We start from the raw sequence: 57,153 nt of genomic DNA on the forward strand, positions 1-57,153 counted from the left end.
CCAGCTCAAGCGGATACACCACTTTTTCCAGGTAGGATTTCAGTTGGGTTTTGAGGGTTGCGTCTAACATGATTTTTTCTTCCTTTACAAATATTTAGGCGAATGCCGGGCCGGACGCCCGGTCCGGCATCGCGGTAACTACTTGTTTGCTACGTGTTGCATCGAGACTTAGATCTTGCCAACCAGGTCCAGCGATGGGGTCAGGGTTGCTGCGCCTTCCGTCCATTTGGCTGGGCAAACTTCGCCTGGGTGAGCGGCAACGTATTGAGCTGCCTTAACTTTGCGCAACAGTTCCGATGCGTCACGGCCGATGCCGTTGTCATGCACTTCCAGCACTTTGATGAAACCGTCTGGATTGATGACGAAGGTACCGCGCAGCGCCATGCCTTCTTCTTCGATCATGACTTCGAAATTGCGCGACAGGGTACCGGTTGGGTCGCCGATCAGTGCGTATTGCACTTTCTTGATCGCGTCCGAGGTGTCGTGCCATGCTTTGTGCGCGAAGTGCGAATCGGTCGAGATGCCGTAGACATCGACGCCCAGCTTCTGGAATTCAGCGTGGTGATCGGCCAGATCTTCCAGTTCGGTTGGGCAAACGAAGGTGAAGTCGGCTGGGTAGAAGACGAATACCGACCACTTGCCTTTCAGCGACGCTTCCGTCAGGTCGACGAATTTGCCATTGTGGTATGCGGTTGCCTTGAATGGTTTAACTTGGGTATTGATCAGCGACATTTCATTTCCTCTCGTGTGGTGAATCAGTAAGACTCTAGTGTAAGGGGTTTTAACCCATATGCAAAATTGATTGTCACAATAGTTTCAATTGGTTTTAGCTATCATGACACTATGGGAACTCCATGATAGGCAGTTCCCACGCGATTGGATAGCGGTGACAGTGGATACCCCTGCCGCCGCCAAGTGTTTAATTCTTGAGTTCTTCCGGTACCTTGCCACCGTTTTCGGCCAGCTTGATCATTACCTGGCGGTGCAGCCAGATATTCATGCTGGCCGAATCGTTGGTGTCGCCCGTGAAGTGCAGCTCTTGCGCCAGTTCCTTGCGCGCGGCCAGGCTGCTGTCGAGTTGAAGCAGTTTCATCAGGTCGACGATGGACGTGCGCCAATTGAGTTTTTCCGCGTTCTTGCTGGCCAGGTCGACCAGCACCACTTCCACGTCCACCACGGGCGCGGCAGCGGCCGGAGCGGCAGCAGGAGTGGCCGGTGCTGCGGCAGGCGCTGTCGTGGCGGCGGCCGGCGTGGCAGCCGGTGCGGCATCGGACGAATGGTGGAAGATCTTGTTGTAGATATTGCTGAAAATGCCCATGAGGTCACCTCGAGTTGAGTGAATGGAAGAAGATTGCCTGCGCACCCGGTGTAGGTACCGGTGACAGCAAAGCCGGGCGCAGGCGCCAGCCCATCGAGTATAAGCCCGTTCAAGCCGGGAGCCCCGTCCCGCAGGCCTGGATGAAATCTGGTGGCAGGCTGGGCCTGTTTCAAGGGCGCAAGGGCCGCCGGGCGTGCAGCAGCGCGTCGAACGCTTCGATGGCCAGCGGTGGCGCAAACAACTCGCCTTGCGCGAAATCGCAGCCGATCTCCAGCAGCCGGGCGCGCTGCTCTTCGGTCTCCACGCCTTCGGCGATGACCTGCAAGCCCAGCTTGTGGGCCATGGTGACGATGGCTTCACACAGCACCAGTTCGCTGGCGCCGGCCGCCAGTTTGCGCACCAGCACGCCGTCGAGCTTCAGGTAGTCGATACCGCATTGCTGCAGCTGCGTCAGCGAGGCATGACCGCTGCCGAAGTCGTCGAGGGCGATCTGCAGGCCCGCTTCGCGCAAGTGCTGCAGGCGTGGCGCCATGCTATTGCCGTTGGGTAAAAGTACATCTTCGCGCATGTCGAGCACAATGGCCGAGGCCGGCACATCGAGCGCCATCAGCTGGCGCAGCCAGGTGCCGGGTGCCTCCACTTCGCGCTGCAATTCCAGCGGCGACTGGTTCAGGCACAGTTGCAGTCCCGGCAAGCCGATAACCTGGCCTTGCGCGCGCCAGTGCAGCAGTTGCGTGGCCGCCGTGCGCAGCACCCAGTCGCCGATCTCCACGATCAGGCCGCTGCTTTCGGCCAGCGCGAGGAAATCGGGTGGATACACGATGCCTCGCTGCGGATGCTGCCAGCGCAGCAAGGCTTCCGCCTTGACAATATTGCCGCTATGCAGTTCGACGATGGGCTGGTAATACAGCTGCATCTGCTGTTCGCGCAAGGCCGTGCGCAAGTCCGCTCCCATGCGCATGCGGTTGACGGCCGCCACCTGCATGGCCGGCGTAAAGTAGCTGTAGCGGTTGCGCCCCGCGCCTTTCGACACATACATGGCCTGGTCCGCCTGCTTGAGCAAATCCTCGATCGTGCCCGCGTCATCGGGATACAGGGTGATGCCGATCGAGGCCGAGACGAAGGCCTGCTCCTGTCCCAGCAGGAACGGTGCCAGCAAACCGTCGAGTATCTGCCGCGCGATGCGGTCGACTTGCTGCAGGTCGTCGATGTCGGACAGGATCACCGTGAATTCATCGCCGCCCAGGCGCGCCACCGTGTCCGTCTCGCGCACGCCCACGCGGATGCGCCGCGCCGCTTCGATCAGCAAGATATCGCCCTGGTGGTGGCCCAGGGTGTCGTTGACTTCCTTGAAATGGTCGAGGTCGATGAACAGGATGGCCACGCGGTTCGCATCGCGCCGTCCCTGCGCCAGCGCCTGGCGCAAACGCTCGTGGAACATGCGGCGGTTCGGCAATTGCGTCAAGGTATCGAAATTGGCTTGCTGCCAGATCAGCGCTTCCGTTTGCCGCTTGTCCGTCACATCTTCCAGCATGCACAAATGGTGCGGTCCGCCATGGCGCGCCGTGGCGATGGCCGTCACCGAGGCATCGACCCACACGACGCCGCCATCGGGACGCACGATGCGCTTGGCGTGGCGGAAGCCCTGCAGGCGCCGCGCCAGCAGCTGCGCCACGTGCGCCTGCTCGCCGGCCACATCGTCGGGATGGCTGATCTCCATCCAGCTCGTCTGCTTCATGTGCTCCAGGGTGCGTCCGGCGATGGCCAGATAGCGCGGATTGATATCGAGAAACTGTCCGCTCACGGTATCGATCAGGGCGATACCCATGGGCGCTTCCTCGAACATGGTGCGAAAGCGCAATTCCCCCTGGCGGATGGTTTCCTCCGTGCGGCGGCGCTCGCGCGCCAGGTTGTTGAAGTGGAAGCCGGCCGACACGGCCAGCAAACTGCCCGCCAGGCCCAGCGACAAATACAGCCAGCCCAGGTCGGCGCCTGGCACGGGGCGGTACAGGAAACCCTTGTAGGCGCGGCTGTCCGTGGCCTTGGGCGGCAGCACGCCCATGGCCGCGTACGTGTCGGCAATATGCTGCCAGCGCTGGGGATTCATGTAGCCGAGCTCCACCAGCACGGGCTGCAGCAGCAATTCCATCTGCTGCGCCTCGTACAGCAGGTGCGCGCGGTCGTGGCGCTGGCTGTATTTGACGTGGATCAGTTGCGCCATTTCCTCACGGTGCGCCATCGCGTATTGCCAGCCGCGCAGGCTGGCCGCACGGAACGCTTTGACACGCTCGGGATGGCGGCGCAGTTCCTGCTCGCTGGTAAACAGGTTGTCGCCGTAGAAATCGATGCCGGCCGTACGCGGCGTAAACTGGTAATAGGAAAATCCCGCCCGGTCCAGGTAGTCCGGTTCATTGGTGGAGTACGCGGCAATCGCATCGACCTTGCCATCGATCAAATCCTCGATCCGGTAGCTGGGCGGCAAGTGGCGCATCTGCTGCGGCGCGACGCCCATTTTTCCCAGGAATAGCGACACTTCATCGGAGGCGGCCGCCACATTGACGGCCGCGCCGATCATCACGGGCGCCCCCACCAGCTTGCGCACGTCGGGCGCCCCGCCCTGCTGGCGCATCAGCAGCACGCTGGGCGAATGCTGGAACACCACGGCCAGCACCACCACGGGCTTGCCCGCCAGGCGGCTGAGCAACAAGGTGCTGTTGCCCACGCCATATTCAGCCTGGCCCGACAACACAGCCGCCTCGGCAGGCGGCACGCCGCTGCCTTCGACCAATGTCACCTCGAGCCCCGCCTCGCGGTAATAGCCTTGCTCGATGGCCGCGTAATAGCCGGCGAACTGGAACTGGTGCGTGAAATTGAGGTGCAGGGAGACGGCTTCCAGCGCCCGGACGGGCGTGGCCAGGCACAGCAGCAGAACGAAACAGCAGCGGAAAGCATCGGAGGCTTTCATCGGCATGGCGGGACACCACAGGAAGCTGCCGCGTTGGCAGGGGTAAGGCTATTGTAGCCGCCCCTTTTGCCGATGGATAATTATTTCAGTGCGGACAATAGCGTTGATGTTTTTAGCAAACAATCGCGCCATTGTTTGCATTAGAACACGACGCCAGCCACCAAAATGATGTTGGCGTACGGACTGCACTCACCCGTGCGCACGATGGCGCGCGCGCCCTTGGACAATTGCTTGAACTCGTCGTGCGTCACCTGGCGCGCATCGGGCAAGGCCAGGGCCGCCACCTGCGCCGCCATGGCCGGATTATGCTGCGGCAACTCGCTGGCGAGCAAATGGTATTCCACCTGCATTTCGCTCAGCACGGTGTTGACTGTATCGATGAAGCCGGGGATGCCGCGCGTCAGGGCCAGGTCGATCAGGGGCACGCCCGGCTGCGACGGCAAGCCCGCGTCGCCGATGACGAGCATGTCGCCATGCCCGAGCGACGCGATCAGTTGCGACAGTGCGATATTAAGCAGCGGTGATTTTTTCATGGATTCAGAACAGCTCGTGCAAGTGGGGGATCGACGTTTGCGCGCCGGGTTTGGTGACGCTCCAGGCGGCCGCACGCTGGCCTTGCTGGATCGCTTCCGCCTCGTCCATGCCGGACGCCAGGCCCGCCACAAAACCGCCGATAAACGTATCGCCCGCGGCCGTCGTGTCGACGGCTTTCACGGCTTCGGCCTGGAACGTGTAATCGCCCCCGTACAGGGCCGCGTGCACGCCCTTGGAACCCAAGGTGATGATGACGTTGTCGCTGCCCAGCTTTTGCAGCGCGGCGGCCAGCGCCTTGACGTCCGCGCCTTCCGGGCTGACGCCGGCCAGCATGGCCGCTTCGATTTCATTCGGAATCAGGTAATCGACCAGTTCCAGCACGCCTTCCGGCAAGCTGGCGGCCGGGGCCGGGTTCAGCACCACGGTCTTGCCCAGCGAACGGGCCAATTTGATCGCATGCACGACGGTGGCCATCGGGGTTTCCAGCTGCAGCACGACGATGTCGGCCTGCTCGATCAGCTCTTTTGCCGCGTCGATGTGCGCGGGGCTGAGCAGATCGTTGGCGCCGCCGGCGATCACGATACTGTTCTGGCCGTTGTCGTCGACAAGGATCGAGGCGATGCCCGAGGCGACACCGGGCAAGGTCGTGATGTGGCTGTCGATGATGCCGTCGCCGACGAGCGCCGCGCGCAGGGTCGCGCCAAACGCATCGTCGCCCACGCAAGCGACCATGGCCACTTGCTGGGCACCGGCCACTTTGCCGCTCAGGCGCGCGCAGGCCACGGCCTGGTTGGCGCCCTTGCCGCCAGGAATGGTTCTAAACGCGCCGCCCGTCAGGGTTTCGCCGGGGAGGGGCATGCGCGGCACGCGCAAGACCAGGTCCATATTGATGCTGCCGATAACCACGATCATGATGTCATTCCCATCAGTTCAGTTGCAGGTAAAGAAGTAGGTACAGAAGAAGGCACTGCGGCGGCACTGGAGCCGCGCACGTGCAGTGCCGGCGCGATGCTGCGCTGCTGGCGCGGCAAGGCGGGGTCGGCGATGCGCGCCAGCAAGCAGGCGGCCGTGATGTGGCCCAGCTCGCGCATATTTTGCGCCACGCTGGTCAAGGCCGGATGCACGAAGCTGGCCAGGTCGATATCGTCGAAGCCGACGACGGCCAGTTCGCCCGGCACGGCAATGCCCCGCTCGGCGGCGGCGCGCAGGGCGCCAAAGGCCATCAAGTCATTGCAGCAGAACAAGGCGTCGGGGCGCTGGCCTGGCGGCAGCGCCAGCAGATCCAGCGCGGCCGCATAGCCGCCCGTGCTCGTAAAATCGCCATGGCGGCACAGCGCGTCGTCCAGGGCCACGCCCGCGTCCGCCATAGCGCTGCGCACGCCGTCGATGCGCTCGTTGGAAATGCTCACTTCGCGGGGACCGGCGATGCAGGCGAAACGCCGGCGCCCCAGACCCAGCAGATGGCGCGCGGCCAAGGCACCGCCGGCGCGGTTATCGACGGCCACGGCATCGATGGACAGGTCGCTGGGCGCGCGGTCGAGCAGCACGGCCGGCACCTTCATCTTGCGCAGCAATTCGCCATCGCTGTCGGCCAGCGCGGACAAAATCAGGCCGTCGCAGCGCTTGGTCAGCAGCACATTTAAATAGTCGCGCTGCTTGACGGGGTCGTCGTCGGAATTACATAAAATCACGCTGTAGCCGGCCGCGTAGCAGCTGTCCTCGATGCCGCGCGCCACCTCCGAAAAATACGGATTCGTATTGTTCGGAATGATCAGGCCGATGGTGCCCGTACTGCGGCTGCGCAAGGAACGCGCCAGCGCGCTGGGCACGTAATGCAATTGTTCCACGGCCGCCAGCACGGCGCGGCGCGCCTCGTCGCTGACGGGACGGGTATTGTTGAGGACGTGCGACACGGTGGTAAACGACACCCCCGCCGCCTGCGCCACTTGTTTGATGGTTGCCATGGGCCAGTATTATGAACGCTCGCCACGGCGGCGGTAGGTATCGAGCACCACGGCCGCAACGATCACCAGGCCCGTGACGATGCGTTTCACGGGTTCGGACACGCCCACTTGCGCCAGGCCCGCTTCCAGCACGGAAATGATCAACACGCCGATAAAGGTGCTGATGACGGAACCGCGTCCACCCATCAGGCTCGTGCCGCCGATCACGACGGCTGCGATCACTTGCAATTCCATGCCCACGCCGCCGTTCGGGTCGGCCGCTTCCAGGCGCGACACTTGGAACAGCGCGCCCACGCCGGCGAGGAAACCCATCAGGGCGAAGACCAATACTTTCGACGGCTTCGTGTTGATGCCCGACAAGCGCACGGCTTCTTCATTCGTGCCGATGCCGATCCAGTGGCGGCCCAGCACCGTGCGCGTGAGCACCAAATGGCCGATGACAACGATGGCAATCGAGGCGATGAAAGCGGGCGACAGGCCGAACGCGATCGGTGAGCTGATGCCGTCAACGGCGCTGCCGATGTATTCCGTGCGCGAGTTCGTCACTTGATACGCCATGCCGCGCGCCATTTCCAGCACGCCCAAGGAAACGATGAACGAGGGAATGCGCCAGCCGACGGAAATCAGGCCCGTGGTGGCGCCACACAGGGCGGCGACGAACATGCCCAGCAGGGCCGCGCTCCATACGGGCCAGCCCCAGTGCACGACGGCCAGCGACAGCACGGAAGCGGCCAGCGCCATCACGGAACCGACCGACAGATCGATGCCGCCGATGATCAGCACGAAGGTCATGCCGACAGCCATCACGACGAGGGTCGGAATATTGTTCGACAAGGTGCTCAAGGTGGCCAGGGTGAAGAAGTTTTCGCTGGCAAACGAGAACAGCACGCACATGGCCAGCAGGGCGCCGATCAGGCCCGCATAGTTTTTCAGGTCGGCCAGGCTGCGCTGCAGATACGAAGGAGAGGAATTGGTGGTCATGGGAATCTTTCCGGCGGATCAGACCGCAGCTGGAGTGGAAGTAGGGGTCAAATAGCCGGAGAAGGCGGCCGACAGCAGCGCGTCCTGGCTCCAGGCGCCGCGCTCGAAGGTCTCGACGATGCTGCCCGCGCTCATGACGGCGATGCGGTCGCAGATCAGCATCAGTTCGCGCAAGTCGCTCGAGACGATGACGAGGCCCTTGCCCTGACGCGCCTGCTCGGCCAGCACCTGATAAATATCAAACTTGGCGCCGATATCGATGCCGCGCGTGGGCTCGTCAAACAGCATCACGGGGCAGTCGCGGTACAGCCAGCGGGCGATCACCACCTTTTGCTGGTTGCCGCCGGACAGTTCCGCCACCGTTTGCGCGCTGTTGCGCGAGCGGATGCCCAGGCGCTCGATGTAGTCGTCGGCCACCGACGCTTCGGACGCATCGTTGAGCCAGCCGGCGCCGCTGACGGTGTCGAGCGAGGCCAGGGTCGTGTTGACGGCGATGGACTGGCGCAACAACAAGCCTTGTCCCTTGCGGTCTTCCGTGATCATGGCGATGCCCGCTTTCACCGCTGCCTGCGGCGAGGCCAGGGCGGCAGGCGTTTCGCTGTCGCCAAGGAACACGTCACCGGCATCGGCGCGGTCGGCGCCGAAGATCAGGCGCAGCAATTCCGTGCGGCCAGAGCCGATCAGGCCGGCGATGCCGAGGATTTCACCGGCGCGCAAGTCGAACGAGGTCGGGTTGACGACCTTGCCGCGCGCCAGGCCGCGCACGCGCAGCAACGGCGCCCCTAATGTGCGCCCGCTCAGGTCGACGGCATCATCGGCCGAGCGGCCCACCATCAGGCTGACCAGATCGGCGGCCGAATGGCCCGCGATATCGTCGTCGCACACGAGCTGGCCGTCGCGCAGCACGGCGATGCGGTCGGCCACGCGCTTGAGTTCTTCCAGGCGGTGGGAAATATAGATGATGCACACGCCTTCGGCTTTCAGGCGTTCGATTTGCAGGAACAGCAACTCCACTTCGCGGTGCGTCAGCATGGCTGTCGGCTCGTCGAGCACCAGCAGGCGGCAAGCGCCGATCAGATTGCGCGCGATTTCGATCATTTGCTGGTGGCCGATGCCCAGTTCGCCCACGAGGGTCCACGGATCGAGGCCGCCCAAACCCACTTTTTCCATCTGTTCACGCGCGTCGCGTTCGAGACGGCCGCGGTCGATGAAGCCGAAACGCTGCGGCAGGTTTTTCAGGTACAGGTTTTCCGCGATCGACAGGGTGGGAATCAGATTGAGTTCCTGCATCACCATGCGGATGCCCAGCGCCTCGGCGGCGCCGCGCGAGGCGGGCTGGTAAGACTTGCCGTCGAGCAGCATCGTGCCCGTGGTGGCTTGCTCCAGACCGCAGATGATCTTCGACAAGGTGCTTTTGCCGGCACCGTTTTCGCCCGTCAGCGCCAGCACCTGGCCGGGGGCAAAGCGCAAGCCCACGCCGCCCAGCACGGGGCCGACATAGGACTTGCCGATGTTGTCCAGGGTCAATAGAGGGATGGCGGCTGATGGCGCCGGGGGGATGTCGGTAGGCATGATAAAACTCCGCGGTAGTGGCGGCGGGGCCGGCGCCGCCTGCTCGCATGAGTAGGCAGGCGCCGGCCCCGGCGGGATCAAACGATCAGGACTTGGCGGCCTTGGCGACCAGTTCGACCTTGGTTTCGATGACGCCACCAAGCTCGGCCTGTTTCTTCTTCTGTGCCAGGGCTTTCAGCACGGTCTCGATGCCGAACACGGCTTGCTGCGAACCGAACTGGTCTGCGGTAGCCAGCACGCGGCCATCGGCCAGCATCGGCTTGATGGCGTTGATGTTGTCGTAGCCGACGACGATGACTTTGCCCGTTTTACCGGCCGCCTTGATGGCGGACACGGCACCGATGGCCATGTTGTCGTTACCGCACAGCAAAGCCTTGATGTTCGGGTTGGCGTTCAGCATGGCGGCCGCCACCGTATTGGCCGGAGCGATTTCCCACTGGCCCGACTGCACGCTGACAACTTTCGCGCCGGCCGCGTTCATGGCGTCCTGGAAGCCCAGGGTGCGCTGCTGAGCGTTGTAGGTCGTCGACACGCCTTCGATGATGCCGACCGGGTCGCCCTTCTTGATCTGCTTGGCGAGGAAGTCGCCGACCACCTTGGCGCCCTTGCGGTTGTCCGGGCCGACGAACGGCACGCTGATGCCCTTCTCTTTCAGGGCGCCTTCGTCGAGCTTGTTGTCGATATTGACGACGATGATGCCCGCGTCGATGGCTTTCTTCAGGACCGGCACCAGCGCTTTCGAGTCGGCCGGGGCGATCACCAGCGCGTTGACGCGCGAGACGATCATTTGCTCGACCAGCTTGATCTGGCTCGACGTATCCGTCTCATCCTTGATGCCGTTCGACAGCAGGTCGTACTTGGCGGCATTGGCCTTCTGATGCGCCTTGGCGCCATTTTCCATGGTCAGGAAAAATTCATTGGCGAGCGACTTCATCACCAGCGCCACCTTCGGTTTGGCAGGTGTCTGCGCCATCGCCGGCACGGCGGGCAAGGCACACACCAGGACAGCGGCGGCAATCATTTTCAGGCGAATACGGGATGTCATGAGCGTCTCCAGAGTTGTTGGTCAAGCACGTCTACACCATGCTTTTATGAAATTTTACGGCGCGCAAACGTTTGCGCGAAGCGAATAGTGCCTCAATGCCCTATTACAGTGCAAGCAAAACTGTATGTGCGGTGCAGCAAAAAGGGAGCGCCCAGAGGGAAACAGGCAGACCGACGCGATCGGCCTGCCGAGGAGAAATGCGTAGAAATCAGACGTTTGTTGCGGGACGGGCGCTGGCCCACTGCACGGCCAGCACGCTGGCCAGCACCAGCAGCAAGCCCAGCATTGACCAGCCCGTCATGGCCTGGCCCAGCAAGGCCCAGCCCAGCACGACGGCCATCAGGGGACTGAGCAGGCCCAGCGAGGAGACGGCCACGGGCGACAGCCTGGCGATGCCGCGAAACCACAGCGCATATGCCAGCAGGGCGCCGGCCAGGCACAGGTAGGTGTAGGCCAATATTTGCGGCAAGGACAAGGCCGGCAGCGGTGCATCGGCCAGCCAGGCGACGGGCGCCAGCATCAGGCCACCGAGCAGCAATTGCCAGCCCGTCAGCGCCAGCACGGGCAAGTCCGGCTTCCAGCGCCGCGTCAGGTAGGTACCGGCCGCCATGCAAGCCGTGCCGCCCAGCGCGGCGGCGATGCCGACCGGTTCCCACACGGTGCGCGGCGACAACAACAAAACGCCCATGCCGGCCACGCCCAGTACGCTGGCAAGCAAGGCCAACCGGGCCGGACGGCGCCCTTCCACGCCCCAGGCCAGGCCCATGACCAGCAGCGGCTGGATGGCGCCCACCACGGCCGCCAAGCCGCCGGGCAAGCGGTAGGCGGCCACGAACAGCAGCGCCTGGAACACACCGATATTCAACGCGGACAGGATCAGCACGCGCATCCAGTCACGCCGCGCGGGCAGGCGCCGCATGACCAGCAGCAGCAACAAGCCGGCCGGCAACACGCGGATCAGGGCCGCAGTGAAAGGCCGGTCGGGCGGCAGCAGTTCGGACGTGACGATATACGTGGAACCCCAGATCAGGGGCGCCAGCGCCGTGAGCAGAATATCGCCCCAGACGGGGCGGACGGAAGAAGAAACCATACAACTATCTCGATACTAAGATAAAAACTCAGTGTGGACGCGAACTATCTTGATGTAAAGACAAATGGGCGTGCGCACCGCTACCTGCGGACGAAAAAAAGCCCGGCATGGCCGGGCTTCGGGAAGCAGATCAGACAGCAAGCCGCGCTGTCTGACAGATACTTAATCGCGCACGCGCCGCAGGGTCGTTACCCGCATGCCGCCCATGCTGATCTGCGCCGTGCTGCCATCGTCGCTGACGATAATATCCATGGCCGCTTCGCCCGCGCCTTCCGGCGCGATCGTCACGGTATTGCCCTTGGTGGTGAAGGTGGCCTTGGTCGAGGTGCCGTTATTGATCACGCTGTCACTTGTAAATTCCAGGACGTTGCCCATCGCCGCCTGCCATTTCCCCACCGCCGGGTGGCCGCCAAAGCTGAACACGCTTTTCAGCTTGTCCAGCATGCCCGCACCCTGCGCGGCCGACGATTTGCCTATCGCACCGGTCATGGCCGCCTGGCTCATCTGCGCTTCATCGATGACTTGCCATTGCTTGTCAACCAGCGCCATCGGCAGTCGCACTTGCAGATCGCCGTCCGGCAAGCGCTGCAGGATCAGCGCGCGGTCCGGCGATTTGGCGAACCACGCCGCCTCATCGGTCAGCGTCAGGGTGGCCTTGGCCATCGCCACTTGCTGTACGCCCAGGTCGCGCACCTGATCGTAGCCGCTGACCTTGGCCACTTTCACGCCCTTGGCCACGCACAGCTTGTCGCCACGCAAGGCCGCCTTGCCCGGCGCGGCCAGCGCGTAGACAAATTGCGATTGCGCAACCCAACCACCGCTGCCTTGTTCGACGGGAGCGTTGTACAGGCCGCTACGCACGAGGATATCGAGCCATTGCCGAGTGGAACTGTCGTACGACGCCACGCGGATCTCTTCCTTCTGGTACGGCAAGTTGGTGAGGCACAGCAGCTTGTCGCGCACCGCCTCGTCAGCGGCCAGGTGGGCATCGATGGCGCGGCTGAAACTGCTGGCCGAGGCCGCCTCTGGCTTCAGCAGCCACGCCAGGGCGCCGCCAGCCACGACGACCACCGCCAGCACGCCGCCGGCGATCACGATGTGGCGCCGCTTCACGCCGGACAGCGCCGGCGTCGCGGCTGGTGCAGATGCCGGTACAGGAGCGGACGCGGGCGCCGGTGCGGCGTTGACAGCCTTGCCGCATTCATCGCAGAAGCGCGCCCCGGGGGCATGGGCGGTGCCGCATTTGGTGCAGAAGTGAGCCATGGTGTGCCTTACTTGAGTTTATGCGCGCATTCGCCGCAGAACACGTCATCGGACGCGACCGGTGCCTTGCAGCTCGGGCAATGCAGGCTGTCAACGGGCGCGGCAGCCGGAGCGGCTGGCGTGGCCGGTGCCGCAGCTTGCTCGGCCAGGGCGCGCGCACGGTCACGCGCTTCCTCGGCTTTTTTCTTGACCGTGGCCAGGCCGTCGTTCAGGCTCGCTTCCGAGGCGCTGAAATCGACATTGCGCGTGGCGTTCAGGTAAATGATGCACACGCCCTTGGTGAAGATCAGGCCCGGTACCACGGCCGCGGCCGCCAACAGCAAGCCGCCGCCCAGGCCCGCTGCGATGATGTAGCCGGAACCGCCATTCAGACCCGAAGCCAGGGTGTACATATTCATCTGGCCGCCCAGGCCCAGGATGCCGGCCGACATGCCGCTGGTCAGCGACACGCCGGTACCGACCACGCCAAAGATCAGCAGCGCGACAAACGAGGTGATCAGGAACAGCAGCACTTCCAGCAGAATCACGGACACCAGCTTGGTGCGCACGATCAGGTTCAGGCGGGCAATGATCTGGAATACGGTGGCGCCCGACCAGGCGGCAGGGCCGGCCAGCGGCAGCATCACGTAGAACAGCGCAAACACCAGCACGCCCAGCACGATGGCCGACAGCGGGAAGACGACCGTGTACAGCACGGGGCCGAGCACGGGAATCTTGCAGACAAACAAGATGATGGCGATGGTGATCATGGCCGCCAGCACGATCAAAAATTCAAGGAAGACGACCGCGATCAGGCGGTGGCTCGTGTACAGCGAAACGAGCATGGCATCAACCAGGCTCATGCCAGGCTGGCCTTGCGCGTCGCGCATCAGCATGATGCCGACAGCGTTAGAACCGTAAAACATCACAAGGAAGGCCATCAGGCCACCGACAAAGACCAGCAGCGGACTGCTCATGCCGCCGGCAAGCATCGTCAGCACGCCACCGACGAGCACGGCGCTGATGAAGGTCAGGGCCAGCAGCGCAATCGCGCGAAAGTTCCTGATGGCGTCGGTCGCTTCGATCAGCGAACCCACGGCGGAGGAAAAGGGAAGAGGTTGATGTGTTTGTGTGGAAATGGTCATGTCTGGCCTGGAAGGGGTGAATCGGGAGGGGACGGCCTGCCTGGCCGTCCCATGGTCATGCTGTGTCAGTAGGCCAGCGCCAGTTGCAGCTCGCTCGCAGGCGCCTGGCGCTGGACGATCTGCAGCTTGACGTCCTGACCACCGACGCGCTTGCTATTCAGGTACAGGGCCGTGCGTACCGGGTAAATGCCCTGCGGCACGCCTTCAGGCATGGGAATCGAGAAGCCGCCCTTGTAGGCGCCGCTGCCGTTATTGCTGCTGACCACCTTGCGCACGGTTTTGATCAGCTCACCATTGGGCTTGTACAGGCTCAATTCTTCTTCCACCAGCGGGTTCGGATCGCGCGTGCCGGCCGCCACTTCGATGTACGAATTGGTCTGCGCCTTCTGGCCCGGACGCACGGACGACGGCGTAAAGCCCGTCTCGTATTTCACCAGGGTCGACTGCTCGGGCAGCTTGCCCTTGTTGGCCACCTTGTAATCGGCCTGCACCTGCTGCGACGTCTTGACTTGCTGGCTTTGATAATTCAAGGCCACGCAGGCGAGCGCGCCCAAGCTGGCGCCCAGGGCCGCACCGCGCACGGTGTTGTTGCCACCGCCCAGCAAGCCGCCGACGACGGCGCCGATGCCGGCCAGCATGGCCGTATTGCATTCGCCACTGGCCGCTTCCGTGCCTGCGGTGGTGGTATTGCCCGTGGCGCCAGGGCCGCCCGGCGCGGCGCAGCCGGCCAGCATCGACGACACGACCAGCATCGCCACCAGGGGCTTGGCCATTTGTTTCAAGTTTTTCACGTTATTCTCCGAAAGAATCAAAATAGGAATGGGAGGCAAGCTACGGCTTACTCGATCTGGATTTGCGACAGCGCCTTGTCTTGCGCTTCCTTCGCCTTGCGCTTGATGTCCTGCGCATGGCGGTTGCCCTTGTCCATGCGCAACACGGCATTCGCATTGGCAATGGCACAGTCGTATTTGCGCTGGCTCATGCAGTGGCTCGCTTCCGACAGGCTGTCCGTGATCACGCTTTCCAGGCCCGTCGTCTGTTTGACAGGCGCCGGTGGCGGGGTCACCTTGACGGGCTTGGCCGGTTTTTCCACGACAGGGGCCGGGGCCGCTGCTGGAGCCGGCTCGGGTGCTGGAGCAGGCGCTGCCGCTGGCTCAGGCTCAGGCTCGGCAGCAGGTGTCGCGGCAAGGTCGCCCGCCGTGCCGCCATCGAGCGCAGCGTCATCGATGGCCAGCGGCTGCTCGGCGGCCGGCGCAGGGTCTTCCTGCACCGGCAAGGTTGCCTCCGGTTCAGGCACGGCGACAGGCGGTTTGCTTGACAAGAAATAGTAAGCGCCCGCACCGCCCAGAAGCACCACCGCTGCGACGGCCGCGGCGATCAGTTTCATGCGCTTGCCAGCCGGTGGGCTGTCAGCCGGCGTGTCGGGAACGCTGTCTGTCACTGCTGCGGGAGCGGTTTCTGGTTCCCGTGCAGGGGCGGGCGCAGGGACCGGATCGGCACGGCGCTTTTCCAGCACGGGCGGTGGCGCAGGTGGCGCGATCGGTTCCGCCACCGGTGCCGGGGCAGGCTCAGGCACGGACACGGGTTCAATGACGGGCGCAATCTCCGGCGCGATGACCGGCTCTGGCAGCGGCGGCGGCATCGCTGCGGCCACCGGCGCCACGGCAAAGCTGAACGCGCACTTGGGGCAGAACCGGGCGTCCGGCTTGCAGTCATGGCCGCACTGGCCACAGGATTTTCCCGGCACCGGGGCGGCAACGGTCGTGGCAACGGCAAACGTCGTGCCGCAGGAAGAACAGAATTTGGCGCCCGGCTTATTCTCGGCCTGGCAGGAAAGGCATTTCAATTGGCATCTCTTTTCATATCAACGCTGGGAGCCGCGTACGCCGGCGCTTGCCAGAATGGCAGTATTGTTGACGTACGGCTAAATGTTCAACGAGTATATTTTCAAATACCAAGTTGCCACAAGGGAAAATTGCCTTTTGCTCTATTCAATTTTTAAATATTGGTAAAAATCCTGCCAGCATGGCGTGCTGCGCCCCATGTTGGTGCGCAGATGGCAAAAAACCCGGCAACGCTGTATGCGTTGCCGGGTTCTCAGTCGATGCCGGGGACAGTGACGCTGGCTTACTTGCGTCCGCCCCGTGCCGGTGCGGCATGGCCGCCCTTGGCTGGCGGCTTGCCGCCACGGCCCATCGGCGCGGCGGCCGGCTTGGCCTTGGTCTTGATGGTCGACAGGATCGATGGGCGCACCTTCGACTCGGCGGCCGACGCTTTGGGCGCCGCTGCCGTACCGCCCAGGGCAATGCGGTTCTTGCCCGGCGTGACCTTGAACTTGTCTGGCGTGCCGGCGCCATGCGTCTGGCGGCTGCGTTCGCCTGCGGCCAGTCCGCCCGACTCCGACGACGTCCAGGCGGGTATCAAATGCTTGTCGCCATTGCCGATCAAGTCGCCACGGCCCATGTTGACCAGCGCTTCGCGCAGGATCGGCCAGTTGGCCGGATCCTGGTAGCGCAGGAACGCTTTATGCGTGCGGCGGATCTTGCCGCTGCGGGCCGTTTCCACCACTTCCGAATCCGCCGTGACCTTGCGCAAGGGATTCTTGCGCGTGTGATACATGGTCGTCGCCATGGCCATCGGCGTGGGCATGAAGGTTTGCACCTGGTCCAGCTTGAAATTGTTCTTCTTCAGCCACAGGGCCAGGTTCAGCATGTCCACGTCCGTCGTGCCCGGATGGGCGGCGATGAAATACGGGATCAGATACTGCTTCTTGCCTGCTTCCAGCGAGAAACGGTCGAACATTTCCTTGAACTCGTCATACGCGCCGATGCCGGGCTTCATCATCTTCGACAAAGTCCCCTCTTCCGTGTGCTCGGGCGCAATTTTCAAGAGGCCGCCGACGTGGTGCGTCACCAGTTCCTTGACGTATTCAGGCGAACGTACGGCCAGGTCGTAGCGCAGACCTGAGCTGATCAGCACTTTCTTGATGCCGGGAATGGCGCGCGCCTTGCGGTACAGCGAGATGAGCTTGCTGTGGTCCGTGCCCAGGTTCACGCAGATGGACGGGTACACGCACGACAGGCGGCGGCACGACACTTCGATCTCTTTTTCCTTGCAGGCCAGGCGGTACATATTCGCCGTCGGGCCACCCATATCGGAAATGGTGCCTGTAAAGCCTTTGGTTTTATCGCGGATATGCTCGATTTCACGCAGAATCGACGGCTCCGAACGGCTCTGGATGATGCGGCCTTCATGCTCGGTAATCGAGCAGAAGGTGCAGCCGCCGAAGCAGCCGCGCATGATGTTGACGGAAAAGCGGATCATTTCCCAGGCGGGAATATGCGCCTTGCCATAGCTCGGGTGCGGGGCGCGCGCGTAATTCATGTCGTACACGCCATCCATCTCGTCCATGGCCAGCGGCAGCGGCGGCGGGTTGAGCCACACGTCGCGTTCGCCATGCGCCTGCACCATGGCGCGCGCATTGCCGGGATTCGATTCCAGGTGGAACACGCGCGACGCGTGCGCATACATGACGGGGTCATCCTTGACGACGTCGTAGGCGGGCAGGCGCACGACCGTCTTGTCATGCTTTTCCTTGGCCATGGCCAGGCGCTCTTCACGGCTCATGATGCGGATCGGCTTGATGACTTCGGCCGATTTCGACGCATTTTCCGTGGCGCAGGCGGTCTTGTCTTCCTGCACCATCTCATACGGGCTGTAGTGCGGATCGATCTTGCCGGGCACGTCGACGCGGGTGGAGTTGTGCACACCCCAGTCGTCGCCGGGCAGCCAGCCGGACGGCACCATGAAGGCCGTGCCGCGCAAGTTGCGGATATCCTTGATCGATTCGCCGGCGGCCAGGCGGTGGGTCAGATCGACCAGCGCCCGTTCGGCATTGCCGAAGATCAGCAGATCGGCCTTGGAATCGGGCAAGACGGAACGGCGGACCTTGTCCGACCAGTAATCGTAATGGGCGATGCGGCGCAACGATGCTTCGATGCTGCCGATGACGATGGGCACGTCGGGATACGCTTCGCGCGCGCGCTGGGCGTACACGGTGACGGCGCGGTCCGGGCGCTTGTTCGGTTCCGCATTCGCCGTGTAGGCATCGTCGGAGCGGATCTTGCGGTCGGCCGTGTACTGGTTGACCATGGAATCCATGTTGCCGGCGGTAATGCCGTAGTACAAACGCGGCTTGCCGAGGATGCGGAACGCGTCGGCCGACAGCCAGTCCGGTTGGCTGATGATGCCAACGCGGTAACCTTGCGCTTCGAGCAGGCGGCCAACGAGGGCCATGCCGAAACTCGGATGGTCGATGTAGGCGTCGCCCGTGACGAGGATGACGTCGCACTGGTCCCAGCCCAGCGCGTCCATCTCGGCACGCGACATCGGCAGGAAAGGCGCCACGGCAGCGCGGGCAGACCGCTTGGGAACGGTCGCAAATAAATTGGTAGGGGAGCTCATAGGGTACGGATTGTACCGGAATTGGCCATTTCCAACCTGACGGCCTGCTTTTTACTGTTGGATTTCAGTACAAAAAACGTTTATTTTTCAATTACTTGGGAGGAACGGGGCAGATCCGGCGGGGCAATGCGCCCCAGTGGGGCGCATTGCGATCGCGAAGCGACGGACCCCGATCAAATTCCCATATTTGCCAGAATCTCACCAAGTTCCCGCAACGCCGGCTCCAATTTCGGGTGCTTGACGGCAAACTTGGCCGACAATTCCTGGCTGCGCTCGGCCAGGCCATAGGTGGTCGACTCTTCTTCCTGCTCTTGCGCGGCGCGCTTTTCCATCAGCAACTTGATGTCGACATCGAGTTTTTGCAGCAAACCATGCAGTTCTTCATCGACGGGGCCGCTGGTTTCCAGTGTCGAATGCAGTTGTTGCAGCGATTCCTTGAGTTTGCTATCCATGTTTTTTCCTGTCAGTCAGTAAATTGCGTGTCCAGGAACAATTGTTCCACCTTGCTCCTGGCCCACGGGGTCTTGCGCAAAAACTTCAGGCTCGACTTGATGCTGGGATCGCTGATGAAGCAATTGATATCGATGTGCTTGGCCAGGCCGTCCCAGCCGTAGTGGGCTTGCAGGCGCGTCACGATACCTTCCAGGGTAATGCCATTCAAATCTTGCTGACTCATATACTCTTTCAACTGCCTTCTTGTTTACATCTTACTCAATTCTACGCCGCCGGCACGGAAAGCTTGCGTGCGCCATGTCAACGCAACGCAAGCTTCTGACGAGGACGTCTTACTTCGCGTTCAGGCCGCGGCGTTCCAGCAGCGGTTCCACGGTGGCGTCGCGGCCACGGAAGTCACGGAACAGTTGCAGCGCATCGACGCTGCCGCCGCGCGACAGCAATTTGCTGCGGAACCAGTCACCATTCTTGCGCGTCAGGCCGCCGTTTTCCTTGAACCAGTTAACCGATTCCGCATCCAGTTTTTCCGACCACAGGTAGGCGTAATACGCGGCCGAGTAGCCGCCCGAGAAGCTGTGCGAGAAGTAGCTGGTGCGGTAGCGCGGCGGCACGGGCGCGTAATCGACGCCAGCGTCTTTCAGCGACGCTGCTTCAAAGGCCAGCACGTCGGTCGGGATCTGGCTCGGCGCCAGCTGGTGCCAGCGCTGGTCCAGCAAGGCCGCCGACAGGTATTCCGTCGTCATGAAACCCTGGTTGAATTTCTTCGCCGCCGTCACCTTGTCGAGCAATTCCTGCGGCATGGCCGCGCCGCTCTGGTAGTGCTTGGCATAGTTTTGCAGCACTTCCGGCCAGACGGCCCACATTTCATTGACTTGCGATGGATACTCGACGAAGTCGCTCGGCACGCTGGTGCCGGCAAAGCGCGGATATTTCACGTTCGAAAACATGCCGTGCAGCGCATGGCCGAATTCGTGGAACATGGTCGTCACTTCATCGAACGTCAAGAGCGTCGGCTGGCCGGCCGGCGGCTTCGGAATGTTCAATTGGTTGGCCACCACTGGATGCGTGCCCATCAGCATTGACTGCGACACGTACTCATTCATCCACGCGCCGCCATGCTTGTTGCCGCGTGCATAGAAGTCGGCGATGAACAGGGCCAGCGGCTTGCCGTTGGCGTCCGTCACATCGTAGACGCGCACGTCCGGGTTGTACACCGGTAGATCAGTGCGTTGCTTGAAGCTGATGCCGTACAGTTTATTGGCAGCAAAGAAGACGCCGTTGTTCAGCACGCTGTTCAATTCCAGGTACGGTTTCAGCTCGTTTTCATCGAAATTAAAACGCTGCTTGCGCAGCTTGTCCGTGTAGATGGCCCAGTCGGCCGCTGCTACCTGGAAACCGCCTTTTTCCGCATCGACCACTTGCTGCAGGTCGGCCGCTTCGCGGCGCGCGTTGGCGACGGCCGGTTTCGCCAGTTCCGACAACAGGGTGTTGACGGCCGTGGTCGTCTTGGCCGTCTGGTCTTCCAGCGAGTACGCGGCGTAGTTGGCGTAACCGAGCAAAGTAGCCCGTTCAGCGCGCAGTTTGGCCAGTTTCAATACGATGGCGCGGTTGTCGAACTCGCCGCCCTGACTACCCCGGTTCAGCGACGCATCCATCAGGCGCTGGCGTGTCTTACGATCCGTCAATACGGCCAATGGCGGCTGGCCGCTCGTATTCACGAGGGCGATGACGAACTTGCCATTCAAGCCGCGTTCCTTGGCGGCGGCGGCAGCCGTATCGATATCGCTATCCGTCATGCCGGCCAGCTCGGCGCGCGTGTCGACGACGATGCTCTTGGCATTCGTTTCCTTCAGCACGTTTTGCGCGAAGGCCGTTTCCAGGCCCGCCTGTTCGGCGTTGTAGGCTTTCAATTTTTCCTTGTCCGCATCGGACAGCTTGGCGCCGGCGCGCACGAAGTCCGTGTGATAGCGTTCCAGCAAGCGCAAGGATTCAGCATCGAGACCCAGCTTGTCGCGCTTGGCGTACAGGGTGTCGATGCGGGTAAACAGTTTTGGATTCAGGGTAATCGCATCGCCATGCGCGGCCAGTTTGGGCGACACGTCCACTTCCACCGCTTCCAGCACACTGTTCGTGTTGGTCGACGTCATGTTGCTGAAGATGCTTTGCACGCGGTGCAGCAGCTGCCCCGTGCGCTCGAGGGCCACGATGGTGTTTTCGAACGTGGGCGCCTGGCGGTTGTTGGCGATGGCGTTCACTTCAGCCAGCTGGCGTTTCATGCCTTCGGCAAACGCCGGCGCGTAATGCGCATCCTTGATCAGGCCGAACTGCGGCATCTGGAATGGTAGCGGGCTCGCTTTCAGCAGGGGATTCTGGGCGCTGATGGCAGCGGCAGGCGCGGATTTTGCGGTGGCGGCAGCCATGGCGGACGGAGCGGCGTGGGCCAGCATGACGCTGGCGGCGATGACGAGCAGTTGTGGACGGATCATGACATCTTTCAGAAGGCGCGGGGAAGAGCCGCGATCGCGTCGCGGGCCAGTGGCAGATCATAGCAGCCTGTCACACAGGCGTCATCCAACATGGGCGATCCTGTGGTGCATCGCGCCAACTGCGCGGTTTACCACGGTTTGCGTGGCAATTCGCCAAATAAAAATGGCCGCCCATTACATGGCGGCCACTGATGTTCATCACCGGCCAGGCCGGTGACGGGTACGAGGATTACTTGCCGTTCAGGCCACGGCGTTCCAGCAGCGGCTCGATCTTCGCATCGCGGCCGCGGAAGTTGCGGTAGATGTCGAGCGCATCGGCGCTGCCGCCGCGCGACAGCAGTTTATTGCGGAACCAGTCGCCGTTCTTGCGCGTCAGGCCGCCGTTTTCCTTGAACCACTCGACCGTGTCGGCATCGAGCTTTTCCGACCACAGATAGGCGTAGTAGCCGGCCGAGTAGCCGCCCGCGAACGCGTGCGAGAAATAGGTGGTGCGGTAGCGCGGCGGCGCCGGGGCGAAATCGACGCCCGCATCCGTCAAGGCGGCCTTTTCAAATGCCAGCACGTCGGTCGGGATCTGTGCCGGGGTCAGCTGGTGCCAGCGCTGGTCCAGCAGGGCCGACGCCAGGTATTCCGTGGTTTTATAGCCCTGGTTGAAATTGTCGGCCGCCGTCACTTTCGCCAGCAGCTCGGCGGGAATAGCCGCGCCCGTCTGATAGTGCTTGGCATAGTTTTGCAGCACTTCCGGCCACAGCGCCCACATTTCATTGACTTGCGACGGGTATTCGACGAAGTCGCGCGGCACGCTGGTACCGGCAAAGCGCGGGTATGTCACGTTCGAAAACATGCCGTGCAGCGCATGGCCGAATTCGTGGAACATGGTGTTGACTTCGTCAAACGTCATCAGGGTCGGCTGGCCCGCTTCCGGCTTTGGAATGTTGAGGTTATTCGCGATCACCGGCTTGCGGTTCAGCAAGGTCGATTGGCCCACATAGGCATTCGCCCAGGCGCCGCCGCGCTTGTTGCTGCGCGCGTAAGGATCGAGCGTGAAAATCGCCAGCTGCGTGCCGTCTTCATTGAAGACGTCGTACACCAGCATGTCGGCGTTGTAGACGGGCAAATCGGTGCGCTGCTTGAACGTGAGACCGTACAACTTGCCGGCGGCAAAGAACACGCCCTTGGTCAGCACGCTGTGCATTTCAAAGTACGGTTTCAATTGCGTTTCATCAAAGTTGTAGCGTTCGGCGCGTACCTTGTCGCTATAGAAGGCCCAGTCGGCGGCGCCCACCTTGAAGCCGCCTTTGCCTGCATCGATGACCTTCTGGATATCGTCCGCTTCACGGCGCGCATTGACGACGGCCGGCTTCGCCAGCTCGCCCAGCAGGGCGTTCACGGCGGTGGTGTCGTGCGCCGTCTGGTCTTCCAGCGAATACGCCGCATAGTTCGGGTAGCCCATCAGCGCGGCACGTTCGGCCCGCAGTTTGGCCAGTTCCAGCACTTCCTGGGTGTTGTCGAACTCGCCGCCACGGCTACCGCGCGCTTGCGAAGCGGCCATGATGCGTTCGCGCAAGGCGCGGTTGGTCAGCAGCGACAACGGCGCCTGCCCTGTCGTGTTGACGAGGGCGATCACATATTTGCCGTCCAGGCCGCGCTTCTTGGCCAGGCCGGCGGCCACTTCGATGGCGGCAGGCGACAGGCCGTCCAGTTCTTCGCGCGTGTCGACGACGACGGCCGACGCGTTCAATTCCTTCAGCACATTTTGTGCGAACTTGGTCGACAGGGCAGCGAGCTGGCCGTTGTAGGCGCGCAGCTTTTCCTTGTCAGCCGCCGACAGCTTGGCGCCGGCGCGCACGAAGTCCGTGTGGTAACGCTCCAGCAAGCGTTTCGATTCCGCATCGAGACCCAGCTTGTCGCGCTTGGCGTACAGGGTGTCGATGCGCTTGAAGAGTTTGTCATTGAGCATGATCGCGTCGCTATGGGCCGCCATTTTCGGCGCCAGCTCGCGTTCCAGGCCCTGGATCGTGTCATTCGTATTCGAGCCGGACATCACGGAAAACACAGTACGTACACGGCTCAGCAACTGGCCCGAACGTTCCATGGCCACGATGGTGTTGTCGAACGTGGCTGGTTTCTTGTTGTTCGCAATCGCACTGATTTCCGCCAGATTGGCGGCCATGCCTGCCGTAAAGGCGGGCGCGTAGTCGGCGTCCTGCACCTTGTCGAACGGCGGATAGTTGAATGGCAGGCTGCTCGCTTGCGCAAACGGGTTCGAGGCAGGCAAGGCTACCGCCGCGGTAGCGGTGGTGGTTGGCGCCGCGGTGGCGGCAAAAACAGCGGCGGCTGGCGCCAGCATCAGGCTGGCGGCGATGACGAGCATTGTTGGACGGGTCATGTCTTCTTTCAAGAAACGCAAGAGAGCCGCGATTGTGTCGCGGGCCAGCCTGAAATAATAACAGCCTGAAACACTTGCGTCACCAGCAACTACCGATGGTAGCGCGCCCGCCTTTGATGAACGGTTTTCATGTGTCCCGCGTCACGATGCTGATTTAATAATGCGGCGGGCGTTCGTTGACCAGTCCGCCATTTGCCTGCTGCGCGCCGTCGCGCACGTGTTCGCCCAGCTTGTGCAGCATCGCCTCGAGCTGGTCGATGCGCTTGCCCTGCTGGTACACCATCTGGTTCAGCGATTCGACCAGGTCTTCCTGCTGCGCCAGCTTGATTTCGATATCGACGAAACGTACTTCCATCTGTTCTGCATTGTCCATGGTGCTCACGATCATTTCTCACTGAAAGCGGCATTCTACCGCCGTCACGGCGTGAGCCAGGACAAACAAGCGGCATTCTTCCTGTAGCGGTGCCGATTTCTGCCTATTCTCCCCGTATGGCTGAATCAAACCGCTTGACGAATGAGAACAAACGATTACAATGGACGTATCCACTTTGCCTGACCTGATCGATACGCGCAAGACGGCTGAATACCGGCGCTGGGAAGACTCCCTGCACGACGTGGCTGCCGCAGCCATCGATGCACGCATCAAGCATTTGCAGCACGGAAAAAAGGGCGACTGGCGGCCCGTGGGCGAAGGCGTGTGCGAGCTGCGTTTTTTACAGACGGGGCCCGGCTGGCGCGTGTATTTTCACGAAACCAACCTGGGCACCCTGATCTTGCTGCTGCTCGGTGGCGACAAGTCGAGCCAGCGGCGCGACATCAAGCACGCGCAAGCGATACTGCAAACATTGAAGGCCCAACAGGCGGCCATCCGGAAACAAAAAGCGGTGGCCAGCCCATCGACAGGAGCACGAAAAAAATGAACGACCATACTGACGCTGACGGCTTTGACCTCGACGACCTGGACGCATTAGGCCTGAGCAAATTTGATCCCACACAACACCTGACCAGCAAGGAAGCCGTGGCCGCCTACATGAGCGAAATCGTCGCCACCGGCAACGCCGAACTGTTCCAGTCGGCCATGAACGACGTGGTGCGCGCCTACGGTATGGGCAAGGTGGCGGCCAGGGCCGACATCACGCGCGAAGGCGCATATAAAGCCTTGCGCGAAGGCAGCAAGCCGCGCTTTGAAACCATTTTAAAGATGCTCGATGCGCTGGGCATGCAGCTGGCCATCGTGCCGAAAACCACGCCAGACGGCGCCGTGGAAGCGTGAACGCCGCTTAGCCCTTCGGCGCGGCCAGCAAGGCCTTCATGCGCGCCAACCGCTCCTTGGGCGAAATCACTTCCGCCTCCGTCGGCACGGCGTCGCCCACGTCGAGTTCCATTTCCTTGATGAAGCGCGACGGGTCGCAATGGACTTGCTCGCCGGCCCGCTTGCGCTTCTTGCACCACGTGATGTGCAAGGTGCGCTGGGCCCGCGTGATGCCCACGTACATCAGCCGCCGCTCTTCCTGGATGCGCGCGGCGATGGTTTCGGCCGGCGCGTCAGGGTCGCCCTTGTGCGGCAAGATGCCCTCTTCCACGCCCACCAGAAACACGTGCGGAAACTCGAGACCTTTCGACGCGTGCAGGGTCGACATGCGCACGGCGTCCTGCTCCTCGTCCTTGCCCTCGAGCATCGTCATCAGGGCCACCATCTGCGTCAGTTCCAGCACGTTCTTTTCTTCGCCGTCGCGGTCCTTGCCGCCCCGGCCCCGCTCCTTGAGCCAGTTGACGAATTCCAGCACGTTCTGCCACTTGCTTTGCGCTTGGCGTTCCTCGAAAGCATCGTATAGATACGATTCGTAGTGGATTTCCTTCATCATGTCGTCCAACACTTCGGCCGCGTTATCGCCGCTGCCGGCCGCGCCGGGACGGCTGGCGCGCGATTCGAGGTCATTGATGAAGTTGCAGAAGTCGCGCAGCGGCCCCAGCTGGCGGTCCGTCAGCTTGGCCTCGATGCCGCCTTTGAACACAGCCTGGAACAGCGAGCACTGCCACTGCCCCGAAAACGCGCCCAGCACCTCCAGCGTCGACTGCCCCACGCCACGGCGCGGCGTCGTCACGGCGCGAATGAACGCCGGATCGTCGTCTTCATTCGCCAGCAGGCGCAGATAGCTGATGATGTCCTTGATCTCGGCCTTGTCGAAGAAACTCTGGCCGCCGGAAATCGTGTACGGGATGCGTTCCTTGCGCAAACACTGCTCGATGATGCGCGCCTGGTGGTTGCCGCGGTACAAAATCGCGTAGTCGGAAAATTTGTTCTTGCGCTCGAAATGGTCGGCCGAAATCATGATGGCGACCTGCTCCGCCTCCTGCTCGTCCGTCTGCATGCCCAGCACCTTGATCGGCTCGCCCAGGCCGTGCTCGGACCACAGCGACTTTTCAAACAGTTTCGGGTTGTTGCCGATGACGGCATTGGCCGCGTTCAGCACGCGCATGGTGGAGCGGTAATTCTGCTCGAGCTTAATCACGCGCAGATCGGGGAAATCCGTCTCCAGGGTCTTCAGGTTTTCCACGGTGGCGCCGCGCCACGCATAAATCGCCTGGTCGTCGTCGCCCACGGCCGTAAACATCGGCTTCTTGCCGATGCCCGTCACCATCAGTTTCACCAGTTCGTATTGGCAGGTGTTCGTATCCTGGTATTCATCGACGAGCAGGTAGCGCAGGCGGCGCTGCCACTTGTCGCGCACGGGGCCGTTGTTGCGGAACAGTTCCACCGGCAAGCGGATCAGATCGTCGAAATCGACGGCCTGGTAGGCGGACAAAGTCGCGACATAGCTGCGGTAGATGCGCGCCGCGTTCGCTTCGTCCTCATCCTTGGCTTGCGCCAGCGCCATGTCCGGATCGATCAGGCCATTTTTCCACAGGGACATGGCATTCTGGATGCCGCGAATGACCTGTTTATCGGTGGTAATGGCGAGATCTTGCACGAGAGAAAAACAATCGTCGCTATCCATGATGGAAAAGCGGTCCTTCAAGCCCACGCCATTGGCTTCCTGGCGCAGGATTTTCACGCCCAGCGAGTGGAAGGTCGACACTGTCAACTGCTTGGCCTGGCGCGGCTGTTTCAACAGCTTGGCGATGCGTTCCTGCATTTCCAGCGCCGCCTTGTTGGTGAAGGTCAGCGCGGCGATGGTGCGCGGGTCATAGCCCCGGTCTTCGATCAGATGGGCGATCTTTTGCGTGATCACGCGCGTCTTGCCCGAACCGGCGCCCGCCAGCACGAGGCAAGGGCCGTCGAGGTAGGTAACCGCTTCACTTTGGGGCGCATTCAGACCGAACTGTGGTGCTTTGGACATCAGGGTATTTCCGCAGGGAACAGCAGCCCATTGTAACAGCGTCGCGTGGGCTATTTGCATGGCGGACCCTGCCTGAAAAACAGGCATAGTCATTGATATATCGCCATATGCCGCCATCTTGGCCGATTCAATGCGTGCGGCGATGCCACGCCTGGAGTACCATTCCGCCTATATCGCCCGTGCGCGCCCACTTACAGAATGGCAGTCCCATGAAATTTGAACACCTGATTGAAATCAACGATCCTTTGAACCCGCTGATCGACACCTTGACTCTGGAACAGGTGTGGCGCGGCCTGGTCTTGCGCGCCGAGTCGCCGAAGCTGTTCGTGCCGCACCTCGACGAATGCCAGATCAGCGAACGCAGCGACGCCGGTTTCGCGCGCAGCCTGCGCTATGGCGAGCTGGTCATCAACGACAAGGTGGTGCTGATACCGCAACTGCAGGTGCGCTACGAAGTGCCGGCGCAACAGGATATCAGCGCGTCCTCGCTGGTGATGACCATCGAAATGCCCGACGAAGCGAGCATGTGGGTGCGCTTCCAGTACGACGATGGCCACGACGCGGCCACCGACGCGGCCAATGCCCTGTACGACGACTTCCGCCGCTCGGCCTACAAGGAGTCCGACATCGACACGGTGCGCATCATGCGCGAGCTGGCGCTCGAGGGACGGCTCGATGCTGGTCTGCTGAACTAAATCAAACGCGTGCGCTGCGGCCCCACAGCTGATCGGGGCGAAACTGCAGCCCCGCCTGCTCCGCGCTCAGCACTTCACGAATCGCGTGCAAGTCCACGCGCGTATCGCGCCGCAGCGGCACGTCCAGGCGCGCGCCACGCGGGCCGACCAGCGACTGCACGTGCGGCGTGGTCGCATTCAAGCCCTTGCGCGTGACGACGCCGATTTCCCCATTGAGTAGTTTCACGAAAGTGCCGACAGGATAGATGCCCAGCTCGCGCACCAGCAGCGAGGCCAGCGGCGCATCCAGCGTGGCCTTGTCGGCCATCAGCATTTCACGCAGGGCCACGTTCGGCAGCAGGGGCTGGCGGTAGCTGCGCCTTGACACGCGCGCGCAATAGCGGTCAGCCAGCATGATCAGGCGCGCGCCGATGCCGATCGCCTCGCCTTGCGTGCCCAGCGGATAACCGCTGCCATCGATATTTTCATGGTGCTGCAGCACGGCTTGCAGCCAGACGGCGTCCGTCACGCCAGCCGCGCGCAGCACGTCGACACCGGCTTGCGGATGGGCGCGCAAATAGGCGCGTTCCTGCGCATCCAGCGGCCCCGCCTTGTGCTGGAAATCGGCGTGGCGTTCCAGCATGCCCACATTCATGCTCAGCGCGGCCAGCACCACGCTGCGGATCACGCCGTCATCGAGTTTCAGGGCGCGCGCCAGCAGGGCCGTGATGACGGCCGTGTCGACACTGTGGCGCACGGCAAAGTCGCCCGCGCCCTGGTTGTGCAGGATGCAGGCAAGCGCCACGTCGGCGTCCAGTGCAACGGCCTCTTCCACCAGCTGCGCCAGCGGCGCGAGGGATGCATGGTTGCCCGCCTGCCCGGCGGCAATGGCCGGCAAGACGAGGGCCAGGCCGGCCGTGACGAGGTTGAGCATGCGCAGGGCCGACGGTGCTTCCGTGGCTGTGCGCGGCACGTCGGCGCTGGTATCGGCGATGACGCCGCGCGCCAGCAGCAATGCGATCTGGTTCTCGCTGCTGATGACATGGCCCAGCCTGGCCAGCAAGCTGCCCGTTTCGCCGTGCACGTCCCAAGGCAGGGCCACGCCCAGGGCGAGTTCTCCCGCGTAAATGCGCCGAATTTTCACATCGTCTCCGTGTCATCGCCAGCCGCTACCCTTTTTACCATTGCGGCATGGGCGGCATGTGCCAATTGAAATGTTTTTTGCTTTTAATCAATATTTCAATGTGGCAGCGATGATCGCGCAATCATGTGAGCTTGTCTACAAAATTATGTAAATCATAAAGTTGCATTCAGGGCCCGGGTGTGCAATCGGCGCAGCCGGGCGCATGTTCCGGGTCTTTTTCCAGGTGCAGCGCCAGTTCGCGCAAGGCCGTGCGCACGCCTTCCTCGATGACGGGGTGGTAAAACGGCATGTCGAGCATGGCCGGCACCGTCAGCTGCGCCTGGCATGCCCAGGCCAGCAAATGGCCCAAGTGCTCCGCCCGCGGGCCGATCAGCTCGGCGCCGAGAAAGCGCTTGCTGCCAAATTCCGCATACACGCGCAGCAAGCCCTGGTTTTGCAGCATCACGCGGCTGCGGCCCTGGTTGCCGAACGACACGGCACCGACGGCGAAGCGGCCCGCGTGGCTCACGCACAATTGCTGGTACGTCGCGCCCACGGTGGCGATCTGCGGCTCCGTGAAGGCGATCGTCAAGGGCGTGCGGCGCAAGCCCGGCTTCACATCGGGAAAACGCGCCGCGTTCTCCCCGGCGATGCGGCCCTCGTCGGCCGCCTCGGGCAATAGCGGCAGTTCGTTGTCGGCGTCGCCGGCGATGAAGATGGCGCTCTTGCCGCATTGCATGGTGTGCGGATCGTGCAAGGGAATACCGTGACGGTCGAGCTCGATTTGCGCCGTTTCCAGGCCGATCTTGTCCACGTTCGGCGCGCGGCCGATGGCGGCCAGCACATACTCGAACTGCTCGGTTTTTTCCACGCCGGCGTCATCGCGGCTGGTCAGCACGATACCGCTGCCGTCCGGCGTTTTTGCCATGTGCGCGACCTTGGTCATGAAACGGATATCGAGTTCGCGCGCCAGCACGGCATCCGCCTCGCGCAGCACTAGCGGGTCCGTCAGCTGCGCGACTTTATTGCCACGCGCAAACAGGGTCACGCGCACGCCCAAGCGTGCCAGCGCCTGGCCCAGCTCCAGGCCGATGACGCCGCTGCCGACCACGGCCACCGAGCTGGGCAAATCCGTCCATTCGAACACGGCGTCGCTGGTGATGAGGCGCTCGCCCGCCGCCTGCCACTCGGGCGGCACGATGGGCGTGGAACCGGTGGCGATCACCACGCTGGCGGCCTCGACGATCGTATGCTCATCCACCTGCAGCTTGCCAGGGGCGATGAAGCGCGCATGGCCGCGCAGTTTCTCTTCCTCGGGAATGGCGTTGACGCCATCGAGCACGAAGCCGACAAAGCGGTCGCGCTCGCTGCGCACCCTGGCCATCACTTGCCGGCCATCGATGCGCACGGGGCCCGGATGCACGCCGAAACCGGGCGCGGCAGCCACGGCATGGGCCGCCTCGGCCGCCGCGATCAGGAGTTTGCTGGGCATGCAGCCCACCCTGGCGCAGGTCGTGCCGTACGGTCCGCTTTCTATCATCAGCACGCGCTTGTCCTGCATGCGCGCCGCCCTGTGCGCCGTCATGCCGGCCGTGCCGCTGCCGATCACGGCCACATCCACTTGTATCGTCTTCATGGTGCTATCCATCCACTGAGGTTGCTCACAGCGTTCGATACTACCCGTTTGCCGAAAATAAGGTTTTACTTTGCAGCAATATATGCATTAGTATAACTAATCATTTTCAAAATTTATAAGCTGAGCTAATGGGATCACTCGATTATCGCGCGCTGGCCGTGCTGGACGCCGTGGCCAGCCATGGCAGTTTCGACAAGGCCGCCCTGGCGCTGGGCATCACCCAGTCGGCCGTCTCGCAGCGGATCAAGGCGCTGGAAGACGCCAGTGGGCGATTGCTGATCATCCGTGGCCAGCCAGCCGTGCCGACGGGCCTGGGACAGCGCCTGATCGTGCATCACCGCAACGTCAAGCTGATGGAAGCGTCGCTCGACATCGACCTGGGCAACAGCGTCAGCATGCCGGAAATCGCCATCGCCATCGATGCCGACAGCCTGGCCACGTGGTTCCCCGACACCTTGTCCGCCCTGCTGGCGCCGCCGCGCTGCCAGCTCGACGTGCGCCTGGCTGACAGCGACAGCGCCTTGCAAATGGTGCGCGACGGCTCCGTGTTTGGCTGCGTGGCAGCCGAGTCCGGCACAGCGATCGACGCGGCGGCGGCCACCAGCGTCACGCCGCTGGGCACCTTGCGCTATGTCTGCGTGGCAACACCCGTGTTTGCGGGCCATTGGTTCGGCGATGGTTTTATTGCCGAGGCGGTGCAACTGGCACCGGCCGTCGTAGGCCAGCACAGCTTGCTGGCGCGTTTCCTCGCTGAACAATTGAGCATGCGTGAACCATTCCCCCACCACACCTTGCCGGTGGAAGCGGCGCGCCGCGGCTGCGTCCAGGATAGCCTCGCCTACGGCCTGATGCCGCAGCGCCTGGCCGCGCCAGCGCTGGCGGCGGACCGTCTTGTGGATCTGATGCCGGGCAGCACCCTGGACGTGGCACTGAGCTGGCATGCCTGGACCCTGGACACGCCGTTTACCAAGCTGCTGTCGGAACAGGTCGTCAAGTCGGCGCGCAACTACCTGCAGTAATCAAATATCGAGCGGGTCCACTTCCAGCGACCATTTCACGCGCGTCTTCATGGCGCGCAGCTCGGCTAACCATTCCTTCAAAAATGCCTGCAGCGCGGGCCGCGAGGCGGACTCGAGCAACAGCTGGGCGCGGTCCACGTTGTAGACGCGCGTCATGCTCATGGGAATCGGGTCATTGATGGTCACCTGCGGGTGTTCCATGCACTCTTTCGCCGCCTGCAGGAATTCGATGGCCGTGGCCAGCTCGGGCGCCTCGGCGCGCAGCAGGGCCTGGAACAGGTACGGCGGCAGCGCCGCCTGCGCCCGCTCTTCCAGCAAGGTGGTGGCAAAGTGGTCGTAATCGTGGTTGACGACGGCGTCGTACAGCGGATGGCGCGCATAGCGCGTCTGGATCAGCACCTCGGACACGCTGCCCCCTTCCGTCTGCGCGGCCCGCCCGGCGCGGCCCGCCACCTGCATCAATTGCGCGAACAGCCGTTCGCTGGCCCGGTAATCCTGCGAAAACAGGGCCGTGTCCGGATTCAAGATGCCGACCAGGGTCAGCTTTTTGAAATCGTGGCCCTTGGCCACCATCTGCGTGCCGATCAGAATATCGACTTCGCCCCGGTGCACGGTGTCGAACGCTTCCTGCGCGCTGCCCTTCTTGCGCGTGGAATCGGCGTCGATGCGCAAAATGCGCGCCTCGGGAAACAATTGCTGCAAGCCCTCTTCCACGCGCTGCGTGCCCCGTCCCAGCGGCTGCAGGTCGACGTTGCCGCACGTGGGGCAATGGCGGGGAATGCGCAGTTCCAGGCTGCAATGGTGGCAGCGCAAGCGGTGTTCGGGCTTGTGCAGCACCATGAACGAGGTGCAGCGCGTGCAATTGCTGATCCAGCCGCACGATTCGCAGCAGATGACGGGCGAATAGCCGCGCCGGTTCAGGAACAGCAGCGACTGCTCCCCGCGCTCCATGCGCAGTTTCAAGGCGGCTACCAGATGCGAAGTCAGGCCATCTTTCGGCTTGTCGCGCTCCATGTCCAGGATCTTGACGCGCGGCAACACCGCATTCCTGACGGCCCGTTCGCGCAATTCCAGCTTGCGATAGCGCCCCGTCTGTGCGTGGTGCCAGCTTTCCAGCGAGGGCGTGGCCGAACCGAGCACGATGGGAATTTGCAATTGCCAGGCGCGCCACACGGCCAGGTCGCGCGCCGAATAGCGCAAGCCTTCCTGCTGCTTGTAGGAAGGATCGTGTTCCTCGTCGATGACGATCAGCTTGAGCTTAGGCAACGACGCCAGGATGGCCAGCCGCGTGCCGAGCACGATGCGCGCCTGGCCCTGGTGGGCGGCCAGCCAGTGCAGCATGCGCTCGCCCTCGGACAGGCTGCTGTGCAAGGTAGCCAGCATGACGCCGGGAAAGCGCGCACGGATATTGCCTTCCAGCTGGGGCGTGAGGTTAATTTCCGGCACCAGAATCAGGATTTGCGCATCGTCCTCGCGCGCCAGCACCTGGGCGCAGGCTTGCAGATACACTTCCGTCTTGCCGCTGCCCGTCACGCCGTACAGCAGGGTCGGCTTGAAACCCTGGGCGCCGCCGATGGCATCCGCCGCCTCCTGCTGCGCCGGGTTGAGCGCCGGCATGTTCAGCGGCGTGCCGTCGTGCGCATCGGCCAGCTTGCCCAGCTTCTTGATGGCGCGGTCCAGCGCCACGGTGGTGAGCACGCGCAAATTCTTCGGCAAACCGGGCAGCGCCACTTCGCCGAGCGGACGCTGGTAGTAGTCGGCGGCAAAGGCGGCCAGCGCCAGCCACTGTGCCGACAGCGGCGCCAGCTGGCTGCGCACGGCCAGCACATCCTTCAATTTCGCGGCGGGCACGTCGGTGCTGTCGGAGACGCCGACGATCAGCCCCATCACTTCGCGCCGGCCGAACGGCACCAGCGCCAGCTGTCCCACTTGTGGCAGCGGTGCGGCGGCGTCCGCACCGGCATCGGCCGCCGCGTTCCAGCGGTAGTCGAACAGGGCGTTCAAGGGCGTGTCGAGCGCGATTTTCAGGATGCACGACGTCAAAATGCACTGCGACATGGAAGGTGGGCCTATCTCAATAAAAAAGCGCGCCGCAGGGTCGGTGGCGCACGGGATGTCCGGCATCAAGCCAGCGGGCCATGATACTTGTTTCGCCCATCAAACACCTAACGGCAGGCAGGACAGCGTGTCATCGTGCCTGAAGAAAATTCTGTGGATAACTTTGTGGACAAAGCAAAATTAACTTTCAGAAAAATGTGGACAGAAAATTTCGATCGCCGTCAAGAGCGGCACGCAAGAAAAATTACCCTTTTAAAATCAATGGCTTAAAAATTGATGCCCGGGAAGCCATAAATCCACAGGGCATTTCCGCCGCTGTGCATAACTGAACCATTTGTAATGTATTTATACAGAAATCAGCACCGTTTTGATGCATGCGATCCGCAAAAATACGGGAGGAATGAAGCAAAGTTGACAATTGCCGGGCAAGCGTTCGTTTTTAGCTGACGAGCGGCGAAACATTGTTCAATTATCATGCACTGCAACATGCACTTCAGGTGAAACCTGAACATCGGCGCTAAGTATCGGTTAACAAAATACTTTTCAATTTTATCCACAGAATCTGTTGATAACTTTGTGGACAATGAAGGAATAAGGCAAGCGAACGAAAGAATAACCTTATCAATAGCAACAAAGTCCGCCGAACAATGGATTTTTTATGTCTTAATAATCAATCACTTGCAGAGCATCCCCGGGCATGGCTTTTACGGTGCCTCTTATTTCCGCAGCAAAAAAAATTGTGCATAAGTCGGTATTTCTTGCTAGGGCGCAGCAAAGAAAAAGGCAGGCTTCCGCTGGAAAGCCTGCCTTGTCTTGCCCCTGAACCAGGGGGAAGCGAATACTTACTGGCCGCTGCGCATGGCGCGGCTCATGCTGTGCACGGCTTCCACCATGGCTTCCACGGATTCCGGCGGCGTGAACTGGGAAATACCATGGCCCAGGTTGAATACGTGACCCGTGCCGGCCGATGGCGCGCCAAACGCGTTGAGGACTTTCGCCACTTCGGCGCGGATCTGCTCGGGGCTGGCGAACAGGATGGCCGGGTCGAGATTGCCCTGCAAGCCCACTTTATGACCGACCAGCTGGCGCGCGCGCGTCAGGTTGACGGTCCAGTCCAGGCCCACGGCATCGGCGCCGATGTCGGCGATCTGCTCGATCCACTGGCCGCCGCCCTTGGTAAACACGATGGCGGGAATCTTGACGCCATCCTTGTCGCGTTTCAGCTGCGCCACCACTTGCTGCATGTAGGCCAGCGAGAATTCCTGGTAGGCGCCATCGGCCAGCGCACCGCCCCACGAGTCGAAAATCATCACGGCTTGCGCGCCGGCATCGATTTGCGCATTCAGGTACTGCGCCACGGAAGTGGCGTTGATCGCCAGGATGTGGTGCATCAGGTCCGGGCGGTTGTACAGCATCTTCTTGATGGTGTGGAACTCTTTCGAGCCGCCGCCTTCCACCATGTAGCACGCCAGGGTCCACGGGCTGCCGGAAAAACCGATCAGCGGCACGCGGCCATTGAGTTCCGTGCGGATTTGCGTGACGGCCTTGAAGACATAGTCGAGCGACTCCAGGTCCGGCACTTGCAATGCCTTCACGTCCTGTTCCGTGCGCAGCGGACGCTCGAACTTCGGCCCTTCGCCATCGGCAAAATACAGGCCCAGGCCCATGGCGTCGGGCACCGTCAGGATGTCGGAAAACAGGATGGCCGCATCGAGCGGGAAGCGCTCCAGCGGCTGCAAGGTCACTTCGGTCGCGTAATCGGGATTCTTTGCCAGGCCCAGGAAGGAGCCGGCCCGCTCGCGCGTGGCGCGGTATTCGGGCAGGTAGCGGCCCGCCTGGCGCATCAGCCAGACAGGGGTGTGCTCGGTTGGCTGGCGCAGCAGGGCGCGCAGGAAAGTATCATTCTGGAGCGGAGCAAATTGTGGCATGGCAGGCAATCGAGCTTGGAGAAGCGGTATTATCGCATCCAATCGCTGCCATTTCATTGATTCCGGTGCCGCTTTGCAGCATTTGCCACGCACAGCGATGACTTTCGTTGTGCCAGCCCTTCCATTATGATGATGCACGCCGCCGCGCGCCCTGACCCTGCCTGGCGGCCCTTGATCCCCTCACTACACGGAGCCCGCATGACCTCGACCGCATCCAGCACCCCTTATGGCATCTGGCCATCGCCGATCAGCGCGGCCATCGTCGCCGCCGGCGCCTCGCCGCTGACGCAGCTGGCCTTGGGGGGGGCGGATGGCACCGACGTGTTCTGGCTGGCCGGGCGCGCCAGCGAAGCGGGCCGCAATACCCTGCTGCGCCAGCGCGGCGCGCGTGTCGATGAACTGACGCCGGCGCCGTTCAACGTGCGCACCCGCGTGCATGAATACGGCGGCGGCGCGTATGCCGTGGCCGGCGATACCGTGTATTTCTCGCATTTCGCCGACAATTGCCTGTACCGCGTGAGCGGCGACGGCGCGCCTGAAGCGTTCACCACGGGCGGCAACACGCGCCATGCGGACTTCGTCGTCGATGCGGCCCGTTCCCGCTTGATCGCCGTGCGCGAACAGCATCCGGAAGAAGGTCACGCCCATCCGGAAAACAGCCTGGCGGCCGTCGGTTTCGACGGGCGCGAAACGGTGCTGGCGCGCGGTCACGATTTCTATGCGGCGCCGCGTTTGTCGCCGGACGGCAGCCAGCTGGCCTGGATCAGCTGGGACCACCCGCGCCTGCCGTGGCAAGGCACGGAACTGTGGCTGGCCGACGTGCAGGCGGACGGCAGCCTCGGTTCGCCGCGCCTGATCGCCGGCGGCGCGCGCGAGTCGATTTGCCAGCCGGAATGGTCGCCGAACGGCTTGCTGCACTTCGTTTCCGACAGCAGCGGCTGGTGGAATCTGTACCGCCTGCATGGCGCCAACATCGAGGCGCTGTGCCCGATGGAAGCGGAATTTGCCACGCCGCACTGGACCTTCGGCGGCAGCATGTACGGTTTTCTTTCCGACGACGAGATCGTCTGCACATATATCCAGGCCGGCGTCAGCTACCTGGCGCAATTGAACGTGGCGGCGGCCAAGCTCGAGCCGATACCGCACCCCTACCAGGAAATCCGCGAACTGCGCGTGGGCCCCGGCTTCGTCGCGCTCTTGGGCGGCAGCCCGACCATCGCGCTGGAACTGGCGCGCATCGATTTAGCTAACCATGAGCTGGAAGTACTGGCGCAGTCGATCGCACAATTGCCCGCGCTCGAGTATTTGTCCGTGCCGCGCAGCTTGAGTTTCCCAAGCAGCAATGGCCGCACGGCCTACGCCTTCTTTTATGCGCCCACCAATGGCGACGTGCAGGCGCCGGCGGGAACCTTGCCGCCCGTCATCGTCATCAGCCATGGCGGCCCCACCAGCATGGCCAGCAATACTTTGAAACTGGCGACGCAATACTGGACCAGCCGCGGCATCGGCGTGCTCGACGTCAACTATGGCGGCAGCAGCGGCTTCGGCCGCGAGTACCGCGACGCGCTGCGCGGCCAGTGGGGCATCGTCGACGTGGAAGACTGCATCGCCGGCGCGCGCTACCTGGCAGCCAACGGCCTGGCCGACCCGGAGCGCCTGATCATCCGCGGCGGCAGCGCGGGCGGCTTGACGACCCTGTGCGCATTGACGTTCCACGACGTCTTCAAGGCCGGTGCCAGCTACTATGGCGTATCCGACCTGAAGGGCCTGGACGACGATTCGCACAAATTCGAATCGCGCTACACCGATTACCTGATCGCTTCGCAGCCGCAAGCCGAGGCCCTGTACCGCGAGCGCTCGCCCATCCACCACACGGATAAACTGTCGCGCCCGATGATCTTCTTCCAGGGCCTCGACGACAAGGTCGTGCCGCCGCAGCAGTCGCAGCTGATGGTCGACGCCCTGCAGGCGCGCGGCGTGCCCGTCGCCTATGTGCCGCTCGAAGGCGAGGGGCACGGCTTCCGCAAGGCGGAAAACATCGTGCGCACCCTGGACGCGGAACTGTATTTCTACCAGCGCGTGTTCGGCCTGCCAGTGGCGGCCGGCGAACCGCCCGTCCACATCGCCAATTTGTCCGCATGACAGACCAGCTCTTGCTTGACGAATTTGCCGCCCTGGAGCAGCACGAGCAGATGATCCTGGCCCTGCTGGCGATCACGGGCGAACCGGTGGGCAAGCATGCCGTGTATGAACACTTGCAGCGCGCCAATGTCGTCGAGCCGGACGGCACGCCGTTCGCCCTGCTCACCGTCACGAACATGCTGCAGCATTTGACGCGGCACGCGCTGGCGTCCGAAGTGGTGGGACGGGGCTTTGCCTGCGAAGCGAAATTGCGCTGGCCCGCCATGCGCGCCGCCATCGAACACCTGGTGTTTCGCGACCTGTGCCAGGCCATCGAGCTGATCAACCCCGTGCGCCGCAACTGGGATGGCTATGTGGAATTGCGCAGCTACCGGCAAGGCGTGGCGCGTTTGCGCATCGCCCTGCTGCGCAACGACGAGGTGCGCCACGTGGCCGCCATCCTGGCCGCCTGCATGGCGTGCTATGAAGCGCAGCAGCTGCATCCGCTGATCGAGATTTTCGGCCGCCCGTTCGAGCCGGAAATGCTGTCCTTCGTCATGCCGCAATTGCAGGATGACATCCTCGCCGTGCTGCTGGGCAACGCCCCGCGCGAGCCGGCCACGGCGCACGCCATCCGCACGTATGCGCGCGCCCACCATGCGCGCCAGGCGGCCGCCGGCGACCATATCGGCGCCGCCCTGCCGCTGGCCCTGGCAGAAGACGCCCTGCTGTGCGGCGAACTCGACGCGGCCGCCCGTTACCTGGCGGGCCAGCAGGGGCCGCAGGCGCTGTTTGTCGACAGCAGCATCGCCCTGTTGCGCGGCGAACATGCGCACGCCGTGGCCGGCTTTGAAACGGCCTTGAAAGGGCTGCGCAAGGAGGCGGGCAAGCGCAAGCTGTGCTTCACCGGCATCGGCGGCCATTTGTACGTGCTGGCGCTATTGCGCGGCAACGATGCCAAGCTGCTGAAAAACGCGGAAACCTATCTCGATATCGCGCTGCACGCGCAGCCGAACCACGACAGCATCGTCTACCAGCAACTGAACACCTTGCGCCTCGTGCGCGCCGGCGTGCAGCAGGCGGAAAGCATTTCCACGCGCAGTTGGGAAACGGGACTGCAGGCGCAGCTGTTTCAGGCCTTGCTGTACTACTGGCTGGCGCTACCACAACTGGCCGAACGCAAGGACCAGCTGCGAGCCCTGGTGCAGCAAGCGGACGCCGCCGGCTACGATCTGATCGCGGCGCAGGCGGCCGGCTTGCTGGGCTTGATGGGCGAGCCGCAGCAGGAGCGCTATGCCACGGCCAAGCGGGCGCAACACGGCCTGACGGACATGGCGCCGTGGTTCGAACGCCAGGAAGCGTGGCAGCGCCAGCTGAGCGCCCTGATCAACCTGCAGCAGAACGCCCCCGCTGAGGCCATTGGCGGCGTGTCGCGGCTCGTATGGCTGGTGGCGTTCGATCCGCGCTTTGGTCTCACCGCCGTGGAAGTGCGCGAGCAGAAACGCGATGCGCGCGGCGGCTGGAGCAAGGGCCGCGCCATGGGCCTGAAACGCCTGGCCGAGGAAGCGGGCGACATCGATTTCCTCACGCCGCAAGACGCGCGCGCGGCCGGCAGCATCGCGCCGTTCAAACAATACTATTCATCGGCGCCGCGCTATGAAGTCGAGCTGGACAAGGCCGCCATCTTGCTCGTCGGCCACCCGCTCGTCTTCTGGCTCGACAATCCCGACACGCGCGTGGAACTGATCGCCGGCGCGCCCGAACTGCTGATCAAGTCGCACGAGGGGCAACTGTGGCTGGGCATGCAGCCGCCGCTGCCCGACAGCGGCAGCAATGTCGTGGTGCAGCGCGAGACGCCGACACGCCTGCGCGTCGTGCACATCCTCGACGAACACCGGCGCATCGGCGCCATTGTCGGCCTGGGCCTGTCCGTGCCGCTGCATGCGGAAAAACAGGTGATGCAGGCGATCGGCGCCATCTCGTCCATGGTCACCGTGCAATCGGACATCGGCGGCGGCGCCGGCGACGCGGAAGCGATCACGGCCGACCACCGCCTGCACGTGCATTTGCTGCCCTACCAGCAGGGTCTCAAGATGCAAATTCTCGTGCGGCCATTGCTCGACAACGGCGCCTATTACGCGCCCGGCAGCGGCGCCGAAAGCGTGTTTGCCGATGTGGCAGGCCGTGCCGTGCAAGCGCGGCGCGACCTGAACGCGGAACGCGAAGCGCAGCGCCAGCTGATCGGTAAATGCCTGGTGCTGGAAGAGGCGGAAGAAGAGCATGGCGAGTGGCTGCTGGGCCAGCCTGCCTTGGGCCTGCAATTGCTGGTCGAGCTGCAAGCGCTCGACCCGAATGGCATGGTATTGGCCTGGCCCGAGGGCGAAACCATGCGCGTGTCGAAACGCATCGACAGCGGCCAGATGCGCCTGAATATCAAGAGTGAAAAAGATTGGTTTGCCGCCAGCGGCGAGGTGCAGATCGATGAAGACAAGGTGATGGATTTGCGCGCCCTGCTCGACTTGATGCAGAACAATAAAAGCCGCTTCGTGGCCTTGGGCGACAACCAGTTCCTGGCCCTCAGCGACGAGCTGCACCGGCGACTGTCGGAACTGGCCGCGTATGGTGAGGCGCATGCCGACGGCGTGCACATCCACCCGCTGGCCGCCTTCGCGCTGGAAGAGCTGGCCAACGATGCGGGCGGCGTGAACGCCGACAAATTGTGGCGCGAACACTTGCTGCGCCTGCGCGCCCTCGACGACTATCAACCGCAACTGCCCAGCACACTGCAGGCGGACTTGCGCGACTACCAGCTGGCCGGTTACGAATGGCTGGCGCGCCTCGCGCACTGGGGCGTGGGCGCCTGCCTGGCCGACGACATGGGCCTCGGCAAGACGTTACAGGCGCTGGCCCTGATCCTGGCGCGCGCGCCGAACGGCCCCACCCTCGTCGTCGCCCCCACGTCCGTCTGCATGAACTGGATCAGCGAAGCGCAGCGCTTCGCGCCCACCTTGAACATCAAACTGTTCGGCAGCGGCGACCGCGCCGACATGCTCGATACATTGCAACCGTTCGACGTGGTGGTGGCCAGCTATGGCTTGCTGCAACAGGAAGCGGCCATGTTTGCCGGCGTGCACTGGCATACGATCGTGCTCGACGAAGCGCAGGCGATCAAGAATGGCGCGACCAAGCGCTCGCAAGCCGTGATGGCCCTGCAAGGCGATTTCCGCATGGTGGCCAGCGGCACGCCGCTGGAAAACCACCTGGGCGAATTGTGGAACCTGTTCCGCTTCATCAACCCCGGCTTGCTGGGCACCCTCGACCAGTTCAATTTGCGCTTCGCGGGGCCCATCGAGAAGGATCAGGACAAGCGGGCGGCGGCCGGCGCGCGCTTGCGGCTGCGCCGCCTGATCGCGCCGTTCATCCTGCGCCGGACAAAAACGCAAGTGCTGTCGGAATTGCCGTCGCGCACGGAAATCGTGCTGGAAGTGGAATTGTCGCCGCAGGAAACGGCGCTGTACGAATCGTTGCGCCGCGAAGCGCTGGAAAAGCTGGCCATGGTGGAAGGGCCGGCGTCCAAGAAAGCCATCCAGATCCTGGCCGAGATCATGAAGCTGCGCCGCGCCTGCTGCAATCCGCAACTGGTGGCGCCCGAGCTGGGCCTGGCCAGCAGCAAGCTGGCGGCGTTCGCGCAACTGCTGTCGGGCTTGCTGGAAAACCGCCACAAGGTACTCGTCTTCAGCCAGTTTGTCGACCATCTGACCCTGATCCGCCAGCATCTGGAACAGCATGGCGTGCGCTACCAGTATCTCGACGGCAGTACGCCGATGCAGGAGCGCAAGCGCCGCGTCGACGCCTTCCAGGCGGGCGACGGCGATGTTTTCCTCATCAGCCTGAAGGCGGGCGGCATGGGCATCAATTTGACGGCGGCCGATTACGTGATCCACATGGATCCGTGGTGGAACCCGGCCGTGGAAGACCAGGCCTCGGACCGCGCCCACCGCATGGGGCAATTGCGCCCCGTCACCATCTACCGCCTGGTGGCGAAACATACGATCGAGGAAGGCATCGTCGAATTGCACCAGCACAAGCGCGACCTGGCCGACAGTCTGTTGGAAGGCAGCGATGCGGCCGCGCGCATGTCAGCCAATGACATGCTGGGCATGCTGCAGGAAGGGTTGAAGCGATGAGATTGAAAAAATGAGCGGGGCCACCGCGTTCCATGCGATGATCCATTTTCCCTGTTGCCCTCCCACGCCATGACCGACTACATCGCCACCAGCGCCGGCCAGCGCGCCACCTTTTTGTGCGGCAAATCCTGGACCGCCTATGTCAGCACCTTCCTCATTGCCGTGCTGCTATTTTTTGCCGCCCTGCCGCTGGCCTTCAAGTACAACACGCGCGCCGCCTTCGTCGTGCTGATCGGCTCGGCCCTGATCGTCGGCTACCGCCTGCTGACGATACGCAGCTACCAGCTGTACTACGATGAGGCGGGCGTGTGGCTGGCGTCCGGCATCTTGCCGTGGAAAAAGAAACTGACGGGCGTCAAATGGCGCGACATGGATGAAGCCGTCTATGAAACGAACTTCTGGAGCTGGCTGTTCCAGTCCTACACGGTGCGCGTCAGCCAGCGCTACACGCAGGAAACGGAAATCCACGCCACCGGCATGGCGCGCGGCAAGGATGCCGTGGCGGCCATCAATGCGCGCCACCAGGAACTGCTGCACGGCAGCGCCATCGTCGTCTAGCGCCGCAGGGGCAATTAGTGCTAATCTTTGGGCCGCCCAGGCAAGCAAGGCCAACCTTTCAATAGTCGTTTGTTACTTATATTATCAGTTTATTATTTTCTGATGATGGCAAACGACAAAATATTCAAGAGATAAACTATGCTGATAAAAAATAAAGTTGCGCTCGCCGCATTGATGATGGCTTTTACCCTGACACCGGCCAGCGCCGCGAAGAAGCCGCAGAAAAACGGCAAGGCCAGCACCAGCAGCAGCAAGAAGAAAACTGTCGCCAAGAAAGCGGCCGTCGTCACGGCGGCAACGGCAGCCACGGTCGCGGCCGTCGCCAGCGAGAACAGCAGCGACCGCTCCATGAATAACCTGAGCGGCCAGTTCCTCACGGCCCTGTGGCGCCTGGACCCGGAAAGCGCGATTTCCGTCGGCAAGTACGATGGCGCCGCCAACCTGAGCATTCCCGACGCGGCCAACCGCCAGAAGCAACTGGCCTTCATCGAAGAATGGCTGGGCAAGTTCGGCAAGCTGAATGCCGGCAAAATGTCGGACAAGCAGCGTACCGACCTGGCCTTGCTGACGAATAAACTGCAATCGGACCGCTGGTATCTGACCACCTTCCGCGAATTCGAATGGAATCCCGCCCAGTACAACGTGGCCGGTTCCATCGACTTCATCCTGAACACGGAATATGCGGCCCAGCCGCAGCGCCTGCGCACCTTGCTCAAGCGCATAGCCACCGTGCCGCAATACTATGCGGCCGCGCGCGCCAGCATCGTCAACCCCACGCGCGAACACACGCAGCTGGCCATCGCACAGAGCGCAGGCGTGCTCAGCGTGCTTGACGACTTGAACAAGACGGCACAGGGTTCCATCCTGACGCCGGCGGAAAAACAGCTATACAACGCGCGCATCGCTGCGGCCCGCACGGCCGTGCAAGGCTATGCGGCCTGGCTGACGGAACAGGATGCGGCGCTGGCGCAGAACGGCAATGCGCGCTCCTTCCGCATCGGCAAGGATCTGTACGAACAGAAATTTGCCTACGATATCCAGGCCAGCGTGAGCGCCGAGCAGATGTACCAGAAAGCCCTGGCCGCGCGCGAAAAGCTGCTCGAGCACATGGATAGCCTGTCCGACGAGTTGTGGGTAAAAACCATGGGTGCCACGGCCAAGCCGGCGGACCGCACGGCAAAGATCGGCATGGTGATCGACAAGCTGTCGAGCAACCACGTGGCTGCCGCCGATTTCGTGCCGGAAATCCGCCGCCAGATTCCCGAGCTGCAGGAATGGGTGACCAGTCACAACCTGCTGACGATGGACCCGAAAAAGCCCCTCGTCGTGCGTGAAACGCCCGCTTACCAGCGCGGCGTGGCCGGCGCCAGCATCGAGGCGCCCGGCCCGTACCGTCCGCAAGACCGCACCTATTACAACGTGACGCCGCTCGATGGCGAAACGCCGGAACAGGCGGAAAGCAGCTTGCGCGAATACAACCACTGGATCTTGCAGATTCTGAACATCCACGAAGCCATCCCCGGCCACTACACGCAGCTCGTGTATGCCAACAAATCGCCGTCCCTGGTCAAGTCGATCTTCGGCAACGGCGCCATGATCGAAGGCTGGGCCGTGTATGGCGAGCGCATGATGCTCGAATCGGGCTATGGCAACAACGCGCCGGAAATGTGGCTGATGTATTCGAAGTGGAACTTGCGCAGCGTCACCAACACCATCCTCGATTACAGCGTGCACGTGCTGGGCATGACGGAAGCGCAAGCGCTCGATCTGCTGACGCGCCAGGCCTTCCAGACCCAGCGTGAAGCGAAGGAAAAATGGCGCCGTGTGCAGCTGAGCTCGGTGCAACTGACCAGCTATTTCAGCGGCTACAGCGAAATCATGGACTTGCGCGAACAGCGCAAGCAAGCGCTGGGCAGCAAGTTCGTGCTGAAGGATTTCCACGAGCAATTCCTCAGCTACGGCAGCGCGCCCGTGAAAGTCATCAAGGAACTGATGAATTAACTCGTACGCATCCTCTCCTTGCAAAGGGCGCCGCGGCGCCCTTTTTGCATGCGTTTGCGCCACCGCAAACCGCCGGCGTGCCTGTCCATTACGCTGACGGGAAGGCAGGCGCCACCGCACTCCTCACTGGCAATTGCCGATTTTCCTGCTACGCTGGATACAGGAGCGTCCATGCATATGCCCATCCAGTTCGACACCCTTGATTACGCCAAACGCCTTGCCTCGGCCGGCGTGCCCACGCAGCAGGCGGAAGCCCATGCGACGGCGCTGGGCGACGTACTGGGTTCGGCCGTCGTCGTGCATGGCGAACTGGCGGCGCTCGAGCGCAATCTGCTGGGGGAAATCAAGCTGGTGTCGCACAACGTCGATACCAAGGTGGGCGCGCTGGAGTTGAAGATCGATGCGCTGGAGCTCAGACTCGATACCCGGATCGATGCACTGGACCTGAAACTCGATACGAGGATCGATGCGCTGGAGCACAAATTCGATACCAAATTAGACGCCTTGGAACACAAATTCGACGCCCGTCTGGAACGCCTGGACTTGCGCCATGGCGCGGACATGAAACACGTGTACTGGATGATGAGTACCCTGATCCTGCTCAATCTGGGCATACTCAGCAAACTGATGCTGCAGTAAGCACCTGCTAACTGATCTGGCAATAAAAAAGCCGCTGCTCCCGAAGGAGGCCAGCGGCTTTTGCTTGCGCGTCTTGCAAACCGTCTAGGACGCTTCTTCCGGCGCCTGCGTGGCCTTGACGAAGATGGGCGCTACCAGCAGGCCCAGCTCGAACAGCAGACACATCGGGATGGCCAGCGAGAACTGGCTGACCACGTCCGGCGGCGTGACGATGGCGGCAATCACGAAGGCGCCGACGATGATGTAGGGACGCACTTCCTTGAGTTTCGCAATAGAAACAATGCCCATGCGCACGAGGATCACCACCACCACGGGCACTTCGAACGTGGCGCCAAAGGCCAGGCACATCGACATGACGAAATCGAGGTAGTTTTCGATATCGGGCGTGACCGCGATCGACGATGGCGAAAAGTCGCTGATGAAGTGGAAGACGCGGCCAAACACAAAGAAATAGCAGAAGGCCACGCCAGACATAAACAGCAGGGAAGACGAAATGACCAGCGGCGCGATCAGGCGCTTTTCATGCGTGTACAGGCCGGGGGCGATAAATGCCCACATCTGGTACAGCACCCAGGGCAAGGCGACGATAAAGGCGATCACCAACGTCACTTTCATCGGTACGAGGAACGGTGAAATGACGCCGGTGGCGATCATTTTCGAGCCGGCCGGCAGCGAGGCGATCATCGGCGCCGCGATAAAATCGTAGATCTGCGAGGGGCCGGGCCAATAGAACAGCACGGCGCAGACGACGGCGATGCCGATCGACGCCTTGACCAGGCGGTTGCGCAGCTCGACCAGATGCGAGATAAAAGTTTCTTCCACCGGGGATTTGCTACTCATGAGTAAAAGGAGGAGGAACTGGCGCGCGGACGGAAGCGCGCCACGCGGGCGGCCGCCGACTGCACGTGCAGCTTGCCGCCATGGCGCTGCTTGTACCAGCCAGGGATGGCGGAATTGCGCACCAGCTTCTTGCGGCGGAATTCGCGCGCCTTGCGGGCCAGGTCTTCATTGGTGGCACGCAGCATGGCTTCATGGGCATCGTGATGCCCGTCATACGCACTGGCATCGCCGCGCCAGGCGTTTTCCACCTCGGCCAGGTTGCCCGAGATCGAATTTTCCACGCCATGCATGGATTTCTCCACGCTTTGCTTGACGGAATGGGCCGCATCCTGCACTTCCTTCTGCAGGTTTTTCAGCTCTTCCATTTCAATTTCGCGCGAGACTTCGGATTTCACCTGGTTCAGGTAGCGTTGCGCGCGGCCATACAGGGTACCGGCCATGCGCGCCACTCTCGGCAACTTTTCAGGGCCGATGACTATCAACGCAACCACGCCGATGATGGCGATTTTAGAGAGACCGAGATCGATCATAAGCGGACAAGGGCCGTTACCGGACGAGGCAAGCGCCCCGCCACGCTATCAGGACTTGCTTTTCTCTTTCGTCTCGACGTCGATGGTGCTTTTGTCGGCCACTTGCGATGGCGCAGCAGGAGGGGTATTGGCTGCCGGGGCGTCATCTTCACCCTTGACGCCATCCTTGAAGCCTTTGACGGCCTTGCCGATATCACCGCCGATATTGCCCAGTTTCTTGGTGCCGAAGACCAGCATCACAATGACCAGAACGATCACCCAGTGCCAAATACTCAATGAACCCATCACATTCTCCTTGCGGGACGGTGCCCGAATAGCGTCAACCAATGCCGGTAGTATACACGTGAACCCGGCGCGCAGCGAAATCAGTGTTGGCCGCGCCAGGGACGGGGACCGCCGTACACGTGCATGTGCAGGTGATACACCTCTTGCCCGCCGTTCGGGCCGCTGTTGATCATGGTCTTGAAGCCGCCGGCGGGCGCGCCATCGGCGTCATACGTGACGGCGCAACCGAACTCGGCAGCAAGTTTCGGCGCCAGGCGCAGCAGCTTGCCCAGCATGTCCGTATGGCTGTCGTCGCAATCGGACAGGCTGGCCACGTGGCGCTTCGGGATCAGCAGCAGGTGCACGGGGGCGGCCGGGTTGATGTCCTTGAAGGCCAGCAAGTCCTCGTCTTCATACACGATGCTCGAGGGAATTTGTTTTGCGGCAATCTTGCAGAAAATACAGTTATCCACGCATGCTCCAGTAGGTCAGTGTTTGTCTGTTTCGCCGGCGTCGCGCAACTCATCCTTGCGTGCCGCCTTTTCTTCGAGACCCGACAGGCCTTCGCGGCGTGCCAGCTCGTCAAGTACCTGCTGCGGCGTCAGGTCGAACTGCGCCAGCATCACCAGCGAGTGGAACCACAGGTCGGCGCATTCGTACAGCACCTTCGACGGATCGTTGTCGCGGCGCGCATCCTTGGCGGCCATCACGGTTTCCGTGGCCTCTTCGCCGATTTTTTTCAAAATCGCGTCATCGCCGTTGGCAAACAGGCGCGCGACATACGACGTGGCGGGGTCGCCGCCATTGGCCAGCTTGCGCGATTCGATCACGGCAGCCAGGCGCTTCAGGGTTTCGCTCATTTGCTCTTGCTTTCCGCGTAAATCGTCTCAGGGTCTTTCAGGACGGGGTCGGTGACTTGCCATTCGCCCGTTTTTTCGTCGCCTTCGAATTTCTGGAAGAAGCACGAATGGCGGCCCGTATGGCAGGCGATGCCGCCCGCCTGCTCGATTTTCAGCAAGACCACGTCTTCATCGCAATCGAGGCGGATTTCCAGCACCTTTTGCGTGTGGCCCGACTCTTCACCCTTGTGCCACAGTTTCTTGCGCGAACGGCTCCAGTACACGGCTTCGCCCAGCTCCACCGTGCGCGCCAGCGCATCGCGGTTCATCCAGGCGAACATCAGCACGTCGTTGCTGCCCGCTTCCTGCGCGATCACGGGCACCAGGCCGTGCTCGTCCCATTTGACCTTTTTCAGCCACTTGGCATTGCTTGCTACGATGGTTCCGTTTTGCATGTTCTTCTATCCTGCTGATTTTATTGCTTGTATTTACGCCAGGCGCATGGGGATGCCCTGCTGCGCCATGAAACGCTTGGCTTCCTGCACCGTGTGCTGGCCATAGTGGAAGATGCTGGCGGCCAGCACGGCGTCCGCGCGGCCCACCTTGATGCCGTCGACCAGGTCCTGCAAGCCGCCCACGCCGCCCGAGGCGATGACGGGAATGCTGACGGCGTCGGACACGCCGCGCGTCAGGCCCAGGTCGAAGCCGACTTTGGTGCCGTCGCGGTCCATGCTGGTGAGCAAGATCTCGCCGGCGCCCAGGCTTTCCATTTTACGCGCCCATTCGAACGCGTCCAGGCCCGTGGCGGTGCGCCCGCCATGGGTAAACACTTCCCATTTGCCGGGCGACACCTGCTTGGCGTCGATGGCGACGACGATGCACTGCGAGCCGTGCTTTTGCGACGCCTCGTACACGAGCTGGGGATTCGTCACGGCCGAGGTGTTGATGCTGACCTTGTCGGCACCCGCATTGAGCAGCCGGCGCACGTCTTCCACCACGCGCACGCCGCCGCCCACCGTCAGCGGAATGAACACCTGCGACGCCACGGCTTCGATGATGTCGAAGATCAGGCCGCGGTTGTCGCTGGACGCGGTAATGTCGAGGAAAGTGATTTCATCGGCGCCCTGCTCGTCATAGCGGCGGGCGATTTCCACCGGATCGCCGGCGTCGCGCAATTCCGTGAAATTGACGCCTTTGACGACGCGGCCATTGGTCACGTCGAGGCAGGGGATGATACGTTTTGCAAGCATGATGGTATCCAGATTGTCGCCAGGCCAGGGCGTGCGCAGGCACGCTCCCGGCCGGCAGGCTTAAACGGCGGCGTCGGTCAGTTCGTCGGCGCGTTCTTGCGCCTGCGCCAGGTCGATCGTGCCTTCATAGATGGAACGGCCGCAAATCACGCCTTCGATGCCTTCGGCCTGGACCGCGCACAGCGCTTCCACGTCGCCGATATTGTGCAGGCCGCCCGAAGCGATGACGGGGATCTTGACGGCTTGCGCCAGCTTGACGGTGGCGTCGATATTGATGCCGCCCATCATGCCGTCGCGGCCGATGTCCGTGTAGATGATCGATTCGACGCCGTAGGCTTCGAATTTTTTCGCCAGGTCGATCACTTCGTGACCCGACATCTTGCTCCAGCCATCCGTTGCCACCTTGCCATCCTTGGCATCGAGGCCGACGATGATGTGGCCGGGGAAGGCGCTGCAGGCATCGTGCAGGAAGCCGGGGCTTTTCACGGCCGCCGTGCCGATGATGATGTAGGTGATGCCGGCGTCGAGGTAGCGCTCGATGGTGTCGAGGTCGCGGATGCCGCCGCCCAGCTGCACGGGGATTTCCTCGATGTCGTTTTCCACGGCGAAATCTTGCACGGCCTTCAGGATGGCTTTGACGGCGCCCTCGTTCTTCGGCTTGCCGGCAAAGGCGCCGTTCAGGTCGACCAGGTGCAGCCGGCGCGCGCCTTGCATCAGCCAATGGCGGGCCATGTCGGCCGGGTCTTCGGAAAATACGGTGGCAAGTTCCATATCGCCTTGTTTCAGGCGTACGCAGTGACCGTCTTTCAGGTCGATGGCGGGAATGAGCAGCATGGTCAGTGTGATTTAAAAGTGAGTGAGAGGCGGAAAAAAAGCCGGAGAGCTAACGTTAAGGTTGCCAGTGAACGAAGTTCTTGTACAGCTGCAAGCCAGCGGCAGCACTTTTTTCAGGGTGGAACTGTGTGGCGAAAATATTATCACGGGCGACGGCGCAAGCGAACGGCGCACCATAGACAGTCTCGCCCACCGTGTGCAACGCTTCTTGAGGTTGAGCAAAATAGCTGTGCACAAAGTAAAAATAGGCGTTGTCGGCGATACCATCCCACATGACATGGGACGCCGTTTGCCGCACTTGGTTCCAGCCCATTTGCGGCACCTTGAAGCGCGAGCCATCTTCCTGCACCTGGCCGTCGAGCTGGAAACGCACGACTTTGCCGGGCAGCAAGCCCAGACCGGCCGCGTCGCCCTCTTCGCTGCCGTCGAACAGCATTTGCTCGCCGATGCACACGCCCAGCACGGGCTTGCTATCGGCGGCGCGCAGCAGCGCTTCGAGCACGCCCGATTCGCGCAGGCTGCGCATGCAGTCGGGCATGGCGCCCTGGCCCGGCAAGACGATGCGGTCGGCGCTGTCGATGTCTTGCGCCAATCCGGAAATGCGCACATCGGCTTCGGGCGCCACGGCACGCAGCGCTTGCGCCACCGAGCGCAAATTGCCCATGCCGTAATCCACCACCACAATTTTATTCATGTTTGATCTCGGAATCTACAGTGGTTCGCGGGCGCTTACAGGCTACCCTTGGTCGATGGAATGATGCCGGCCGCGCGCTCGTCGAGCTCGGCAGCCATGCGCAGCGCGCGGCCAAAGGCCTTGAACACGGTTTCGCATTGATGGTGGGCATTCGTACCGCGCAGGTTGTCGATATGCAAGGTCACGCCCGCATGGTTGACGAAGCCGCGGAAAAATTCCAGGGTCAGGTCGACATCGAAGCCGGCGATCATGGCGCGCGTAAACGGGATGTGGTATTCGATGCCCGGGCGGCCCGAGAAATCGAGCACCACGCGCGACAGCGCCTCGTCCAGCGGCACGTACGCATGGCCGTAGCGGCGGATACCCTTCTTGTCGCCAATGGCCTTGGCCACGGCCATGCCCAAGGTGATGCCCACGTCTTCCACCGTATGGTGGTTGTCGATATGCACGTCGCCCGTCGCTTCGATATCGAGGTCGATCAAGCCGTGGCGGGCGATCTGATCCAGCATATGGTCGAGGAAGGGCACGCCAGTGTTCAGCTTTTGCTGGCCGGTGCCATCGAGGTTGAGGGCGACGCGAACTTGCGTCTCATTGGTGTTGCGCGTGATTTCTGCGGTGCGGTTCATGGGAGGCTCTGGCGGTAGGCTAAACGAGGGATGCCTTGAAGGCATCGTAAAAAAGGGAATTTTCTTCCGGGGTGCTGATGCTGATGCGCAGGCAATTGGCCAACGCAGCATGCATTTTACTCATATTTTTAATTAAAACCCGGCGGGCAAGCAGTTTTGCGCAAACATCGTCGGAATCAGCCACACGAATCAGAAGAAAATTTGCCTTCGAGGGAAATACCGTCACGCCGGGCAGCTGCGCCAAGCGCAGCGCCAGGTCGTCGCGCGCGCTGTTGAGCAGGTCCGCCTGGGCATTCAACACATCGAGGTGATCGAGCGCGAATTCGGCCGCCGCCTGCGTCAGCACGTTCACATTGTACGGCGGGCGCACTTTCTCGAATTGCGCCAGCAGGGCCGGCGCGGCCGACATGTAGCCGAGGCGGATGCCGGCCAGACCCAGTTTCGACACGGTGCGCATCACCACCAGGTTCTCGAACTCGGGCAGGCGGCCCATGAAGCTGTGCTGCGCGAACGGCTCGTAGGCTTCGTCGACGACGGCGATGCCCGTGTCGCCGAGCGCCGCGAGGATGCGCTCGATATCGGCGCTGGCAAACAGGTTACCCGTCGGGTTGTTCGGATAGGCGAGGAACACCAGCGCCGGGCGGTGTTCTTCGATGGCCGCCAGCATGGCCGGCATGTCCAGGCTGAAATCGGCCTGCAGAGGCACGCCGACGAAATCCATGCCGGCAAACTGCGCCGAGCGTGCATACATGACGAAGGCGGGAACGGGCGCGAGCAGCACGGCGCGCTTGCCCGGCTCCTGGTGCGCGCACGCCATGGCCAGGATGGAAATCAGTTCATCGGAGCCGTTGCCCAGCATGACGTCGTAGCCGGCGGGCACGCCCAGTTTGGCGCAGATGGCCGCCTGCAGACTGGCGTACGACGGCGGATAGCGGTTCAGCGCCACGGCGGCCAGGCGCGCGCCCAGTTCCTCGCGCAGATGCGGCGGCAGCGGATACGGGTTTTCCATCGCATCGAGTTTGATGTAACCGCTGGCATCGGCGACCTGGTAGCTTTTGACGGCCCGCACATCGGCGCGCACGGTGTTGCTGATTAACTGATCGAGGAAAGACATGCTGCAAACACTCCTGATGAAATTAAGTGGAGACTAAATGACGACGTCTTCCGGCACGGCGGCGCTGCGCGCCTTGCGGGCCGGCGCTTTTTTCACGGCGGGCGGCTTTTTGGCCGCCGCCGGTTTCTTCGCTGCCGCCTTGGCGGGCTTGGTCGCGGGCGGTGCTGCCAGCTCCTGCGTCAACGCCGCCAGGCGCTGTTCGATGATGGCGCAGTAGTCGGGATTCAATTCAAAGCCGACAAAATCGCGCCCGCAGCGCTTCGCCGCCAGCGCCGTGGTGCCGCTGCCCATGAACAGGTCGAGCACCACGCCGCCGGGCGGGCACGACGCCTTGACCATGCGCTCGATGATTTCGAGCGGCTTTTGCGTCGGGTGGTCGGCCCGTTCCGGGTGTTCCTTGTGCAGGCGCGACACGCTCCACAAGTCTTTCGGGTTGTAGCCCACTTCCAGCCATTTGGCGCCGATGAAGATCGAGCGCGAACGGGCTTTCTTGGTGGCCGCGTCGTAGGCGATGCGCACCGCGTCAAGGTCGAAGTAGTAATCCTTGCGCTTGACGAAGAAGCCGATGGTGTCGTGCACCGATGAAAAGCTGCGCACGCTGCCGCCCATGGACGGCACGCGGCGGTCCCAGATGATTTCATTCATCATCGCCATGCGCTGTTTCAGCATGACGAAGATCTCCGGCGAATAGCGCCAGGTGAGGAAGATATACAGGCTGCCGTTGGCTTTCAGCTTGGGCAGCGCCGCATCGATCCACTGTTCCGTCCAGCGCAGGTAGTCGGCCACCGACTGCTGGTCCGAGGCATTGCCGTAATCCTTGCCCAGGTTGTACGGCGGATCCGTCAGGATCAGGTCCACCGAACCATCGGGAATGCGCGCCAGCCCCGCCAGCGCATCTTCGCAATAGACCCGGTTGACCCAGTCCGGCTGCTCCGCCAACTTCGTCATGGCTGCGGCTTCAGGCGCAGTTCGGCGCTGCGCGCGTGCGCCTGCAAGCCTTCGCCATACGCCAGGGTGGCGGCGACACGGCCCAGGGTTTGCGCGCCCGCTTCACTGACGTGAATGATGGACGAACGCTTCTGGAAGTCGTACACGCCCAGCGGCGACGAAAAGCGCGCCGTGCGCGACGTCGGCAGCACGTGGTTGGGACCGCAGCAATAGTCGCCCAGCGATTCGGACGAGAAGCGCCCGAGGAACATGGCGCCCGCGTGGCGGATCTGCTCGGCCCACTGCTGCGGGTTTTCCGCCGAGATTTCCAGGTGCTCGGCCGCGATGGCATTGGCGATCTCGCACGCCTCTTCCATGCTGCGCACCTTGATCAGGGCGCCGCGGTCGGCCAGCGAGGTGCTGATGGTGGCCTGGCGCGGCATCGTCGGCAGCAGCTTGGCGATGCTCTCTTCCACTTTCGCGATGTAGTCCGCGTCCGGGCACAGCAGAATCGCCTGCGCCAGTTCGTCGTGCTCGGCCTGCGAAAACAGGTCCATCGCGACCCAGTCCGGGTCCGTCGTGCCATCGCACAGCACGAGGATTTCGGAAGGCCCGGCGATCATGTCGATGCCGACGATGCCGAACACGCGGCGCTTGGCGGCGGCCACATAGGCGTTGCCGGGGCCGACGATTTTATCGACGGCGGTGATGCTCTGTGTTCCATACGCCAGTGCGCCGACGGCTTGCGCGCCGCCGATGGTGATCACACGCGTCACGCCGGCGATCGCGGCGGCGGCCAGCACCATCTGGTTTTTCACGCCATCGGGCGTCGGCACCACCATGATGATTTCGCCCACGCCCGCCACGTGCGCGGGAATGGCGTTCATCAGCACGGAGGACGGATACGCGGCCTTGCCGCCCGGGACGTAGATGCCGACCCGGTCCAGCGGCGTGATCTTCTGCCCCAGCACCGTGCCATCGGGCTCGGTGTAGGTAAAGCCGCGCAGTTCTTCGCGCTGGCGTTCGTGGAAGGCACGGATGCGCTGGGCGGCGATCTGCAGCGCTTCGCGCTGCGCCGACGGCAAGCCGTTCAGGGCCGCCTGCAATTCGGCTTGCGAAATATCGAAGGCCGCCATTTCCGCCGCGCCGCCATGCGGGATGCGGTCGAAACGGTTCGTGTATTCCAGTACGGCGGCGTCGCCGCGCGTTTTCACGTCGGCCAGGATTTTTGCGACCGACGTTTCAATCGCCGCATCGGTGCCCGCCTCGAACGCCAGCAAGGTGTCGAGCGATTGTTGGAAACCATCCTGGCTTGAATCGAGCTTGCGTATCTGTATCGGCATAATCGGCTTTCTGCTACTGAAGGTGTCTAGGCTTGCGAAGCGCGTTCAAACGCCTCGATAATCGGCTGCAAGCGCTCGCGCTTGAGCTTGAGCGCAGCCTGGTTGACCACCAGGCGCGACGAAATTTCCATGATGTGCTCGACTTCGACGAGGTTGTTCGCGCGCAGGGTGCTGCCCGTGCTGACCAGGTCGACGATGGCGTCGGACAGGCCGACCAAAGGCGCCAGCTCCATCGAGCCATACAGCTTGATCAGGTCGACGTGCACGCCCTTGGCGGCGAAGTGTTCGCGCGCCGTGTGCACGAACTTGGTGGCCACGCGCAATCGCGCGCCCTGGTGCACGGCCTTTTCGTAGTCAAAACCGGCCTGCACCGCCACCGACATGCGGCAAGAAGCGATATTCAGGTCGATCGGCTGGTACAGGCCTTCGCCGCCGTGTTCGAGCAAGACATCCTTGCCCGCCACGCCGAAATCGGCCGCGCCGTACTGCACGTAGGTCGGCACGTCGCTGGCGCGCACGATGATGACGCGCACGTTCGGATCGTTGGTGGCCAAAATCAGCTTGCGCGAGGTCTCCGGGTTTTCCAGCACCTTGATGCCGGCCGCTTCCAGCAGCGGCATGGTGTCCTCAAAAATGCGGCCTTTCGACAGCGCCAGGATCAGCTGGGAGCTGTCACCGTTGTTCGATCCGTTCATGCTCGTTCCTTGTTATTTGATGCGTACGATATTCGCGCCGACGGCCGACAGCTTCACTTCCATGCGGTCATAACCGCGGTCGAGGTGATAGATGCGGTCGATCAGCGTTTCGCCATCGGCGGCCAGGGCCGCGATCACCAGCGACGCCGACGCGCGCAGGTCGGTCGCCATCACGGGCGCGCCGCGCAGCTGCTTGACGCCGGCGATGATGGCCGTGTTGCCTTCGATGGTGATGTCGGCGCCCAGGCGGTTCATTTCCTGCACGTGCATGAAGCGGTTCTCGAAGATCGTCTCGGTGACGCGGCTGGCGCCATTGGCGATCGTGTTCACGGCCATGAACTGCGCCTGCATGTCGGTCGGGAAGCCCGGGTATTCCGTCGTGCGGAAGCTGACGGGGTTCGGGCGGGCCGACATCTCGGCGCGGATCCAGTCGGCGCCGAAGGTCATCGTCAGGCCCATGGCGCGCAGCTTGTCGAGCGCAGAGTCGAGGATGTCGGTGCGCACGTTGCGCAGGGTGATATCGCCGCCGGTGGCCGCCACGGCGCACAGGAAGGTGCCCGTTTCGATGCGGTCGGCGATCACCGCGTGCGAGGCGCCGTGCAAGGCGTCCACACCCTGGATCACCAGGCGGCTGGTGCCGATGCCGTCGATCTTCGCGCCCATGGCCACCAGCAGGTGGGCCAGGTCGGTCACTTCCGGTTCGCAGGCGGCGTTTTCCAGGATGGTCTCGCCTTCGGCCAGGGTCGCGGCCATCAGCAAATTCTCGGTGCCGGTGACGGTGATCATGTCGGTGACGATGCGCGCGCCTTTCAGCTTGGCGCACTTGGCGTAGATGTAGCCCGCCTCGATGCGGATTTCGGCGCCCAGCGCTTCCAGGCCCTTGATGTGCTGGTCGACGGGGCGCGAACCGATGGCGCAGCCGCCCGGCAGCGAGACCTTGGCTTCGCCGAAGCGCGCCAGCATGGGGCCGAGCACGAGGATCGAGGCGCGCATGGTTTTCACCAGTTCATACGGCGCTTCCAGGGTGTCGATGGCGCTGCCGTTGAGCACCACGCGGTCGCCGTCCTGCCGCACTTTCAGGCCCGTCTGGCCCAGCAGTTTCAACATCGTGGCCACGTCGTGCAGATGCGGCACGTTGGTCAGATCCAGGTCGCCCGCGGTCAGGAGACCCGCGCACAGGATGGGCAGGGCGGCGTTTTTCGCGCCGGAGATGGCGATGTCGCCGTTCAGGCGGTTGCCGCCGTTGATGAGGAGCTTGTCCATGTGCTTATCCTTGGAATTCTTCAGGTGTCAGGGTTTTCATCGACAGCGCGTGGATTTCCTCGCGCATGCGGTCGCCCAGCGCCGCGTAGACGATCTGGTGGCGCTGGATCAGACGCTTGCCGGCAAACGCGGGCGAGACGATCACGGCCTGGAAGTGCTGGCCATCGCCCTCCACTTCGAGGTGCGTGCATTCGAGGCCGGCCGACAGATAGCCGTGGATCAGTTCTGGAGTGGTGGTCACGATAAGTCCTTGATATTGAATAATGTAGTGATGTGATATGCCGCAATCAACGGCGCAATTAGTGTCGCAGTCGGTAGCCGCTTTTCAGCAGGCGGATCGACGCCAGCGCCAGGATCACGAGGAAGCCGGCGACGATGGAAAGACTGAGCCACGGGCTGACGTCGGACACGCCGAAGAAGCCGTAGCGGAAGCCGTCGATCATGTAGAAGAAGGGGTTCAAATGCGATACCGTCTGCCAGAAGGCGGGGAGCGAGTGGATCGAATAGAACACGCCCGACAAGAAGGTGGCCGGCATGATCAGGAAGTTCTGGAAGGCGGCCAGCTGGTCGAATTTCTCGGCCCAGATACCGGCGATCAGGCCCATGGTGCCCAGCATGGCGGCGCCGAGAAACGCGAAGACGACGATCCACAGCGGCGCGACGAACGACAGGTCGGCGAACCAGCACGTGATGGCGAACACGCCAAAGCCCACGGCCAAGCCGCGCGCGACGGAAGCGAGTACATACGCCGAGAAGATTTCCCAGTGCGACAGGGGAGTGAGCAGCACGAACACCAGGTTGCCCGTGATCTTGGACTGGATCAGCGAAGACGAGGAATTGGCGAACGCGTTTTGCAGCACGCTCATCATCACCAGGCCGGGAATCAGAAAGGCCGTGTAGCTGACGCCGGGACTCGGCTCGACGCGGCCGTCGAGCACATGGCCGAACACCAGCAGGTACAGCATCGACGTGAGCACGGGCGCGGCCACGGTTTGCGTCGC

At 62.6% G+C, this 57,153-nt stretch carries 53 protein-coding genes and 1 pseudogene (2 of these 54 only partly in view); 9 read left to right on the top strand and 45 right to left on the bottom strand.

Features of this window, described 5'->3' with window-relative positions:
- From ahpF to SKZ59_RS27425, 22 genes and pseudogenes are all read right to left on the bottom strand, one after another.
- Positions 1–70, bottom strand: the beginning of a protein-coding gene (gene ahpF / locus SKZ59_RS27320) for an alkyl hydroperoxide reductase subunit F (protein WP_034753906.1). The gene continues 1,526 nt to the left of window position 1, outside the view; only the first 70 of its 1,596 coding nucleotides appear in the window; the start codon lies at positions 68–70; the stop codon falls past the left edge of the window.
- Between the two features lie 98 nt (positions 71–168).
- A complete protein-coding gene (ahpC, locus tag SKZ59_RS27325) occupies positions 169–732 on the bottom strand; it encodes an alkyl hydroperoxide reductase subunit C (protein WP_034753905.1) in 564 nt (187 codons plus the stop codon).
- Positions 733–919: 187 nt separating this feature from the next.
- Positions 920–1,318, bottom strand: a complete 399-nt coding sequence (locus SKZ59_RS27330) for a DUF3597 domain-containing protein (RefSeq protein ID WP_319993514.1) — start codon at positions 1,316–1,318, stop codon at positions 920–922.
- A gap of 169 nt (positions 1,319–1,487) precedes the next feature.
- A complete protein-coding gene (locus tag SKZ59_RS27335) occupies positions 1,488–4,289 on the bottom strand; it encodes an EAL domain-containing protein (protein ID WP_319993515.1) in 2,802 nt (933 codons plus the stop codon).
- A gap of 134 nt (positions 4,290–4,423) precedes the next feature.
- Positions 4,424–4,816, bottom strand: coding sequence for a D-ribose pyranase (gene rbsD / locus SKZ59_RS27340; protein ID WP_034753900.1), 393 nt, complete (start codon positions 4,814–4,816; stop codon positions 4,424–4,426).
- A gap of 4 nt (positions 4,817–4,820) precedes the next feature.
- The gene (gene rbsK / locus SKZ59_RS27345) at positions 4,821–5,729 is read right to left on the bottom strand and encodes a ribokinase (RefSeq protein ID WP_319993516.1); all 909 of its coding nucleotides are present in this window, start codon (positions 5,727–5,729) and stop codon (positions 4,821–4,823) included.
- Positions 5,726–6,781: a LacI family DNA-binding transcriptional regulator gene (locus SKZ59_RS27350; protein WP_319993517.1), complete on the bottom strand. Its 1,056-nt coding sequence runs from the start codon at positions 6,779–6,781 to the stop codon at positions 5,726–5,728. Before SKZ59_RS27350 ends, rbsK begins: the two co-directional genes overlap by 4 nt.
- Before the next feature lie 9 nt (positions 6,782–6,790).
- Positions 6,791–7,762, bottom strand: a complete 972-nt coding sequence (locus SKZ59_RS27355; protein WP_070303783.1) for an ABC transporter permease — start codon at positions 7,760–7,762, stop codon at positions 6,791–6,793.
- Positions 7,763–7,780: 18 nt separating this feature from the next.
- Complete coding sequence (locus SKZ59_RS27360; RefSeq protein ID WP_319993518.1) at positions 7,781–9,334, bottom strand: sugar ABC transporter ATP-binding protein; 1,554 nt, start codon at positions 9,332–9,334, stop codon at positions 7,781–7,783.
- A gap of 85 nt (positions 9,335–9,419) precedes the next feature.
- Positions 9,420–10,379: a sugar ABC transporter substrate-binding protein gene (locus SKZ59_RS27365; protein ID WP_034753892.1), complete on the bottom strand. Its 960-nt coding sequence runs from the start codon at positions 10,377–10,379 to the stop codon at positions 9,420–9,422.
- 208 nt (positions 10,380–10,587) lie between these two features.
- Positions 10,588–11,469 (bottom strand): EamA family transporter, encoded by an 882-nt coding sequence (locus tag SKZ59_RS27370; RefSeq protein WP_319993519.1) that lies wholly within the window; start codon positions 11,467–11,469, stop codon positions 10,588–10,590.
- 162 nt (positions 11,470–11,631) lie between these two features.
- Entirely contained in the window at positions 11,632–12,732 is a 1,101-nt protein-coding gene (locus SKZ59_RS27375) for a zinc ribbon domain-containing protein (protein WP_319993520.1), read from the bottom strand.
- A gap of 8 nt (positions 12,733–12,740) precedes the next feature.
- Positions 12,741–13,856, bottom strand: a complete 1,116-nt coding sequence (locus tag SKZ59_RS27380; protein WP_319993521.1) for a zinc ribbon domain-containing protein — start codon at positions 13,854–13,856, stop codon at positions 12,741–12,743.
- 65 nt (positions 13,857–13,921) lie between these two features.
- The gene (locus SKZ59_RS27385) at positions 13,922–14,647 is read right to left on the bottom strand and encodes a hypothetical protein (RefSeq protein WP_219329333.1); all 726 of its coding nucleotides are present in this window, start codon (positions 14,645–14,647) and stop codon (positions 13,922–13,924) included.
- A 47-nt stretch (positions 14,648–14,694) separates the two neighbouring features.
- Positions 14,695–15,432, bottom strand: coding sequence for a hypothetical protein (locus tag SKZ59_RS27390; RefSeq protein WP_319993522.1), 738 nt, complete (start codon positions 15,430–15,432; stop codon positions 14,695–14,697).
- A gap of 162 nt (positions 15,433–15,594) precedes the next feature.
- A pseudogene (locus SKZ59_RS28195) lies at positions 15,595–15,702 on the bottom strand (zinc-ribbon domain-containing protein); the annotation flags it as partial.
- A gap of 281 nt (positions 15,703–15,983) precedes the next feature.
- Positions 15,984–18,245, bottom strand: a complete 2,262-nt coding sequence (locus tag SKZ59_RS27400) for a YgiQ family radical SAM protein (protein WP_319993561.1) — start codon at positions 18,243–18,245, stop codon at positions 15,984–15,986.
- Between the two features lie 248 nt (positions 18,246–18,493).
- Positions 18,494–18,772, bottom strand: coding sequence for a DUF4404 family protein (locus SKZ59_RS27405; RefSeq protein WP_034753883.1), 279 nt, complete (start codon positions 18,770–18,772; stop codon positions 18,494–18,496).
- Positions 18,773–18,783: 11 nt separating this feature from the next.
- The gene (locus tag SKZ59_RS27410; protein WP_034753881.1) at positions 18,784–18,996 is read right to left on the bottom strand and encodes a VF530 family DNA-binding protein; all 213 of its coding nucleotides are present in this window, start codon (positions 18,994–18,996) and stop codon (positions 18,784–18,786) included.
- A 109-nt stretch (positions 18,997–19,105) separates the two neighbouring features.
- Complete coding sequence (locus SKZ59_RS27415) at positions 19,106–21,259, bottom strand: M3 family metallopeptidase (RefSeq protein ID WP_319993523.1); 2,154 nt, start codon at positions 21,257–21,259, stop codon at positions 19,106–19,108.
- 229 nt (positions 21,260–21,488) lie between these two features.
- On the bottom strand, positions 21,489–23,648 hold the full coding sequence (locus SKZ59_RS27420) for a M3 family metallopeptidase (protein ID WP_319993524.1): 2,160 nt from the start codon (positions 23,646–23,648) through the stop codon (positions 21,489–21,491).
- Positions 23,649–23,802: 154 nt separating this feature from the next.
- Positions 23,803–24,021, bottom strand: a complete 219-nt coding sequence (locus SKZ59_RS27425; RefSeq protein ID WP_034753936.1) for a SlyX family protein — start codon at positions 24,019–24,021, stop codon at positions 23,803–23,805.
- Between the two features lie 160 nt (positions 24,022–24,181).
- Here SKZ59_RS27425 and SKZ59_RS27430 point away from each other — a divergent pair, with 160 nt between their 5' ends.
- Both SKZ59_RS27430 and SKZ59_RS27435 read left to right on the top strand, forming a co-directional pair.
- Positions 24,182–24,568, top strand: a complete 387-nt coding sequence (locus SKZ59_RS27430) for a type II toxin-antitoxin system RelE/ParE family toxin (protein ID WP_219329336.1) — start codon at positions 24,182–24,184, stop codon at positions 24,566–24,568.
- Positions 24,565–24,921, top strand: coding sequence for an addiction module antidote protein (locus SKZ59_RS27435; RefSeq protein WP_051991466.1), 357 nt, complete (start codon positions 24,565–24,567; stop codon positions 24,919–24,921). Before SKZ59_RS27430 ends, SKZ59_RS27435 begins: the two co-directional genes overlap by 4 nt.
- 7 nt (positions 24,922–24,928) lie before the next feature.
- Here the strand turns inward: SKZ59_RS27435 and SKZ59_RS27440 are convergent, their stop codons facing one another.
- Positions 24,929–26,989 (bottom strand): UvrD-helicase domain-containing protein, encoded by a 2,061-nt coding sequence (locus SKZ59_RS27440; protein WP_051991465.1) that lies wholly within the window; start codon positions 26,987–26,989, stop codon positions 24,929–24,931.
- A 209-nt stretch (positions 26,990–27,198) separates the two neighbouring features.
- Here SKZ59_RS27440 and SKZ59_RS27445 point away from each other — a divergent pair, with 209 nt between their 5' ends.
- Complete coding sequence (locus SKZ59_RS27445; RefSeq protein ID WP_046683204.1) at positions 27,199–27,684, top strand: SRPBCC family protein; 486 nt, start codon at positions 27,199–27,201, stop codon at positions 27,682–27,684.
- 1 nt (position 27,685) lies between these two features.
- On the opposite strand, the gene SKZ59_RS27450 is transcribed toward SKZ59_RS27445, so the two are convergent.
- The gene (locus SKZ59_RS27450; protein ID WP_319993525.1) at positions 27,686–28,807 is read right to left on the bottom strand and encodes an HD-GYP domain-containing protein; all 1,122 of its coding nucleotides are present in this window, start codon (positions 28,805–28,807) and stop codon (positions 27,686–27,688) included.
- 166 nt (positions 28,808–28,973) lie between these two features.
- A complete protein-coding gene (locus SKZ59_RS27455) occupies positions 28,974–30,422 on the bottom strand; it encodes a dihydrolipoyl dehydrogenase (protein WP_319993526.1) in 1,449 nt (482 codons plus the stop codon).
- 128 nt (positions 30,423–30,550) lie between these two features.
- Here SKZ59_RS27455 and SKZ59_RS27460 point away from each other — a divergent pair, with 128 nt between their 5' ends.
- Positions 30,551–31,441, top strand: a complete 891-nt coding sequence (locus SKZ59_RS27460; protein WP_072457418.1) for an ArgP/LysG family DNA-binding transcriptional regulator — start codon at positions 30,551–30,553, stop codon at positions 31,439–31,441.
- On the opposite strand, the gene SKZ59_RS27465 is transcribed toward SKZ59_RS27460, so the two are convergent.
- A complete protein-coding gene (locus SKZ59_RS27465; protein WP_319993527.1) occupies positions 31,442–33,499 on the bottom strand; it encodes a primosomal protein N' in 2,058 nt (685 codons plus the stop codon). It abuts the gene before it with no gap.
- An 842-nt stretch (positions 33,500–34,341) separates the two neighbouring features.
- On the bottom strand, positions 34,342–35,427 hold the full coding sequence (gene hemE, locus SKZ59_RS27470) for a uroporphyrinogen decarboxylase (protein WP_072457493.1): 1,086 nt from the start codon (positions 35,425–35,427) through the stop codon (positions 34,342–34,344).
- A 198-nt stretch (positions 35,428–35,625) separates the two neighbouring features.
- Between hemE and SKZ59_RS27475 the strand changes: the two genes are divergently transcribed.
- From SKZ59_RS27475 to SKZ59_RS27485, 3 genes are all read left to right on the top strand, one after another.
- Positions 35,626–37,569 (top strand): S9 family peptidase, encoded by a 1,944-nt coding sequence (locus SKZ59_RS27475; protein ID WP_319993528.1) that lies wholly within the window; start codon positions 35,626–35,628, stop codon positions 37,567–37,569.
- Entirely contained in the window at positions 37,566–41,735 is a 4,170-nt protein-coding gene (locus tag SKZ59_RS27480; protein WP_319993529.1) for a DEAD/DEAH box helicase, read from the top strand. Before SKZ59_RS27475 ends, SKZ59_RS27480 begins: the two co-directional genes overlap by 4 nt.
- Positions 41,736–41,804: 69 nt before the next feature.
- A complete protein-coding gene (locus tag SKZ59_RS27485; protein ID WP_034753861.1) occupies positions 41,805–42,293 on the top strand; it encodes a hypothetical protein in 489 nt (162 codons plus the stop codon).
- A 92-nt stretch (positions 42,294–42,385) separates the two neighbouring features.
- Here SKZ59_RS27485 and SKZ59_RS27490 read toward each other — a convergent pair whose 3' ends face one another.
- Entirely contained in the window at positions 42,386–42,643 is a 258-nt protein-coding gene (locus SKZ59_RS27490) for a hypothetical protein (protein ID WP_319993530.1), read from the bottom strand.
- On the opposite strand from SKZ59_RS27490, the gene SKZ59_RS27495 reads away from it, so the two are divergent.
- Together SKZ59_RS27495 and SKZ59_RS27500 are read left to right on the top strand one after the other, a co-directional pair.
- Positions 42,642–44,294, top strand: coding sequence for a DUF885 domain-containing protein (locus SKZ59_RS27495; RefSeq protein WP_319993531.1), 1,653 nt, complete (start codon positions 42,642–42,644; stop codon positions 44,292–44,294). The genes SKZ59_RS27490 and SKZ59_RS27495 overlap by 2 nt on opposite strands.
- A gap of 171 nt (positions 44,295–44,465) precedes the next feature.
- A complete protein-coding gene (locus SKZ59_RS27500; RefSeq protein ID WP_070303740.1) occupies positions 44,466–44,933 on the top strand; it encodes a hypothetical protein in 468 nt (155 codons plus the stop codon).
- Between the two features lie 84 nt (positions 44,934–45,017).
- Here SKZ59_RS27500 and tatC read toward each other — a convergent pair whose 3' ends face one another.
- The 17 genes from tatC to SKZ59_RS27585 form a co-directional block, all read right to left on the bottom strand.
- Positions 45,018–45,773, bottom strand: a complete 756-nt coding sequence (tatC, locus tag SKZ59_RS27505; RefSeq protein WP_319993532.1) for a twin-arginine translocase subunit TatC — start codon at positions 45,771–45,773, stop codon at positions 45,018–45,020.
- The gene (tatB, locus tag SKZ59_RS27510; RefSeq protein WP_319993533.1) at positions 45,770–46,303 is read right to left on the bottom strand and encodes a Sec-independent protein translocase protein TatB; all 534 of its coding nucleotides are present in this window, start codon (positions 46,301–46,303) and stop codon (positions 45,770–45,772) included. Before tatB ends, tatC begins: the two co-directional genes overlap by 4 nt.
- A gap of 48 nt (positions 46,304–46,351) precedes the next feature.
- The gene (gene tatA, locus SKZ59_RS27515; protein WP_034753854.1) at positions 46,352–46,588 is read right to left on the bottom strand and encodes a Sec-independent protein translocase subunit TatA; all 237 of its coding nucleotides are present in this window, start codon (positions 46,586–46,588) and stop codon (positions 46,352–46,354) included.
- Between the two features lie 80 nt (positions 46,589–46,668).
- Entirely contained in the window at positions 46,669–47,040 is a 372-nt protein-coding gene (locus SKZ59_RS27520; protein ID WP_072457432.1) for a histidine triad nucleotide-binding protein, read from the bottom strand.
- A gap of 15 nt (positions 47,041–47,055) precedes the next feature.
- On the bottom strand, positions 47,056–47,427 hold the full coding sequence (locus SKZ59_RS27525) for a phosphoribosyl-ATP diphosphatase (RefSeq protein WP_319993534.1): 372 nt from the start codon (positions 47,425–47,427) through the stop codon (positions 47,056–47,058).
- Positions 47,424–47,861, bottom strand: coding sequence for a phosphoribosyl-AMP cyclohydrolase (hisI, locus tag SKZ59_RS27530; protein WP_034753847.1), 438 nt, complete (start codon positions 47,859–47,861; stop codon positions 47,424–47,426). The genes SKZ59_RS27525 and hisI overlap by 4 nt, the downstream gene beginning before the upstream one ends.
- Positions 47,862–47,894: 33 nt before the next feature.
- On the bottom strand, positions 47,895–48,656 hold the full coding sequence (gene hisF / locus SKZ59_RS27535) for an imidazole glycerol phosphate synthase subunit HisF (RefSeq protein ID WP_034753845.1): 762 nt from the start codon (positions 48,654–48,656) through the stop codon (positions 47,895–47,897).
- A 60-nt stretch (positions 48,657–48,716) separates the two neighbouring features.
- Positions 48,717–49,490 carry a 1-(5-phosphoribosyl)-5-[(5-phosphoribosylamino)methylideneamino]imidazole-4-carboxamide isomerase gene (hisA, locus tag SKZ59_RS27540; RefSeq protein ID WP_034753842.1) on the bottom strand — a complete coding sequence of 258 codons (774 nt, stop codon included), beginning with the start codon at positions 49,488–49,490 and terminating at the stop codon, positions 48,717–48,719.
- A 55-nt stretch (positions 49,491–49,545) separates the two neighbouring features.
- Positions 49,546–50,184 carry an imidazole glycerol phosphate synthase subunit HisH gene (gene hisH / locus SKZ59_RS27545; RefSeq protein ID WP_072457435.1) on the bottom strand — a complete coding sequence of 213 codons (639 nt, stop codon included), beginning with the start codon at positions 50,182–50,184 and terminating at the stop codon, positions 49,546–49,548.
- A 35-nt stretch (positions 50,185–50,219) separates the two neighbouring features.
- Positions 50,220–50,810, bottom strand: a complete 591-nt coding sequence (hisB, locus tag SKZ59_RS27550) for an imidazoleglycerol-phosphate dehydratase HisB (RefSeq protein WP_010402123.1) — start codon at positions 50,808–50,810, stop codon at positions 50,220–50,222.
- A 19-nt stretch (positions 50,811–50,829) separates the two neighbouring features.
- A complete protein-coding gene (hisC, locus tag SKZ59_RS27555; protein WP_319993535.1) occupies positions 50,830–51,924 on the bottom strand; it encodes a histidinol-phosphate transaminase in 1,095 nt (364 codons plus the stop codon).
- 33 nt (positions 51,925–51,957) lie between these two features.
- Positions 51,958–52,872, bottom strand: coding sequence for a site-specific DNA-methyltransferase (locus SKZ59_RS27560; RefSeq protein ID WP_319993536.1), 915 nt, complete (start codon positions 52,870–52,872; stop codon positions 51,958–51,960).
- Positions 52,869–54,194, bottom strand: a complete 1,326-nt coding sequence (gene hisD, locus SKZ59_RS27565) for a histidinol dehydrogenase (protein WP_319993537.1) — start codon at positions 54,192–54,194, stop codon at positions 52,869–52,871. Before hisD ends, SKZ59_RS27560 begins: the two co-directional genes overlap by 4 nt.
- Positions 54,195–54,220: 26 nt before the next feature.
- Positions 54,221–54,889: an ATP phosphoribosyltransferase gene (gene hisG / locus SKZ59_RS27570; protein WP_070219646.1), complete on the bottom strand. Its 669-nt coding sequence runs from the start codon at positions 54,887–54,889 to the stop codon at positions 54,221–54,223.
- A 12-nt stretch (positions 54,890–54,901) separates the two neighbouring features.
- The gene (gene murA / locus SKZ59_RS27575) at positions 54,902–56,152 is read right to left on the bottom strand and encodes a UDP-N-acetylglucosamine 1-carboxyvinyltransferase (protein ID WP_034753826.1); all 1,251 of its coding nucleotides are present in this window, start codon (positions 56,150–56,152) and stop codon (positions 54,902–54,904) included.
- 4 nt (positions 56,153–56,156) lie between these two features.
- Positions 56,157–56,393, bottom strand: coding sequence for a BolA family protein (locus SKZ59_RS27580; protein WP_034753824.1), 237 nt, complete (start codon positions 56,391–56,393; stop codon positions 56,157–56,159).
- A 58-nt stretch (positions 56,394–56,451) separates the two neighbouring features.
- Positions 56,452–57,153, bottom strand: the 3' portion of a protein-coding gene (locus SKZ59_RS27585; protein WP_034753822.1) for an ABC transporter permease. 60 nt of this gene lie beyond the right edge of the window; 702 of the gene's 762 nt are visible here — the last part of the coding sequence; the start codon falls outside the window, past its right edge — the gene reads right to left on this strand; its stop codon occupies positions 56,452–56,454.

Origin of the sequence: Janthinobacterium sp. GMG2 (assembly GCF_033949445.1) — a bacterium.
Classification (GTDB): Bacteria; Pseudomonadota; Gammaproteobacteria; order Burkholderiales; family Burkholderiaceae_D; genus Janthinobacterium; species Janthinobacterium aestuarii.

Bases quoted from the DNA above. Each gene is read 5' to 3' on its own strand.
- SKZ59_RS27465 (WP_319993527.1), bottom strand. From the start codon at position 33,499: ATGTCGCAGTGCATTTTGACGTCGTGCATCCTGAAAATCGCGCTCGAC.
- SKZ59_RS27425 (WP_034753936.1), bottom strand. From the start codon at position 24,021: ATGGACAATGCAGAACAGATGGAAGTACGTTTCGTCGATATCGAAATC.
- SKZ59_RS27360 (WP_319993518.1), bottom strand. From the start codon at position 9,334: ATGCCTACCGACATCCCCCCGGCGCCATCAGCCGCCATCCCTCTATTG.
- hisA (WP_034753842.1), bottom strand. From the start codon at position 49,490: ATGCTGCTCATTCCCGCCATCGACCTGAAAGACGGTCACTGCGTACGC.
- SKZ59_RS27560 (WP_319993536.1), bottom strand. From the start codon at position 52,872: ATGACGAAGTTGGCGGAGCAGCCGGACTGGGTCAACCGGGTCTATTGC.
- SKZ59_RS27475 (WP_319993528.1), top strand. From the start codon at position 35,626: ATGACCTCGACCGCATCCAGCACCCCTTATGGCATCTGGCCATCGCCG.
- SKZ59_RS27400 (WP_319993561.1), bottom strand. From the start codon at position 18,245: ATGTCGCGTGCCGAGATGGACGCGCTGGGCTGGGACCAGTGCGACGTC.
- hisD (WP_319993537.1), bottom strand. From the start codon at position 54,194: ATGCCGATACAGATACGCAAGCTCGATTCAAGCCAGGATGGTTTCCAA.
- tatC (WP_319993532.1), bottom strand. From the start codon at position 45,773: ATGAGTAGCAAATCCCCGGTGGAAGAAACTTTTATCTCGCATCTGGTC.
- SKZ59_RS27405 (WP_034753883.1), bottom strand. From the start codon at position 18,772: ATGGATAGCAAACTCAAGGAATCGCTGCAACAACTGCATTCGACACTG.
- SKZ59_RS27415 (WP_319993523.1), bottom strand. From the start codon at position 21,259: ATGATCCGTCCACAACTGCTCGTCATCGCCGCCAGCGTCATGCTGGCC.
- SKZ59_RS27420 (WP_319993524.1), bottom strand. From the start codon at position 23,648: ATGACCCGTCCAACAATGCTCGTCATCGCCGCCAGCCTGATGCTGGCG.
- SKZ59_RS27525 (WP_319993534.1), bottom strand. From the start codon at position 47,427: ATGAGCGAAACCCTGAAGCGCCTGGCTGCCGTGATCGAATCGCGCAAG.
- hisB (WP_010402123.1), bottom strand. From the start codon at position 50,810: ATGAACCGCACCGCAGAAATCACGCGCAACACCAATGAGACGCAAGTT.
- SKZ59_RS27410 (WP_034753881.1), bottom strand. From the start codon at position 18,996: ATGAGTCAGCAAGATTTGAATGGCATTACCCTGGAAGGTATCGTGACG.
- SKZ59_RS27460 (WP_072457418.1), top strand. From the start codon at position 30,551: ATGGGATCACTCGATTATCGCGCGCTGGCCGTGCTGGACGCCGTGGCC.
- SKZ59_RS27490 (WP_319993530.1), bottom strand. From the start codon at position 42,643: ATGGAGCGGTCGCTGCTGTTCTCGCTGGCGACGGCCGCGACCGTGGCT.
- hisF (WP_034753845.1), bottom strand. From the start codon at position 48,656: ATGCTTGCAAAACGTATCATCCCCTGCCTCGACGTGACCAATGGCCGC.
- ahpC (WP_034753905.1), bottom strand. From the start codon at position 732: ATGTCGCTGATCAATACCCAAGTTAAACCATTCAAGGCAACCGCATAC.
- tatA (WP_034753854.1), bottom strand. From the start codon at position 46,588: ATGGGTTCATTGAGTATTTGGCACTGGGTGATCGTTCTGGTCATTGTG.
- SKZ59_RS27370 (WP_319993519.1), bottom strand. From the start codon at position 11,469: ATGGTTTCTTCTTCCGTCCGCCCCGTCTGGGGCGATATTCTGCTCACG.
- SKZ59_RS27430 (WP_219329336.1), top strand. From the start codon at position 24,182: ATGGACGTATCCACTTTGCCTGACCTGATCGATACGCGCAAGACGGCT.
- hisG (WP_070219646.1), bottom strand. From the start codon at position 54,889: ATGAACGGATCGAACAACGGTGACAGCTCCCAGCTGATCCTGGCGCTG.
- murA (WP_034753826.1), bottom strand. From the start codon at position 56,152: ATGGACAAGCTCCTCATCAACGGCGGCAACCGCCTGAACGGCGACATC.
- SKZ59_RS27365 (WP_034753892.1), bottom strand. From the start codon at position 10,379: ATGACATCCCGTATTCGCCTGAAAATGATTGCCGCCGCTGTCCTGGTG.
- SKZ59_RS27435 (WP_051991466.1), top strand. From the start codon at position 24,565: ATGAACGACCATACTGACGCTGACGGCTTTGACCTCGACGACCTGGAC.
- SKZ59_RS27335 (WP_319993515.1), bottom strand. From the start codon at position 4,289: ATGCCGATGAAAGCCTCCGATGCTTTCCGCTGCTGTTTCGTTCTGCTG.
- hisI (WP_034753847.1), bottom strand. From the start codon at position 47,861: ATGCAAAACGGAACCATCGTAGCAAGCAATGCCAAGTGGCTGAAAAAG.
- rbsD (WP_034753900.1), bottom strand. From the start codon at position 4,816: ATGAAAAAATCACCGCTGCTTAATATCGCACTGTCGCAACTGATCGCG.
- SKZ59_RS27480 (WP_319993529.1), top strand. From the start codon at position 37,566: ATGACAGACCAGCTCTTGCTTGACGAATTTGCCGCCCTGGAGCAGCAC.
- hisH (WP_072457435.1), bottom strand. From the start codon at position 50,184: ATGAATAAAATTGTGGTGGTGGATTACGGCATGGGCAATTTGCGCTCG.
- rbsK (WP_319993516.1), bottom strand. From the start codon at position 5,729: ATGATCGTGGTTATCGGCAGCATCAATATGGACCTGGTCTTGCGCGTG.
- SKZ59_RS27445 (WP_046683204.1), top strand. From the start codon at position 27,199: ATGAAATTTGAACACCTGATTGAAATCAACGATCCTTTGAACCCGCTG.
- SKZ59_RS27350 (WP_319993517.1), bottom strand. From the start codon at position 6,781: ATGGCAACCATCAAACAAGTGGCGCAGGCGGCGGGGGTGTCGTTTACC.
- SKZ59_RS27440 (WP_051991465.1), bottom strand. From the start codon at position 26,989: ATGTCCAAAGCACCACAGTTCGGTCTGAATGCGCCCCAAAGTGAAGCG.
- tatB (WP_319993533.1), bottom strand. From the start codon at position 46,303: ATGATCGATCTCGGTCTCTCTAAAATCGCCATCATCGGCGTGGTTGCG.
- SKZ59_RS27495 (WP_319993531.1), top strand. From the start codon at position 42,642: ATGAATAACCTGAGCGGCCAGTTCCTCACGGCCCTGTGGCGCCTGGAC.
- SKZ59_RS27355 (WP_070303783.1), bottom strand. From the start codon at position 7,762: ATGACCACCAATTCCTCTCCTTCGTATCTGCAGCGCAGCCTGGCCGAC.
- hemE (WP_072457493.1), bottom strand. From the start codon at position 35,427: ATGCCACAATTTGCTCCGCTCCAGAATGATACTTTCCTGCGCGCCCTG.
- SKZ59_RS27485 (WP_034753861.1), top strand. From the start codon at position 41,805: ATGACCGACTACATCGCCACCAGCGCCGGCCAGCGCGCCACCTTTTTG.
- SKZ59_RS27455 (WP_319993526.1), bottom strand. From the start codon at position 30,422: ATGAAGACGATACAAGTGGATGTGGCCGTGATCGGCAGCGGCACGGCC.
- SKZ59_RS27500 (WP_070303740.1), top strand. From the start codon at position 44,466: ATGCATATGCCCATCCAGTTCGACACCCTTGATTACGCCAAACGCCTT.
- SKZ59_RS27380 (WP_319993521.1), bottom strand. From the start codon at position 13,856: ATGACCATTTCCACACAAACACATCAACCTCTTCCCTTTTCCTCCGCC.
- hisC (WP_319993535.1), bottom strand. From the start codon at position 51,924: ATGTCTTTCCTCGATCAGTTAATCAGCAACACCGTGCGCGCCGATGTG.
- SKZ59_RS27375 (WP_319993520.1), bottom strand. From the start codon at position 12,732: ATGGCTCACTTCTGCACCAAATGCGGCACCGCCCATGCCCCCGGGGCG.
- SKZ59_RS27330 (WP_319993514.1), bottom strand. From the start codon at position 1,318: ATGGGCATTTTCAGCAATATCTACAACAAGATCTTCCACCATTCGTCC.